Source organism: Bacillus sp. cl96, from assembly GCF_900100505.1.
Taxonomy (GTDB): domain Bacteria; phylum Bacillota; class Bacilli; order Bacillales; family Bacillaceae_G; genus Bacillus_A; species Bacillus_A cereus.
The window spans coordinates 230686-275532 of record NZ_FNDM01000007.1; the positions used below are offsets into that span (position 1 = coordinate 230686).

Below are 44847 nucleotides of genomic sequence, written 5' to 3' on the forward strand. Positions count from 1 at the left end.
AAAAATATGGTGTTAATAAACCTCGACCTCTCAATAACCAATTATAACAATTAAAGGTAATTATTGTTATAAAAATAAAAACTCCCTTATTCATTTAAAGGAGTTTTTAATATGAAATATTTCATTTATCCATATATCCTTCTCTAGATATACAATATCTTTTTGTATCGCGATTCTTACCTTTAATAAACATATCCTTCTGAATTGTATATTTGTACTCCATATTCAAACGTTTCATTAATTTTTCAGATGCTTCATTTTCTGAATCACATCCCGCTTCAATACTATTAAGATGCAACTCATGAAAACCATAGTAGAAAAAAGCTAATGCAGCCTCCGTGGCTAATCCTCTTCCCCAATATTTTCGAGATAAGGCGTATGCAATTTCTGCTGTATGTGTGACCAAATCATATTTTATAAATCCACACGTGCCTATAAATTTTTTCTCCTCTTTTAATACAATTCCAAGAGGTGCTACTTGCCCTTCATTATATTGTCCCACAATTTCTTCTACATAGTTATATGTGTCACATAACGATCGATGAGCATCCCATACAGTAAAAGTTGTCATCTCTTTATCTGTAGCATACTCATATATATGTAAACTATCACTCATATTCATTTTCCTTAACATAAGTCGTTTCGTATACAACGTTGGATATGACCATTTCTCAATGATCATAACGGCTTCTGCTTAAACTTTTCATAATGTCGTACTTTTAATAGAAGGATATTCCCGCAATCTGTACAAATATAAGCATCCACCGGTGAAGATGTGAACATCGTTTCCTTTTTCCGTATTTGTGCATATCCGACAAACTCACCTTCTCCTATGTTTTGAGAACCACAATTAGAGCATGTCTGCACGGTTTTTTGTTTCATGAGAGCACCACCTTTAATCTGTTTCCACTCCCTTCGACAGCTCACTTCCATTTCCCTTCCAAAAAACCTCTTATTCTCTCACATTTCAACAGGAATCTCAAAACAAAAATCGTATATGTACTATGAAATATATTTATTAACGGAGGAATTTTATGACTACTGTTATGACACTCGATATAGCAACAGAAATTGAAAATGCAGAAATTGATATGCTCTCTTCTAGATTAGAGAGACTACAAACAATAAGCGGAAACCCAATGCAAGTGCAAATAAAAAAATTCGGTAGCGCCACTGCCTTTTCATCAAAAATAATTGCTGGTCCAGCTTTTAATACGGTAAAAGGTATTACAAATGCAGATGCGATTGATGCAATCATTTCTTATTATGAATCACTACAAATCCCTTGTCGTTTTGAAATTACCCCAGCACAAGGTACAACTGAATTATTTCAATACTTATCTCAAAAAGGGTTTTATCAATCTAGCTTCCATACTGCTTTGTATAGTATACCGAGAGAGGGTTCATCACTTCTTCCTTCTAATATTACAATACGAAAACTACAAGAAAATGAGTTTGATATTTTTGCAGACATTTATGTACGTGGATTTAATATGCCATCCTTTACAAAAGATAGCGTGCGCCAAAATAATGAAATTCTTTACAATGAACCAGGGTGGCATTTTTTCATAGCTGAAGTTCAAAATATCCCTGCTGGTATTGGTGTTCTGTATATAAATAAGGGTGTCGCATCATTAGCTGCTTCTGCTACTTTGCCAGAATTTCAGCGTAAAGGCTGTCATACTGCATTAATTCAAAAACGAATTAAGACAGCTATTGAATCCAATTGTACTTTAATAGTTGGACAAGCAAGGTTCGGTAGCGGCAGTCAAAATAACATGGAACGTGCTCACATGAAAATCGCTTATACAAAATCAATATGGACCGCAAAAGACATATTATAATTTACTTTATTTCTCCTTCCGTTACATTTTTAAACATTTTATGACAATTCCTTTTCTATCCTATTAATCATTTGAATATTCAAACTAGATTTGTTACGCTATTACTAGATACATCATTCAACTTGCAATATGAAAAGAGAATTCTAATCAAACTACAAGGAGGAGAAATGTATGACTAAACATGATCATGGTTTAAAAGAAAAAGTAGAAGGTGCCATTGATAAGGTGAAAGGTGAAGTAAAAGAAGTTGTTGGGAAAGTAACTGACAATAAGAAATTACAAGCTGAAGGAAAATGGGATAAGGTGAAAGGCACTGCTAAAGATACAGTTGGTAATGTGAAAGAAAAAGTACATGAATATAAGGAACATAAGAAAGAAAAATAAAAAAGAGCCCATCGGCTCTTTTTTTATTTCCCTTCATTTTTCTCTAACACGTATAAATCTTCTTCCATATTCGTTAATTTCTCACTTACAAGCTTTCTTGCATCTCCAATTGCTTGATTGTATGCAAATGGTCCAACTAATTTAATCATTTCTTCTATTAAACGCTCTGCTTGGAAACGCCCAATTTCATCTAGATCTTCTTCCATGAAAAATTGCTGAATTTGCGCTACAAGCTCTTCTTTTTTATCATTTGGTATTTTTATATTGATCATCGTTGTTACTCCTCTATATTTAAGATAATATCTTCCTTAACTCTACCATAGAAAAACGATTACCAGGACAGCTTTTTGTAACTCCTTCTAACTCCCTATGACCTAGTATATTTTCTTTCTTTATAGCAAATTGCTTCATAAACATTTTGCATAAAGAATATAATGCATTCACTTGCGGGGGAGTGGGATCGTATTTATCGAAATTTCCCGTCATACATATTCCAATTGTATGACGGTTATGGTCTTTCGCGTGCGCTCCAATATGTAAACCTCGCCCTTCCACTACAGTTCCATCCTTTTCGATAAAATAGTTGTAACCAATTCCGCTCCACCCCCTTACAGTTTGATGAAATTCATGCGTTTTATACACGTCCCATCCATCTTCAGCTGTATGGTGAATAATCAGTTTGTTTACTTTTTCTAAAGGAACTAATTCATCTTGAAATGTTAGATTGACACGTTTAATTTCCATTTGAACTGCCTCCTCTTAAAAATCAATCATTATAATCGTTTTATCATCTGGCCTTATTCTCTTTTCCGCTTCTAGCTCTTCAATAATTGCTATATATTCGTTTATACTATTCTTTCTTATATATGCAACAGTTTGTTCTAATGACCAATCTGGGTGAAATAAACCGTCTGAACAAATAAAAATCCCACTCACTTCATCTGTATGTAATTCACCATGTTGTAAATAATGTATCGCTTCTTTCATTCCATTTGCAACTGAATAACCATTTGGCATATTTGCAAGATAACGATTGTATTTTAACTGTTCTCGAACATCTTGAAAAACATATTCTTCTGGTACAGATAACCCTTTTTTACGATCTTCTTCCCTCTTCTTTTTTGCTCTTTTACTAATTCCTTCAACTGTGTCTTTCGTTAATACTTGCATCGTTCCATTTTGAAAAGTTGCGACAATCATACAGTCCCCAAGCTGCGCATATTCAATTTTCTCACCGACTATTTGGACTGCCGCGATACATGTGCACCACAAATGCTCTTTTTTTCTCGTGTCTACTTCATATTCTAACATTTTGCTTTGCAATACTTCATTTGCTTTGGCAACTGCAAATTGTAAACTATGATTCTCTCGTAATGCAGTAAAATAACTTGCAAATAAATGCGAAGCGATGTATGCTCCATTATGTCCCTTTTCATCACGAAACGGGACAAGTGGTGTTGCACCGTCACATACACCATAAATCTTTTTTTCTTTATTACAAAAATAAGAATCCTCACATTCTTGCTTCAACGGGCTTTTCTGTTGATATGTTTTTATCTTCACAACTGTATCCCCTTTCAAATGATAAAATACTCAAATTCTTTTGATTAATCTAATTTACCTAAATAAACTGTTTTTACCCAAAACTTTCAATATCATATATAATCTTGAAATAATATGAATTTTTCAGTGAAGGACGGGAAAGAAATGGTCAGATTCCTTGGTGTTATTATCGGTTCTATTATTATTGCGGTTGCCTTTAATCTTTTCCTTATCCCCCACAAAATTTTAAGTAGTGGAATTGGCGGAATTGCTATTATTTTAGGGATTGTAACCCCTGTAAACACAGGCATTATTAACTTTGTATTAAACTTACCTATCCTTATTTTAGGGTACATAGGTCTTGGAAAAAAAGTAATTTTTAACACAGTTGTCTCTGTAGTTGTATTATCTGTTGCATTATACTACGTTCCAGTAAAAGTCGTAGCAACAGATCCATTGTTATCTTCTATCTTCGGAGGTGTAATCGCCGGAGCTGGTATTGGTCTTGTTTTTAACTGTAATGGATCCACTGGTGGATTTGATATTATCGGTATGCTTTTATCCCGCAAGCGAGACATTAAACTTGGCGGATTCCTTATTATTTTAAATGCAGTCGTTGTAATAATCGCAGGATTCTTCTTCACCTGGGATGTTGCACTTACAAGCTTACTTTCAATTTATGTAACTGGTAAAGTAATTGATGCTGTTCATACAAAACATCGTAAAGTTACACTTATGATTGTAACAAATGAAGCAGAAAAAATGAAAAAACAACTTCTTTCAACTGTTGTACGTGGAATAACGTTACTTGATGGCGAAGGTGCTTATTCAAGCGAGAAAAAGCGTGTACTTATGACCGTCGTTTCTCGTGAAGAATTAGCAAGTATGAAACTAACAATTTCTGAAATCGACCCGAATGCATTCGTTAATATTACAGAAACTGTAGAAGTGTTAGGACTTTTCAGAAGAAGTTAAAGACTAGGTGGGAATCCACCTAGTCTTTATTTTGCATAAATTCAATTCGGTTTCCAAATGGATCTGACACGTAAAATCGAATTACATCTGGCCGTGCATAATCATCAATCACTTTAACACCTTGCTCTATAAGTGTTTGCTTAAATTCATTAATTTCATTCACATAAAAAGCTGGATGAGCCTTTTTAGCTGGTGTAAAGTTCCGCTCGACACCAATATGGATTTCTTGATTTCCGCATTTAAACCAACATCCACCTCGTTTTTTCAACTCTTCTGGCTTTGGAATTTCTTCCATACCAATCGTATTCCCATAAAAATCACGCGCCTCTTCTTCACACCCTACAGGTGCAGCTACTTGCACGTGATCAATCCCTTGAATATAATTTTTCATTTTCTCTCCCCCTCCTCTACCCTAATGTTATACGGAAAACAACCGTCTGTAACTTACAAAAGGTTTATAAAACAATATAAGCTCCCCTTATTACCATCCTGCATTCACCTTGCAAAAAATAAAAAAACAAAATTTATTCTATAACTTCCATTTTTTATAGAAATACACATTACATCTATATTATAGTTATGAATAGACAAATCTTTTTAGATGCTATTTGTACGGAGGAACTATTATGAGTCGTAAAAAATATTCACCAACTCAAAAAAAACGTCATCCGAACATTTCTAGACGTTTGCGAAACCATATACAAGATCGTTCATTAACAGAAATGTACGCATCTCTGTTCGAACACAATCCTGATAGTATTATTTCATTAAATTTAGAAGGAGTTATTCTACATATAAATCCTTCTGCCGAAAGAATATTAGGTTACACTTCTTTAGAATTAGAACAGAAAAATATTACCTCTATTTTAGAAGCCCATATTTCTGAGCAAGTATTACAAAATATAAAGAATACTGAAGCGGATAATCAACAAGAGTATATCTTATCTATTTATCATAAAAATGGATTCTTATTAGATGTTGTGACAAAACTAGTTCCTATTTTTGTTCAAAATCGTCTTACTGGCGTATATGCTATTATGAAGCCGCTTGAAAAATCAGAAAGAATTGAGAATATACTAAAAGAAAGTGAGAAGAGATTGCGTACATTAGTAAACTCCATGCCTGCGTTTGTTATTTTTAAAGATCATGAAGGGCGCTGGCTTGAGGCAAATGACTACGCACTTTCTTGCTTCAATTTCCATCATGTACCTTACCACGGGAAAAAAGATAGCGAACTCATTCAATATAATGAAGCATACCGAGAAGCTTTTTTACATTGTGAAGAAATTGATGAACTAGCATGGCAACAAAGACAAATTCTTCATGGCGAGGAATTTATTATACATAGAGATGATTTCGATTTAATCTTAAGTATATCAAAAGTCCCGCTTTATCATCCTGACGGTTCTCGCAAAGGTCTTATCGTGATGGGGAGAGATGTTACTGAGCTAAAAGAAACTGAAAAGTTATTACGAAAATCTGAGAAGCTCGCAGTAGTCGGACAACTGACAGCTGGAATTGCCCATGAAATTCGAAATCCACTCACTTCTCTAAAAGGTTTTCTAACGTTGCTCCTCCCTGAAATAAATGAGGAGCAAAAATGGTATATCGATGTTATGTTAAGTGAGATTTCACAAATGGAATCCATCACGAGTCAATTTATGGCGATGTCTAAGCCACAAGTATTATCTATCCAAACTTGTAACATACAAACTTTAATTGAAGAGGTAGTTACATTTATTTTACCGACTGCAATTATGCATAGCGTTCATATCATCATGGATCATTTTGATTACGTATATGATATTCAATGTGACGGTAACCAATTAAAACAAGTTTTTATAAACATATTAAAAAATGCGATAGAAGCGATGCCAAATGGCGGAAATATTTTCATCCAAACAAAACCATTAGAGGATAATTTCATCTTAATACGAATTATCGATGAAGGTTGTGGCATTCCAGAAGATCGTATCTCCCGTCTAGGCGAACCTTTTTATAGTTTAAAAGAAAAAGGCACAGGACTAGGATTAATGATGTGTTACAAAATAATTGAAGAACATCATGGTAAATTACACATTTCAAGCGAATTAAATAAAGGTACGATTGTTGATATTGAGCTACCACTTTCTTCATCTCATCTTGCAATCCAGTCTTAAATAAAAAAGAAGCATCTGCTAATCGTTAGCAGATGCTTCTTTTTTTAAAATGCTTTGTCATACCACTCTTTTGCTTTTTCTACTTCACCCATCGTTAATTGATGCCCTCGATTTTCCCAATGCATTGTTACATTCGCATTTGCATTTTCTAATAGTACCTTCAATTCCTCTGACTCTGCTGATGAACAAATTGGGTCATTTGTCCCAGCAGCAATAAACACAGATTTCCCTGCTAAATTTGCTAATTGCATTCCTCTTCTAGGTACCATTGGGTGATGAAGCACAGCACCTTTCAATGCATTTTCGTAATGGAATAATAAGCTTGCTGCGATATTTGCCCCATTCGAATAACCGATAGCTACAATGTTATTTCTATCGAATTTATATTCTTTAGCCGCTTCATCTAAAAATTCATTTAATTCCTTCGTACGGAAAATTAAATCCTCTTCATCAAAAATGCCCTCTGCTAATCGGCGGAAAAAACGCGGCATCCCATTCTCTAACACATTTCCCCTAACGCTTAATACCGACGCTTCCGGATCAACTATTTCTGCAAGTGGTAGTAAATCTAATTCATTACCACCTGTGCCATGAAGTAATAATAACACTGGTTTTGACGTATCTTTTCCTTTTTGAAAAACATGTTTCATCATAATCCTTTTCCCCCTTCAATCACTTTAATCTAAATTTCTCACTTCAAATGGTAAAAGCGTTTGTTCAATCTGTTTTCTATGTTGTTCATATTGTTCCGGTAACTTTAATTCCTCCCCCATCGTCTCTAACGATTCATCATGAGCGAAACCAGGAGGATCTGTTGCAATTTCAAATAAGATTTCACCATGTTCTCTAAAATAAATCGCGTTAAAATAATTTCGATCTTGTACAGGAGTTACGTGATATCCAAAACGCGACACATACTCTTTCCAGTCTAGCTGATCAGCATCATCACTCGCTCTCCAGGCTATATGATGAACTGTACCAACGCCCATTTGGCCACGACCGATTGTTGATAATTTCAAATCAATAATATTTCCAATGTCAGCAGAAGAACGGAATCGAACAAATTCGCCCTCTTCTCCAATTTTTTCAAGACCCATAATATGTTCTAACAATTCAGCTGTTTTTTGAGGCTGTGCAGATAAAAGAACAGCACCTCCAAACCCTTTAATTGCTACTTCTGGTGTAACTTCTCCAAAACTCCAATTGTTTAATTCGCCTGCTTCTCTTTCAACTAATTCTATATGCAAACCATGCGGATCATCAAATTCTAAATACTGCTCTCCAAAACGAGTCATTTTTGTATACGAAACATCGAATTTTTCTAATCTATTTTCCCAAAACTCCATTGTACCTTTTGGTACAACGTAAGACGTAATTCCTACTTGACCGTCCCCAATAATACCTTGACGAGCACCTGCCCATGGGAAAAACGTAATAATTGTTCCAGGCTTTCCTCCTTCATTTCCAAAATAAAGATGGTACGTACCTGGATCATCAAAATTCACTGTTTGTTTCACTAAACGTAACCCTAATACACCAGCATAAAAGTCTACATTTTCTTGTGGATGCCCTACAATCGCTGTAATGTGATGGATTCCCATTGTTTTCTTTTCCATTTCTTCCACTCCTTTTTTATTTCATTATAAAAATTCTTTTACATTTAAATTCATTATTCATTTTGTCCATGCTGCAAAGTAAAATCCGTTATAATAATTTTATCTCGAATTCGAGATATTAATTACAAAAATACCTATTGGTGTCTAACCTATCAAATTATCTTGAACTCAAGATAATTTACAAAAAATATTCGTTCGATTTATAACCATAATATTTCTTCATTATGCATGTTATTTATCTCGAACTCGAGATTTATTATAAGTTACTTATTTTTTATTGTCAATAAGTCCTTACTTTCATTTTACATGTAAAAAGAGTAAACGCTATTCATCGTTTACTCTTTTTGCAAATCATTTCTTTTCTTCTTCCAGTACTGCTTCCATCTCATTAAATTCACGATGAACTGCCTTAACGGGTTCTTTCGTTAATAAACTTACAACGATAACAGTTAATAAACTACAGAAGAATCCAGGTACCATTTCATACATAGTCGCTTTTAAACTTGGAATTTGTACCCAAGTGATAACAACTAATGCACCGACAATCATCCCAGCAAGAACACCCCATTTGTTCGTTCTCTTCCAATATAAACTTAATAAAATTGCTGGTCCAAATGCTGATCCAAATCCTGCCCAAGCATATCCAACAAGCGTTAAAATTGTATCACTCGGATGATACGCTAAAACAACTGCAATCATCGCTACAACTAATACTGACAGCCTACCGATAAATACAAGTTCTTTATCACTTGCATTACGACGGAAAAATGTTTTATAGAAATCTTCCGTTACTGCACTTGAAATAACAAGTAATTGTGAGGAAATACTACTCATAATCGAAGCCAAAATAGCTGATAATAAAAATCCTGTAATATACGGATGGAATAAAATATTTGAGAATGTTACAAAGACCATTTCTGGGTCTTGTAATGTCGCATTATTTTTAGCATAATAGGCGATACCAATTAGACCAGTAAGCATTGCACCTATAATTGAAATCGTCATCCAACCGATACCGATTCTACGAGAAGTTTTTAAATCTTTAATAGAGGTAATTGCCATAAAGCGGACAATAATATGTGGTTGACCAAAATATCCAAGGCCCCATGCTAAAAATGAAATAATACCAAGTATTGTGGTCCCTTTAAACATATCTAAATGCGATGCATCGACTTGCTTAATCGTATTAAATGTTTCTGTTACACCACCGACATCCGTAAAAGCAACAATTGGCACTAGTACAAGCGCAATAAACATAATACAACCTTGCACAAAGTCCGTCCAACTTACGGCTAGAAAGCCACCAAATAGTGTATACGCAACAACGACACCTACTGTTACAAATAAACCAATTTTATAATCAAGGTTAAAAGAATTTTCAAACAAACGTCCACCTGAAACTAAACCAGCCGACGCATAAAATGTGAAAAATACTAAAATGACGATAGCGGAGACAAAACGAAGTATTTTCGTACGATCTTTAAACCGATTCTCTAAAAAGTCTGGAATCGTAATTGAATCATTTGCCACTTCTGTATACGTTCGTAAACGCGGGGCAATGATTAAATAGTTTGCATACGCACCTATTAATAAACCTATCGCAATCCATACACTTGATAATCCTGTTGCATACATCGCACCAGGTAATCCCATTAGCATCCAGCCACTCATGTCAGAAGCACCAGCTGATAAAGCTGTAACTGCTGGACCAAGTCCCCTCCCGCCTAACATATAATCTGATAAATCGGATGTCTTCTTATAAGACCAATATCCGATATACAACATACCTGCCATATAAATAGCAAGCGAAACCATAATTTCAATCTTCACCAAATCTCTCCCTTAGTCCATAAGCCATTCAAAATTTCGAAAAATGACTTTTTCTATTTTCTTGTTTTCGCTTATGGTTCCCTACCTTAACAAACATTTTTTGTTCTTTCAAGTGAACGAGCACTTTTCATTACATGTGAAAACCTTTATAAACGCCTTTATCCCAGTGGATTACCCTGTTTTCAAAAGAAATTAAAGTAAAAATATTCAGATAATTAAACACCTTATTTTTTAATAAAAATAAGCCATACAAATGTATGACTTTTAATCTATTAAACATAGCTTACTATTTACTAGTAGGAAACAATTCTGAGAGAGGAACTACCCGCCCCATCTCGTCTTTAAATACAATATGCTCTCTCTTTAAATGACGCGGGCTCTTCACTCCCACCGCTGCCGCTAATGAAAATAAACTATATCTCATACTAATAATATAATTCATGACTCGCCACTTCTTCTCATACGGATCTAACGCTTTTTGATAATGCGGATTCGTCGTGGCTACACCAGATGGACATTGGCCAGAATTACATTGAAGGGCCATAATACAGCCGCTTGCCATCATAAATCCGCGGGCTGAACTTACAGCATCCGCCCCAATCGCTAAAACAATCGCTACTTTATCTGGTGTGATTAATTTACCCGATGCAAATACTTTAAACTTGTTACGGACACCATAATGGTTTGCTGTATCAATAAATGTAAGTAATGCTGGAATAAGCGGCAGTCCCATATAATCTGCCATCGATTTATACGTTGCTCCTGACCCGCCTTCTGAACCGTCGATTGTAATAAAATCTGGGTAAATGTTTAGTTCTTTCATTGTTTTTATTAAATCTTCCAAAGGCTCCTGCTGACCAATTACAATTTTCATTCCAACTGGTTTACCGCTGTTTTCTTGCAACTGTTGAATAAAACAAAGTGTATCCGCTGCATTCTTTAAAAATGAAAATCGATTCGGTGAATTAATCGTCTCTCCCTTTCGGACGTTGCGAACAGAAGCAATTTTCTCATTTACTTTTTGCCCCTCTAAATGACCACCACGTATTTTAGCACCTTGCCCAAATTTCAATTCGAATGCTCTAATATTACTTTCTTTCGCTTTCTCCATGAATTTTCCCATTGAAAAATTACCGTCTTCATCACGGTATCCAAATAACCCTGGACCAATTTGCGCAACGATATTCGCTCCTGTATGTAAATGTTCTGGAATAACGCCACCTTCACCCGTATTAATCCACGATCCGCCTGCCATTTTTGCTCCAAAACCACTCGCTAAAATATAATTTTCTCCAATCGCACCGTAAGAAGTCGCAGATGCACCAAACATGCCATGTAGCTTCCACGGATATTTACGGTTCTCACCGACTATAATTGCATCATCTTCTTCGTACAGCCAAAGATTCGTTGTATCCGCTGTCAATTTTTCTCTTCTTGAAAATAACCCTTCTTTATGAATCACGTACTTTTTACCTTCCCGCTCTTGCGTGAGATTCACACTTAATTCCTCAGTTAATATCGGAAATAATGTATTAGCAATATAATATCCAGAAGCTTCAAAATCTCGTTTTGATCCAAAACCAAGTATTTCAGAGCGATATTTCGCTAAAAACATAACACTTTGAAAATCATAACGTGAGAAAGGCTTTCCATCCGTATCATGATCAAACCAATATTGTCGAAATTCAGGCCCTATCTTTTCCAGTAAGTAGCGCATTCTTCCTAAGTACGGATGTAATTTTAAAATAGAATGGTGTGTTCGTTTTTTTATAAAAAATGTAATGATAAAAAAGACGATTAAAAGCAACATTAAAAATAGTAATATACTAATAATAACGAGTAGCGTTTCACTCATCCCGCTTCCCCCTATGAAATTCCATAATAAAAGGAGAACACTAGATGTGTTCTCCTTTTATCTTTATTCATACTAACGTAGCAAGATGCTCTTTCGCGTCATATTCAACTAAACTTTCAGCGTGTTTAATTCGATGAACAAAGTCTGGATTAGCAATTAACGGTCTTCCGAATGCCGCTACATCAATCGTTCCTTCTTGCAACGCTTCTTCGGCCTCTTTCGGATTTAAATTACCAACCCCAACAATCGTACCATCCCAATATTTTCTTACTAGTTGATGAAAATTCTTTCCGTCAGCAATCTCTTGGGTATAATTCATCGTTGAAGGATGGATCATCGTTAACCCAACCTCTTTAAACATATTTATGAACGTTTCAATTGCAAACTCAGGGTTTTCCCACATATAAGTAGGATTATCACCTTTGAAAGCAGAGAAACGAAGAAGTGTTTTATTAGCTCCAACAGCTTCTATTACAGCCGCCGTTACTTCTTTCATAAACGTTAACCTTTGTTTTAAATCACCGCCATATTTATCTGTTCGCTTATTCGCAAACTCATACGTAAATTGATCGATTAAATATCCGTGTGCACCGTGAATTTCTACTCCATCAAATCCAGCTTCGATCGCATTTTTCGCAGCTTGTGCGTATTGCCCGATCACTTCTTGTATTTCTTCTAACGTCATTGCTTCTGGCGTATCAAACGGTTTACGAAAGCGTGGAACATTTCCCTCTGCAGCGATAGCCGACGGCGCTTGTGGCATTTGACCACCAATTATTTCATGATGACTCATACGCCCAACATGCCATATTTGAGCAATAATCGTCCCGCCTTCTTTATGTACCGCCTCTGTAACAGGTTTCCAAGAATCGATTTGTTCTTGTGTATAAATACCTGGTACTCCTGGGTTTCCTTTTGCTCTCGGACTAATGACAATTCCTTCTGTAATAATTAGTCCAATTCCATCTGCAGCACGTTTTCTGTAGTACTCCACTACATCCGCACCAACTACTCCAGTCTCATTATCTGCAAAGCATCTTGTCATCGGTGCCATCGCTATACGATTACGAAGAGACCAAGCTCCAACTTGAATTGGATCAAACAACTTTGTTTCTTCAACGTTTTCAAAAAATCCCCCAGCATTTACATTTGTTCCTTCATAAATACTCGCTGCTTTATTACTTGAACTTGTCATTTTTCTTCCCCCTAAAAAATCTTACTATAATCGCATCATACTTACTTTTAGATAGTAACGTCAATTTTTACGACTTTACAATAAAAAATTCGAATATCCAAAAAATAAAATGCTATAAATAATATTAAAAAGGTTTCCTTAGGAGGAAACCTTTTTTGTTGACCATATATGGCTGTCAATTCGTTTATCTCTTTAATAAAAAAACACCTTATCAATAGAAGTGAAAATGGTTCAGTATTCTTCTAAAAATAATAACTTATATACCTAAAACAATGAAAGCCCTACCTCTCTTTCATCCTTACGGCTCCTCGTCCGTGCCAGTGTGAATCAGGATTGCAAAAATCAAGTAACTATTTTATCGAAGTATTCAATTAAACTTCGAACATTCATAAATGAAATTAAAAAATAAAAATGGATTTGATTGTAGTAATAACAATAGAGGTAATGCTCTAAAAGTGGTTTGAAAGAGTTGAATGTCTTTGAAATGATAAATTTTCTATAATTATGTTCCCAAAAAATTCAAGATCTTTTTTGGGATATAATACATTATTTGTAATGAACCTTAACAAAAGCTTTTTATCTGATTTTCTGTGATACCTTCAATTAATCCCAGTTCACTAATCAAAAATTCATATGCGTTATCTAACATCTTCTTTTCGCTTGCATTAAGTGCTTTTTCTTTCTGTATACGCATTAAATCACGCACAACTTCAGCACCTTCTTGCATTTTACCCGTCTTTATTTTATCAGTGTTCAATTTATACCTTTGTTTCCATGTAAGTAATCTATCTGATTCCCCATGTTGAAAAATATCCATTATGTGTGCTAATGCGGTTATATCCGTAACTGGACGTATATTCGAATTCAATATTCTCCCTGCTGGAATCATTAGTTCCATATTACTAGCCGACATTTTTATAACATAATACTGTTGTTTTTCTCCTGAGATTTCCTTCTCTTCTATGGCTTTAATTATACCTGCTCCCTGCATTGGATAAACAATGTTATCGCCAATTTGAAACAAATAATCCACCTCCATATATGGTAACCTTCTCAAGCTTAACATACTTTTAGTTTTTTAGCAAAATTTTTATTTTATCATATAATTATTTTACACGTCAACACTTCAGAAGCAAGAAATTAAATTTATACAATACACTATAAAAATCGCAATTCCATTAACGGTTCCACACACATTCATTCTCTTTTAATACAAAAACACATCACTACATTTAAGTAGTGATGTGTTTTTGTTAAGGCATAAATAAAGATCTACTTTTCCGTCTATATACTAACTTGCTTACTAACCGTTTCCCTCGCCAAAAGAAAACTCATAATCACTTGCGCAGCTACTCGGCTCGTCATATCTCTGAAATCAAGGGTTGGATCAATTTCTACAATATCCATCCCTTGAACGAGAGGTTCTTTACCAAGAAATTCAATCGCATCCAGTAAAGTCGCACTGTCCATTCCACCAGGACCGATTGCTGGACAACCTGGTGCGAATGCTTGATCTAGTACATCCATATCAAGAGAAATGTAAATAGAGGTCACGCCTTGCTTTCTTAATACTTCAATACTTTCTATAATAATATCTTTGATTTCTCGCTCTCGTACATCTTTCATTGTATAAACTGTCACACCGTGTTCTTTTGCATATTCATGGTACGCTCGTGCATTTGAAAAATTACGAATTCCGATTTGAACGAGTTGTTTTCCTGTAATAATATCATTTTCTAGTAAACTACGGAACGGAGTACCATTTGACGGACCACCATCATCTAAATTACGTAAATCATGATGGGCATCAAATTGAATAATCCCGACCTTTCCTTTACTGTTTGCAAATCCTGTTATACTCGGAAAACTAATTGAGTGATCCCCGCCAAGAACGATTGGTATCATGTTCGGATTTACTTTCGTTACATGACCAACTGTTTTCGCAATTCGGTTATGACTTTCTTTTATATCCGTCACATGCATCGTAATATCGCCGCAATCATATAAGACACTTTCTTTCATATCATGTTCTTCTGTAATTGCGTATGTGCTATATGCATCCAACATCGCACGAATCGTTTTTGGCGCAAAACTTGCTCCTGAATGACTAATAGATGGTTTAGAAAGGGGTGCTCCAATTAAGGCAGCACCGAATATTTCCACGCCTTCCTCCCAATCTTTAATCATTTCACTCCATTTCGTCACTTCACGATCGATAAACTTTGCATTCTTCTTTAAATAGTGGCCGTGCTCCACGATTGTTCACCTCTTGTATATGCGATATTACCATTCTTCCATACTGTATTTACATGACTTACGCCGTAATGATACGGTACGTAAGCATAATTGTAAGCATCCCATAAAACTAAATCTGCCTTACGACCAACTCTAATTTTCCCAGCTACATCGCCTCGGTTAATAGCATAAGAAGAGTTAACTGTTACCGCGTTCCAAACTTCTTCTGGTGTCATTTTCAGCTTCAACATTGCGATGCTCATAATAAGCTGAATGTTTTCAGTTGGACAGCTACCTGGGTTAAAGTCTGTAGCTAACGCAACTGCAACACCTTCATCAATCATTTTACGACCGCGGGCAAAGCTTTCTTTATTTAAATAGAAAGTTGTTCCTGGTAATAAAGTGGCTACTGTATTAGAGTTTGCAAGCATTTCAATTCCTTTATCAGAAGCACCAACTAAATGGTCGGCTGATGCTGCACCAATTTCAGCCGCTGCTTCCGCACCACCAAGAGGATCAATTTCATCTGCATGAATTTTCACGTCAAAGCCAAGCTCTTTCGCTTTTAATAAAAACTCTTTCGACTCTTCAACAGAGAACACACCTGTTTCACAGAAAATATCAACGAATTCAGCTAATTGCTTCTCCTTCATTTCTGGTAGTAGGTCTAACATCCATTGTAAAAATTCTTTCGATCTACCTTTATATTCTTTCGGAACTGCATGAGCACCTAAAAATGTAGAAACTAAATCGATGGGATGCTCTTTTTGTAATTGTGCAGTTGCCTCTAATTGTTTCCATTCTGTCTCATCATCTAATCCGTAACCACTCTTCGCTTCTACAGTTGTAACTCCGAAAGATAGCATACGGTCTAAATGGAATTTCGCTTTTTGAACAAGTTCTTCTTTCGACGCCTGTTTCGTTGCATTTACAGTTGAAAGAATGCCTCCGCCTTGTTCTAAAATTTCTAAGTACGGAACTCCTTGTAGTTTTAGTGCAATTTCATTTTCACGAGATCCACCAAATACAAGGTGAGTATGCGGGTCAACAAGACCAGGAGAAACCATTTTCCCGCCACAATCAATAACTTCTTTCGCCTGAAGTCCTTTTGCTTCTTCTGCTGTTCCAACGAAAGTGATTACACCATTTTCAATTCCAACCGCACCGTTTTCGATAACAGGAAGCGTATTCATCGCTTCCCGTCTTAACAAGCCATCTTCTTGATCCATTGTTAGCAATTGACCGATATTTATTAGTAAAGTGTCCAGCATGTTTTTCTCCTCCTTATTTCATCATTGGAATATTAACGCCTTTTTCTTTCGCAGTTTCCACAGCTAAGTCATACCCTGCATCCACGTGACGAACAACACCCATACCAGGGTCAGAAGTTAATACGCGCTCAATACGTTTTGCTGCTGCTTCTGTTCCATCTGCAACGATAACCATTCCCGCATGAAGTGAATAACCCATACCAACGCCACCACCGTGGTGAACAGATACCCAGCTCGCACCGTTTACACTATTAATTAATGCATTTAAAATTGGCCAGTCAGCTACTGCATCACTACCGTCTTTCATCGCTTCTGTTTCACGGTTTGGAGATGCTACTGATCCGCAATCTAAATGGTCACGACCAATAACAATCGGTGCTGATAATTCACCATTTGCAACCATTTCATTAATGATGCGACCAAATTTCGCACGCTCACCGTAACCTAACCAACAAATACGTGATGGAAGTCCTTGGAACTCAACTTGTTGACGTGCCATACGAATCCAGTTACATAAATGTTCATTATCAGCGAACTCACGTAAAATTACTTCGTCTGTTTTATAAATATCTTCTGGATCACCAGAAAGTGCTACCCAGCGGAATGGGCCTTTTCCTTCACAGAATAATGGACGAATAAATGCTGGAACGAATCCTGGGAAATCGAAAGCATTTTTCAAACCTTCATCGAAAGCAACTTGGCGAATGTTATTTCCATAATCAAATGTAATTGCACCTTTTTCTTGCATCGCAAGCATCGCTTCCACATGTTTTGTCATACTTTCTTTTGATAATTGTACGTAACGTTCTGGATCTTTTTCACGAAGTTTCGCTGCTTCTTCTAATGTGTAACCTACTGGAATATAACCGTTTAATGGATCATGAGCAGATGTTTGATCTGTAACTAAATCTGGCGTAATATCACGCTTCACTAGTTCTGGTAAAATCTCTGCCGCATTTCCTAGCAAGCCAATTGAAATTGGTTCTTTCTTCTCTTTATACTCGTTCGCAACAGTTAACGCTTCTTCTAATGATTCTGTATACATGTCACAATATCTCTTTTCAATACGACGATCGATGCTACGCTTATCAACATCAATAGCAATGACAACACCGCCGTTCATCGTTACAGCAAGAGGTTGTGCACCACCCATACCACCTAAACCAGCAGTAAGTGTTAATGTACCTTTTAATGAACCGTCGAAATGTTGACGAGCTGCTTCACCAAATGTTTCATATGTTCCTTGTAGAATCCCTTGTGTTCCAATGTAAATCCAGCTACCAGCTGTCATTTGTCCGTACATCATAAGACCTTTTTTCTCTAGTTCTCGGAAGTGATCCCAGTTTGCCCATTTTGGTACTAAGTTTGAGTTCGCTAACAGAACGCGAGGTGCATCTTCATGTGATTTAAAAATGGCAACTGGTTTTCCTGATTGAACAAGTAACGTTTCATCGCTTTCTAACGTTTTTAATGAATCTACAATCGCCTGATAGCTTTCCCAGTTACGAGCTGCACGGCCAATTCCGCCATACACAACTAATTCTTCTGGTTTTTCAGCAACTTCCGGATCTAAATTGTTCATTAACATACGAAGTGCAGCTTCTTGCACCCACCCTTTCGTTTGTAACTCTGTACCTCTTGGTGCGCGAATTGTTTGTTGTACTTTTTCCATTTCAATCTCTCCCTTTTCTCATTTTATAGTGCTGCGTTTACATCCAATCTTTCTTTTATCGAATAATTCGTTTTTAACCAATGTGCAATATTTTCAATATCCGTTGAGAAGATGCGATCATTTGTAATAGATGGTACTTGCTGACGCCCTTGATGGTAGAAGCTCTTCGTCACTGTACTCATGTTTTCAATTCCACGATATTCTGCCGCTTGCATCGCACAAATCATTTCAATTGAAAGAACACGTCTTACATTTTGAATAATTTGATGTGCATGACGTGAAGCGATTGTTCCCATACTTACGTGATCTTCTTGGTTAGCTGATGACGGGATTGAATCAACACTCGCTGGATGTGCTAACGTTTTATTTTCAGAAACTAGTGACGCTGCAGCATATTGCATAATCATTGCACCAGACTGAAGTCCTGGTTCTGGACTTAAAAATGGCGGTAAATCGTTTAACTGCGGATTTACTAAACGCTCAATACGACGCTCTGAAATGTTTGCAAGTTCCGCCATTCCTACTTTTAAGAAGTCCATCGCAAATGCAATCGGTTGACCATGGAAATTACCACCTGAAATTACTTTTTCCCCGCCATCAAAGATTAGCGGATTATCTGTTGCGGCATTCATTTCAATTTCTAATTTTTCTTTCACATAATTCAAAACTTGCCAAGAAGCACCGTGTACTTGCGGGATACAACGAAGTGAATAGGCATCCTGTACACGTAGTTCTCCTTGTTTTGTTGTTAACTTACTATCATGAAGAATGTCACGAATTCTGCTTGCTACATCCACTTGCTCTTTATAGCCACGTGCTTTATGAACATTTTCATCAAATGCATCAATAATGCCTTGTAACCCTTCAATTGTCATCGAAGCAATTAGTTCAGCTTGATACGCCGTTGCTTCTGCTTCTATATAAGAAAGAACTCCTTGTGCTGTCATCGCCTGCGTACCATTAATTAACGCAAGACCTTCTTTCGCTTCAAGTTCAATTGGCTCAAGCCCTTCTTCTGTAAGAGCAACCATTGCATGAACGCGTTTCCCTTTATAGAACACTTCACCTTCGCCTAATAATACGAGCGCAAGATGAGATAAAGGTGCTAAATCTCCACTTGCACCAAGTGAACCTTGTTGCGGAACGACTGGATGAATTTTACGATTTACAAACTCAAGAAGCATATTTACAACAAGCGGCCTTACGCCTGATACTCCTTTAAGCATCGTGTTCGCTCGTAAAATTAACATTCCGCGCGATACTTCTTCCGGGAATGGATCACCTATCCCACATGCATGTGACTGAATTAAATTATGTTGAAGTGCCTTTACATCATCTTTTTGGATAAGCACATCACTAAACTTTCCAAATCCAGTTGTAATACCGTAAACGACTTTTCCGTCCTCTACAATTTTCTCAACTACTTCGCGGCACTCCGCTACCTTTTGCATACTAGTTGGACAAGCTGTTACACCTTCTCCTTCCAGTAATAACCTCTTCATTTCTTCAACTGTCAATGTATGTCCTGTTAACGTAATCATCATTTTTCCTCCTTAAAAAGGCAAAAGGGGACCTTATCTTTTTAAGACAGACTTCTGTCCTAAAAAAGTAAGGCCCCCTTCTAACTAATAGACTATGGGCAAATCATATGTGATTAATTCCTAAACCAATCGCCTCATGCTCAGATCCTTTTACAGGTGCACCAATCGTTCCATATAATGCAACAGCAACCCATTCGCCTTCTTTTTTCCCGTCGTATGGTGTACCGCGCACAATCGCAAAACGAAGTCCTACTGTACGAAGAACGTCTGCTAACTGAATTTGACCTCTCGTCACTCCGTACAAAGCTTCCATAATTGCATGATAAAGTGCATGTGTTTCTCTGTAAACGTCTGTTTCAATAACTTGGTTGCTTTTAGCCGCTGTTTCCATTGCTGCGACAACCTTTTGCGAATTCATCGAACCCACTTTCCCCGTACAATACTTCCAACCTTTTGGAATGGATAATACAGGACTTTCATTCTCATCCGCAAGTGCCAACAGCATGGCCATACGACCAATTCGATGTGTTCCTTGAAGAAGCATGTGACTCTCTCATTTCTTTTGAATTATTTGAATATTACTTAATTTAAGAATATATGAAAACGGTTAAATCGTCAATAGTTTAAAATCATATTCAAACATTTTTTTCATCCCCCTAATTTTGTGTACACAAATGATTTACACAAAATTTCCAGACGTGCTATAGTCTCACTAACAGATGCAAAGGGGCGAAATTTCAGTGACAAAACGAAAAGATATTCATTTTCGAATTGAAGAGAAATTACTTGAAAGGTTTGAATCAGCACTCCATTACGAAGGTTTAAAGAAAACAGATGTATTAACACATGCAATCCAACAATTTTGCACAAAGGTGGAATGTGACAAAATGAATGATGTAAAACGACAATATAACGTTAGCAACCATTTACAAACACGCATCGACACACATACACATTACGAAGAAAAACACGTAGATTTAGATAAGATCGTCATTGAACATTTACACCTTCAAGGGGATGAAAACATATTAGAGGTTGGGTGCGCTAGTGGAAAATTCCTTTCCCTTTTACAAACAAATGGTCATAAAGGCCCATTAACCGGGTTTGATCAATCCAAAGCTATGCTTGCTGAAGCTGCTAAAATAAATAACTTAATAGAATGGAAACGAGGGGACGCTAGTAAACTTCCTTTCGAAACAAATTGTTATGACCTAATAATTGCAAGACATATGTTATACCATGTGAAAGATGTTGAAAAAACAATTGAAGGCTTTTATAAAGTCATTCGTTCTGGCGGAACACTTTTAGCTACAACAAATTCTAAAGTTTCATTACCTCGTATAGTTGAAATGTGTAACAACATGCTTGACGCATTTGATCTACCGAAAACATCACCAGCAGTCTCTCCATTTTGTTTAGAAAATGGTAAAGAGATAGTAGCATCTGCTTTTCCAACGGTTGAAGAAACAGTTATTCATAATGCGCTCGTTTTTCATCATGCTACCCCAATAGTAAACTATATTTCCAGCATGTTTCCATCGTTAAATATACCCGATAATATGTATCTTCAAGCCGAGATGAAAGAATGGCTAACAGAAGAAATCAACAAGGAATTATCGCTCCATAACGGTATATGGCGCGATCCAAAAACGTTAGTAATTTATCGGTGTAAAAAAGCTAGCATTTGCTAGCTTTTACACGTTTTCTCGTAAAAGTTTCTCCATTACTACATTGCCTTTACCACAATAAAAATCTGTATTATGTTCGTCTGCCACTCCAAAATAAGAGGCAATCGCTATTCCAAATGGTACAAATGCATGCCCTTGTGCTGTAATGATATTTGAGTGTTGCACAACTTCTTCATACACGAAATTTTCTACTGGAAAACAATCGAATTTTTGATAATCTATAGTCGCAGTATAAGAAATCCCTTTAAATAACCCTGCTTTTGCTAGCGCATACGGTCCAGCACAAATTGCCGCCACTAATTTTTCTTGTTCGTGAAATTGACGAATGACTGAAAAAAGAGATTTCGCATCTTTCAACTGTACTTCTTCTCCACCTGGAATAAGTACCCCCTCATACTCATCTACACGTACTTCACTTACTTCTATATGTGGTTGCACTTGCAAACCTGTTTCACTTATAATCAATTCTTTTGTTAAGCCCGCTGTAATGATTTCAAATTTATTTTTCAGCAATGCCGTCGCTACTGTTATTTCAAACTCCGCAAATGTTGGGTATACAAATAAAAGTATTTTTTTCATAGCCCTCTCTCCTTTAACCAGTCCATAAAATATACCTCTAAATCGTCAACTGTTAATCTATTTGTGTCCACATAAGTTACAGGAAATTGTTTATACCAGTCTTTTTCAGTTTCTGCTAATTTAAATTGCTCCTCAAATGTACTTCTGTTTCTTGTTCTATCATTATTTTTTCTATCATATAAATTACTTTCTGATACATCCAAATAAAAAATAGCATCCGAACGGCATTCTCTTAATTTATATAATTCATCTTTCAATTCATTTTCTATATCCCACTCTTTCCCTATAACCATTGGGTAAAAAAGTGTATAAAATTCGATGTCTTCTGGCCCACGATCAAAAATCACGACTGAACCTTTTGCATTTTGAAAATCTTTTATTTTAGCTTCTATAAACATTTTTTGATTTGCTATAAACCCTTCTTTTGAATTCATATCCAACTTTAATCGCTTTCGCTTTTCTACAATTGGATAAGGATTTTCATATATAACTGAAAACCCACATCGCTCTAACCTTTTAGCCAATGTCGTTTTTCCGCTTGCCATCGGTCCTTGGAGTGAAATTACATATGCCATTCCTCTCATTCCCTTGCGCTTTAGTAAAACTATAATATACAGAATCTTGAAAACTATCAACATTATATATATCATCTTGTTTCTTATTCTTATCTAACTTATAATGAAAAATAGAGATTATGACGGACGCATCAATAATGTAAGCTTGGAAATCCAAGCTTACATTATTTTTTGCTTTCCCTTTTCTAATAAAAAGAGTATACTAGATTAGAACGTATGTTCTTAATAATTACATACAGTAAGGAGATAGAACAATGGTATACGACACAAAAGCAATTTCTTGGAATGAATCTTTAAAACAACTTCAACGCCGCTATACAAACAAACAAGTTGACCGAAAAGAATTTGAGGATATTGAACTGATGGAATTCTTCCGCGATAACGACTACATTTCTTTACCTACACACATAAGCGGCCTATCAAAAACACGTTTTACTTCTTACTCTATTTTCACAACTGAAGATAAAGATCGTAAAGTTGGCACATTAATCATTGAATATGTAGAAGATGATAATAATAATTTACATGTGGAACAACTATACTTTGTTTAAATGATAACGCTTGGTCAAAATGACCAAGCGTTCTTGCTTTCTATGAATCTCACTGTATATAATATGAATAAAAGAAAACCGCTATCATTAAGGGGGGATATGCTTGCTCGAAGGATGGTTCAGTTGGTTCATTGTATTATGGACGGTTATTTTATTAGGTCTTATGTCTATCGGTGGATACTTTATGTTCAGAAAATTTTTAAAACGTTTACCAAAAGAAGACGGCATGTCCATTTTAGATTGGGAAGAACACTACATAAATAAAACGAGACATCTATGGGCTGACGAACAAAAACAATTGTTAGAAGAGCTTGTAAGTCCTGTTCCAGAACTATTTCGCGATGTTGCAAAATCAAAGATTGCTGGAAAAATCGGGGAACTTGCATTACAAGAAAATGCCTCTCAAATTACACAAGACTTAATTATTAAAGGATATATCATTGCCACACCAAAGCGTGATCATAAATTTTTAATTAAAAAACTACAAGAAAAAAAGATTGATTATTCTAACTATCGATCTTTACTCGCAAAGTAACTTCATATTATTTTCGATAAAAAAGACAGCGCCTTTGACGCTGTCTTTTTATTTGGTACATATACAGTTTTTAAGTTAGCTTCATATCTTTTTCATTATAAAAACCATCTTCTTTTTCCATTTCCTTCTGTAATTTCGTAAAGGAACGATACATTGCAATTCTCCATGACACAATCATCGCGAACGCAAGTAAAAAGAACATGCCACTAAGTTGTCCTAAATCAAGAGATTGGCTTAAGTATGTTTTAAATACAATCCGCACTACAAGTAATCCAATTAATATAAAAACAAAGGCTTTGGAACGCTTCAAATAAATCTCTTGTCCTCTAATTTCAAATTTAGATGTTTTAATAAGAAAAATAGAGAAAAACAAACCGACGCCAATTGCTTCTAACATTTCCGCTGGAGTTAATCGAAATTCAGGAAAAACATACATCAATGCTCCCGTGCTCATAAAAAATGGCGGAAGTATAATTTTTTTCAATGTTGCAGGTTTCTTAGCTGCTTTTAAACGAATAAACATCGCACCGACAGCCATACAAACAGCAACGATACTTGATAAAAGAACTATGTTCATATTTTCTCATCCTTTTTTGTGGCTATATGCAAAATATACTTTCATTATATGCTTTTCCGTTAGTATTTCCAACATTTTCGCAGAATAATACTAAAAACCGGTAAAACCACCAAATAAACTTGAGAAATATACGATAATTTTCGTCATCCAGTTAAAGTATAGGAAGACCCCCATAACAATCATAATATATCCTCCGACTTTCATGAAGGCCATACTATTTCTTTTAATCCAAGACATTTTCGTAATAAAGAATGACAGTACGAAAAACGGGATAGCAAATCCAAGTATGTAAGCAATCATGTAAATCATTGCTGATTCTGGGTTTGTTGCTGCTAATCCAATTACGGACACTAGAATTGGTCCGGTACATGGCGTCCACCCTGCTGCAAAGGCTAATCCAATTAGTACTGATCCAAAATAGCCACTTGGACGATTTTTAAATGTAAATTTACGGTCTTGCATTAAAAATTTCGGCTTAAACACCCCGACAATAATTAAGCCGAACACGATGATAAATATACCACCTAACTGTCTGATTAAATCTTTATAGTCAGTAAAGATTCCTCCAATAAAACTTGTACCAAATCCAATTGCAATAAATATAATTGAAAATCCAAGTAAGAAAAACGCTGTATGTATCATACTTCTTTTGCGAAGCATTGCATTTTCTTCTTTCAATTCAGAAACCGACATACCTGTTATGTACGATAAAAATGCCGGATAAAGCGGTAAGCAACATGGGGAAATAAATGATAAGAACCCGGCGCCAAACGCTAAAAAAATACTAATATCTTGCATCATTCCACTCCTCTCCCTAAATATTGTAACAAAAACACATAAAAATACTATGAACAATTCGTGAAATCACTTTTACAACGTGGCAATAAGAAAAACCGTACTTCCTCACAGTTTCTAATAAAACGTTTTCATTTCCTTCTATTATATAGAAAAAACTCAAATGGATTATGAAAACTCCTTTAATTGTCATTACCATAACAAAGGTAACATAGTTTCTCAAATAATTAGCACGTTACTAGTACGTCTATATACATATTGGTTTAAAAAATATTTTTTTCAAATGCTGGCTCTATACAATGCAAAGTTGATTTTATAATACTTCTACTATTAATAATTTCAAGATTATGCATAAATATCATACTTTTATTATTATTCTATAAAATGTCATACTTTTCTTTCATTTGACCCTTTATTTCTAATTTTGTATACTTCCCTCTAGTTATATATTTTCGATACGGAACAACTTCATATAGATGGGAGGAATTTTTCATGCTTCGTTATTCTCTTTTAGTTTTATTAGGAGCGTGTAGTTATGGAATTTTAGCTATTTTTGTTAAGCTTGCATATGCAGAAGGATTTTCACTTGGAGAGGTAATTGGCAGCCAATATTTGTTCGGTTGGATTATTTTGCTTGCTATTACACTTCTATTTTCTAGACATCGCGTTCCTTTAAAGCAAGCATTACTTTTATTCGTTGCAGGAACATCTGCAAGTTTTACCGGAATTTTTTATTATGCTTCATTAAAAACTGTACCAGCTTCTATTGCAATTATTCTTTTATTCCAATTTGTTTGGGTCGGAATTATCATTGAAGCAGTCGCAACAAAAACATTACCTTCAAGAGAAAAAGTTATTTCTGTTATTTTCTTACTTGTAGGGACATTTTTATCAAGTGGTTTACTTGAACAATCAGCAGGTGCTTTCGATACGACTGGGATCATTTTAGGTTTATTATCTGCTGTTACATTCGCAACATACATTTTCGTGAGCGGAAAAGTTGCTGTTGAAGTACCTTCATTACCGCGCGGTGTTCTCTTAATGACTGGTGCTTTAACTTTAGTCATGATTGTATTCCCACCAACATTTATTTTTAATGGTGCCATTTCTCAAGGTCTTTGGAAATACGGTTTAGGATTAGGAACATTTAGTATCGTAATTCCATCTATTGCCTTTACAATCGGTATTCCAAAAATCGGTTCTGGCTTAGCAACTATTCTTGGTGCAGCGGAACTACCAGTTACAACAATTATGTCCGTATTCGTTTTAAAAGAGGCTGTACTATCTTCACAATGGTTCGGTGTATCACTTATTTTAATCGGGATTGCAATCCCGCAAATTGCATACGCAATGCGTGGACGTTATCGTAAACATCATACGCATAAAAAAGTCGCAGCATAAAGCGAAACTTTAATTAGTTGAACCAATCGGACTGCCCATTAATACGGGATAAACGAGAGAGGATTTTCATTTGAGAATCCTCTCTTTTATTGTTGTATACTTATGATAAATATTTTGCTGAAGAAAGAAGGCATACTACATGGTATCTATTTCAAATCAACTAAAAGAAAAACTTATTTCCATCCGTCGACATTTACATGAGTATCCAGAACTATCATATGAAGAGTTCGAAACAACAAAAGCAATAAAAAATTGGTTAGAAGAAAAAAACATTACTATCATTGACTCCAATTTAGAAACAGGAATTATCGCTGAAGTGTCTGGTAATAAAAACGGGCCAATTGTAGCAGTTCGTGCTGATATTGATGCCCTTCCTATTCAAGAAGAAACACATTTGTCCTATGCATCTAAAGTACGAGGAAAAATGCATGCTTGTGGACACGATTTTCATACAGCTGCCATTTTAGGTACTGCTTTCTTATTAAAAGAAACAGAATCTTCCCTAAATGGAACGGTTCGCTTCATATTCCAACCAGCTGAAGAAAGTAGTAATGGCGCTTGCAAAGTTATTGATGCTGGACATTTACGTAATGTGCAAGCGATTTTCGGCATGCATAATAAACCTGATTTACCAGTAGGTACAATTGGCATTAAAGATGGTCCACTGATGGCTGGAGTTGATCGATTTGAAATTGAAATTCACGGAGTTGGTACACACGCGGCTGTACCAGATGCTGGCGTAGATCCTATTGTCGCATCCTCTCAAATTGTGATGGCACTGCAAACAATTGTAAGCCGAAATATAAGTTCATCTCATAATGCGGTTGTTAGTGTTACAAATATTCACGCAGGAAATACGTGGAACGTAATTCCTGAAAAAGCTACGTTAGAAGGAACGATTCGCACGTTCCAAGCTGAAACACGTGAAAAGATTCCAGCACTCATGGAGCGTATTATTAAAGGTGTATCTGATGCATTAGGTGTAAAAACGAAATTCCGTTTTTATTCAGGTCCTCCTGCTGTTCACAACGATAAAGCTCTTTCGGACTTATCTACTCAAGTTGCCACAAAGATGAATCTTAATATCATCTCGCCTAGTCTATCAATGGCTGGAGAAGATTTCTCATTTTACCAACAGGAAATACCAGGTTCATTCGTCTTTATGGGAACGAGCGGTACACATGAATGGCATCATCCTGCTTTTACAATTAATGAAGAGGCACTGCCTATAAGTGCAGAATACTTTGCTTTACTAGCCGAAAGAGCACTTAAACAATTCTCATAAAAAAAGCCGTTCAAAGTGCATCTCAGCACCCTGAACGGCTTTTTTTATTAAGTTAAATCACGTTTTAAAAACACAGTATATGAAATACATAAAAATACGAACAAATAAAGTAGCAACATACATGATGCAAACGGGAATGTTACTCCATCAATAAAACTTCCGTTCTTTGAAATACTATATAAATCTGTGTTTGCTGGCAATAAATATTTCGCCCAGTTATATCTAGTGGCTGCTAATAACGCAATATTGCCTGATAAAGCAAGGAATAGTGAAATACCAATTGCACCTCCACTAGATCTCGTTAACACAGAAATCATAAATGCAAACGATGCGTACACAACCGTTGGTAACCACGATAAAACATAATATTTACTTGCTTCTACAAAAATGTTTTGTTTTATTATATTTCCATCTTGGAAAATAAACTCACTCCATGCAGGCTGTTGGAATTTATAAATAACAAGTCCACATAAAGCGGAGAAGATCATATTAAATATAAATAATAAAGCTGCAAATATAACGATTGCTAAAAATTTTGCTGTTAAAATTTTAAAGCGACTCGCTGGTCGTATCGTTAAAAATTTATATGTTCCCCAGCTATATTCATTCGCAAAAATTGTACTTGCATACACGAGGATAAATGGGAGCAAAATTGGAAATACGATAAAACCTGTATCTCTCATGAAAGAAAGTGGAGAACTGCTTGCCGGTGCTGTATCCGTATCTAAATGCTTCATCTTAAGCTGGTATTCTTTTACAAGCTCATCCCCTGATTTTTCTGCTAAAATAGCTTCTTTTTTCATGCCAAGCTTTTTCTCAATTTCTACAGTTCGTTCTGTATAATCTACTTTCCATCCTTTTGTTTCCGGTTCAAAATACTTTACCGTAACCCATCCTAATCCGATTATTAATACTGCAATAACTGCAAATGGAATAATCGTTCGCTTCCGCTTAAATATTTTATACAGTTCGTTATATACTAAATTAAACAATATCTTTTCCCCCTGTTAATTCTAAAAATTGCTCTTCTAACGTTTTTCTTTCTTCATATACACGATACACTTGAATATTTTTCTCAAGCAATGTACGAATAACATTTGGGATTTCTTCATCTTTTACATTAATAAGTAATTCATTATCTTTTACTAAAACATCATGCCCTAATATTTCTGCTGCTTTATTCGCATCATCTACACGTATACGGATCGTCTCCATCTCTTCGCTTTGGCTATGCTGAATATTTTGCGTAGCCACATATTCCCCGTGCTGAATAATGATAACTCTGTCACACATTAATTCAACTTCTGAAAGTAAGTGACTTGATACAAGTACAGCTTTTCCTTGTTCATGTGCAATTTTTTTTATGTACATTCTCATTTCATGTATTCCACTAGGGTCTAATCCATTTGTCGGTTCATCTAGTATCAACACGTCTGGATCGTGAATAAGTGCCTGAGCGATTCCTAAACGTTGTCTCATGCCGAGTGAATACGCTTTTACTTTGCGATCAATTACTTGTCCCATCCCTAACAATTTCACTACTTCATCGATACGTTCTTCGGTCACATTACCATTCATTCGTCCGAAATATGTTAAATTTTCATAGCCGCTCAAAAAAGGATAAAATTCAGGTGTCTCAATTACCGCTCCAATTTTCGCAGCTGTTTTTTCGAATTGCTGTTTCACAGATTGACCATCAATCCATACTTCACCTTCTGTCATACGGATCATACCAACCATCATTCTCATTAAAGTCGTTTTTCCAGCACCGTTTGGTCCGAGTAAACCGACAACCTCGCCTTTTTTCACTTCAAAACTAATATTTTGTACAAGTGTCTTTGATCCGATTCGCTTCGTTAACCGATCGACTTTTACAATTGATTGTTCATTTGTCATTCTATACAACCTTTCCTTCCCATTCTTTGTCAGGTCTTTTCACTGTAACATGATTATTTTTATGTGTAAAATGGAAAAAGGCATGATTTCTCATGCCTTTTTCTTGAAATGCAACGAATTTTTATCTTGTAAACTTTGAACAAATCGAAAACATTGCACCATCGATAATAGAAGGATAACAATCATAATTACACTCACTACTACTATTGCATATATTGTAATCGGTGCACTACTTATCCCTTGTATTCCTGCTATTCTTATAAAGATAATCGTAAATAATTTTAAAAATAACATCCCATTAACTAATCCAAAAACAAACGCTGCTCCATAAATGAATAATTGCTCCTGACATAATAAACATAGTACTTCTTTTCTTTTTATATTTTCTGCTACATAAGATGTAAACTCCTCTCTCCTCACTAGCAAAAGGGAGTACATCATTTTATATGTAGTAAAAATACATATGAAAATTAGTACAATAAACAGTGTGTAAAAATACATTTGAAATACAAATGCATCCCCTACTTTCAAAATAGCTCCTTCATTAAATTGTAACGATATCATAAAAAACAAAATCATAATACTCATAGCAATCCACATAAATTGCTTCATCCTTTTGGTAGCAAATGTTCTAATATTTTTTCTCGCTAACCGACATAAAGACATAAAATTCTTCCCCTACCTTATTACATACGCATTCTATACTACTAGTGTATAAAAATATGACATTTTAAACATCGCACTACAATCGGAATTTCTTCTAAGTCTTTAGTCCTAGAAAACGAAATGATAAAAAATCACATTTAGAATATAATTGTAAAAAGGAGGAGATTGCATGCGTATAAAATTACTATCAATCTTGTTTTTATTATTACTCACAAGTTGTAGCCAAATAAAAAACAATGAAGTTGCCATTGTTGAGCCATACAAATTAACAAAAGAGCAAGCTTCTATTTTACAAATGACTCCTTTTCAAGAAGGAAATAGCATGTTTTATAACGTTACGCTTAAAAATGATAAAGATGAAATAAATGCTACAATTGATTATTATAACAATGGTAAAAAAACAAAAGAAATTGCTAATATAGCTACCTCACATTTTTCAAAAAAGAAAGTAAAGCTTTCTTTTTTACCACCACATTTCCAATTCGATAAAGATATACAAGAAAAAAGGCAGTGGTATATGAATATTGAAGGTGCTTCAACGCTTGTTCATGAAGAAGCACCACCAAGCGTAAATAGCTCCGCAACTACTACAATCCAATCTATAAAAAATTTAAAATACAATCAAAAAACAATTTTAGCTGCTGTAATCCAAACAAGTAAAGAAACTGTAAGCGTCCCTACAATTGACGAAGACAAAGGTATTGATTTACTCTTAAAAGAAAATGAACACGTTTATCTATTTAGTATCGAGCTAAAAAAAGAACAATAAAGCGGAAATGCAACTTAAGTTGCACTTCCGCTTTATTGTTTAACAAGGTGTACTTTTATAAATCTGAATTAACTTCATTTTCTGTTACTACTATTACTCATCTTCTACTTCTATTCTTTTCTTCTCTCTTGCAATTTTTAAAAACTCTAGCAACTCTGGATTACTATTCATTTTTTTGTAAGCCACTGACATTTCTGCCACAAAATTAGAATCATATAATTCTTTATATACAACTTCTGTTTTATATAACTTATTTGCCGATACGGGTATTACTGTAATTCCAATCCCTGCCGCTACAAGCCCCATAACTGTTTGATACTCTGTTGCTTCTTGTACAATACGTGGACTAAATCCAACTTCTCTGCAAAGAGATAAAATTGTATCATACAAAGCTGGCCATACTGGTCTCGTAATAAATACAAACGGCTCATCTCGTAAATCTTCTATATGTATTTCATCTTTCTCTGCAAGTGGATGTGCCTTTGGTAAACATAAGGTACAAGATAACCTTTGAATTGGCTCTAATTCTAATAATTGTGTTGGAATTGGTGGACGTAAAAAGCCAATATCAATACGATTATCATGAAGTGCATGAACTTGATCTGGTGTTGACAATTCATGTAATGCAACAGACACTCTCGGAAATTTCTTTCTATATTCCCTAACAATTGATGGTAAAATATCATATATCGCCGCACCTACAAAACCAATTGAAAGTGATCCTACTTCTCCCCTTTGCGCACTTTGTGCAACTTCTACTGCTTTTTCAATTTGTTCAAACGCTTTTTTTACTTCTTTTAAAAACATTTCTCCTGCTTCTGTTAGTTCAACCTTTCTTTTCGTTCTTGAAAATAATGTAACTCCCATTTCTTTTTCTAATTGCTGTATTTGTTGACTAAGTGGTGGTTGTGTCATTTGTAAACGAGCAGCTGCCCGTCCAAAGTGTAACTCTTCTGCCACAACAACAAAATATTGCAAATGCCGTAATTCCATTTTTGGACACCCTTTTCACTTTCGATTAATATGTCTAATATATTAATAACATATAATTTATATATTAGACAAATATTTTGAATGAACGTATAGTAGAAATTGTTAATTCTTTTTTACAATTTTTATGTAAAAAAAGAAAGAGGTGGTTACTGTATGAAATGGTGGAAGTTAAGCGGACAAATTTTGTTACTATTTTGTTTCGCTTGGACAGGTGAATGGATTGCAAAACAGGCACACCTCCCAGTTCCAGGAAGTATAATCGGTATTTTTTTATTATTAATTTCGTTAAAATTTAACCTAGTTAAGAAAGAACGGATACAGGACGGAGCAGATTTTTTATTAAAAGAACTTATTTTATTTTTCATCCCTTCTGCAGTCGCTGTCATACGTTACAGAGATACACTAACACAATATGGAATCGATCTCATTTTAATTATTATGATTAGCACTCTTTGCGTTACCTTAGTTACAGGACTTTTAACAGAATTGCTACTAAAGCGGAAAGGATCAACGCAATGATCGGATTTCTTTGTTTACTATTAACACTATTCACATATTGGATATCAAAAAAAATGTACCAACGTTGGAATTGGAGTCTACTTTCTCCTCTTCTCGTCTGTCCCATTATTTTAATTGCTTTATTGCTCGGATTAGATACACCTTATGAAACATATGAATCTGGTGGTCACTGGTTAACTGAATTATTAAAGCCTGCAACAGTTGCTTTTGCATGGCCAATCTATAAATATTTTGATTTATTAAAGAAACATGGAATGGCTATCTTACTTAATGTCATTGTCGGTTCGTTTTTATCAGTCATTACTTCAGCACTACTAGCAAATTATTTTCAAATTGATTCATCACTAGAACATAGTTTAGCGCCACATATCGTAACAACACCAATCGCAATGGCTATTTCAGAAATGATTGGTGGTATGTCACAATTAACTGCTGTATTTGTCGTTTTAACTGCCTTAACAGGAGCATTGCTCGGTCCTTCTCTCATACGTATTTGCCGTATTAAAACAGCAATCGCAAAAGGTATTATGTTAGGAACGAGCGCAAATGGAACCGGTACATCAAAAGCATTCGAAATCGGTCCTGTGGAAGGAACAATTGCAAGTTTATCCATGCTTTTAACAGCAGGCGCTAGTTTAGTGATCGTTCCGCTTTTCTTGTCTTGGATACATTAAAGAAGCAAGTATTTACATACTTGCTTCTTTATCTATATATTGGCACAGCAATTCATAATCCTCTGGAAAAGCTAAACACAATTGTTCAACTTCATGTATCCCTTTCCAAGCAATTTCATGTATTAACTCATCAGGATCTTGGATTTTCATATTACCGCCTATTTGTTTAACAAAATAATAATGGACATACACTGGAACACCGTATGTAATACCCTCTTTTTCATATATTTTATTTACCACTTCCACATTGTAACCTGTTTCTTCCCAAACTTCCCTGATACAACATTCTTCTATTGTCTCTCCCTTTTCAAGTCCTCCACTTGGGACAGACCATCTTTTTTCTTCTCCCTCTTTGCCCTGCAGTACCATTAAAACTTCATTTCTTTCATTTACACATACCGCTGCACTACCTATCCATCTCTCCATAAACATCCCTCCCCTACTAAAATTCGCCCTCTTTTTTATTTTCCCCTTGAAAAAAAGAGGAAAATAATAAAACAATGACGAAAAATTACATCAACTTCATAGACAATCCTTTTTTAGAAATTAAAACTGGAAGGATGAAAATATGATTTCTAATTATGTTGTGGAATGTGTCTTTTGTGAAGAAAATCGAAAGGCTCGCCAAGCTATTGTCACAGTTCCCGCGACTACTCAGCTACTAGCCATTGAAAAAGTGCGTGCGGAATGCAAACGTCGCTTCGGAAAAACTGTATTATTACAAACAGAAATTAAAGAAAAAATTGTTTTTGAACAAAAAGAAAGCCGACCATAAATTGGTCAGCTTTCTTATCCGATCATATTTTCACATGAAGATTAGGGGCATCCTCTTTAAGGATCGGGATTTTCCCATTATGTACGTTCCATAATGGTCATCGAACAATATATTTCTATGCAATTAACTATTGAATAGAATAGGGCAAAACTTGTTCGCATTTTTAGAAAAGGGATAGGGATATAATTCAAGTAGTACTTCGAATACTCGAACTTTACACTCATAATATTAAAACAAATCCTTTTATATGGGAAATATGAATTACCTACATAATTCATTCGTAAAATATATTAATAGTTTGCTATATTAATTTTATCCCGCTATTTGTAAGCAGTAACCCCCTACTTATTATAATTTCACCTTACTCCATCAATAGCATACATCCAGCTAAAACCGGTGTCATAATCATCGAAAACCTCAAAAGCATTCGCGGTGCATAATTTGTAAACTTCGCGCCAATATATGCCCCTAACATGGTCCCAATTAATACTTGCAATAACAATATATAATCTAAATATCCTTCCGAACTATATCCTAGACCGCCTCCAATTGCAATCGGTAATATAACAAGCATTGTTGTCCCTACAGATTGCTGAATCGTTAATCCCAATAGAACCATTAATCCAAGCTGAATAAACGGTGCAGAACCAATCCCAAATGAACCAGCCATCATTCCAGTAACTAATCCAAGGCATATACATTTCAACAAGTAGTTCATGGAAAACTCTTTATGCTTATATAAAGATGACTGTTCTTTGTTTTGGAACATAATTAATTTAATAAACATAAAAATTGCCGATAAAAATAACATCCCAGCTGTAAACCAATGAAGAAGATGTGCTGGTATAAGTGAACCAAATTTAGAACCAATATAAGAGCCAATTGCGCCAAATCCCCCAACAATCCCGCCTATAATAAGTGCTACATTACCTTCACGGTAATGACTGACAACACCTGATAATGTCGTAAACGCCATTGCAGTTAAAGATGTTGCAAGAGCAACATGAATAGGAATATGAAATACTAAAGTGAGTATCGCGATAATAAACCCAGCTCCTCCAGCTCCAACAAATCCTAATAAAATACCCATTACTAACATTGTTATAATAATTGCCACAGACTTTCCCTCCAGTAACACAATTATCCATCATATTTATCCTTACATACAAATAAAAAGCATCCTAGATGGATGCTTTTTATTTCAATGATATGTACTTAATCTTGATTAATCAAAATAACCGCTGGACCAGCTACTACTACTCCAGCTACTTCTATTTTTTCAAATTCCTTTACTGTAATAGATATAACTCCTTCTCTTTCCATCAATTCTTTACTCAGGACATCAGTCGGGATTGCTTTCACCGTCTTACCTCCTTTTCATTTATACAATATGATAAAGTGAAACTTTCATCAGTGGGGTTTTTGTCCGTACTTATTGATTATTAACCCTCACCAATCGGGCGAATAATCGCCCAATGCATCTATATATATGCATCACCTCCGCTTTCATTCCTTATTCCACTCAAAAACCTTCTCCCCCTTCCTTGACATATTGAAAAATAAAAAAGAAGCTATAACATATAGCTTCCCTCCACGTTTCTTTAATCTTTATGCACCGTATATTCCATGACTTTACCATCTCTATCAAATTGTAAAATAAGCTGTTCGCTATCTATTGGGATAAAGCCACGTTCAGTCCCAAGATAATACAAAGTGATAACTCCTTCTCCCCCACTTCTCGTTTCCGTTGGGGCTCCTAACAATTGTGTAATTTCTTCATTTGATTTCCCTTTTAATTTATATTTTTGTAATAGATCATCTACCATATGTACCCGCTTATCTGCATGATTTAACCATCTATTTTGATTAAACTTTGATGTATATTCATTTACACTTAGTTGTACAGTGCACACTATTAATGGTATGAGTGCTACTATTAACCCCCCAACATTTGCTTCTATTCTTCATTACGATTTTTAGAAACATATAAAATAGCCCTTTGAATCATGACTAATAAAACAAATGGTATGAATACTACAAAAATGCTCCTTACACTTAAGGGTATATGGACCATATCAATGACGAATATAAATACAATGTACATTACTATATATAAACAAAAAGAGACATACAAAATGCCACGTAGCATAGCGTTCAGAAAGATCTCCCCTTTTAACTCACTATATAATTCATCCGGCTAATCATTTCTTGAATCTGTTCTAATTCTTGCACTGTATATACTACTTCCCCTGCTAATATTTCATTTCTAAAGAACGTTACAATTTGCTCCCGATCTTTTAATCTAGGTGTTTCCTCACTAGAAAGGTCTACTATTTCTTTTCCATTTTTATTATAAAAATATACAACTGGTTTTACTTTTTCTTTTATACTATTAGCCTGCATTTCTTTCAAACCACTGTATAAAATTTGAGATAGTTTCTTCGCCCTATATACTGGATTCCCTTCATTTTTCACTTGTATAGTTGACGAATCTTTACCTACTATATATTCAAATGTCTCTTCTTTTTCAACTTCTTGTTGATACTTACCCATTTCATCAATCATAAATGAATATATACCAGCATTTTCTTTCGTTAAACCATGAATTAATTTCTCTTCCCATTCTTTCGTCTCAAGTAGATAAATACCAGTTTTGCACAAGATGAGATGATGGATTCGATTATCGTTTATTTCACTATTATTTTTAATAAAAACATTCGGCATGATTTGAATTTCAGCATCTAATATGGTGCCTTGCTCTATGAATCCTCGTTTCATATAATGTAATGTTTCGTACGTATTCATTTCAGCGCCGTTTTTAGTATATTCTCGTAGATTTGCAATTAGTTTTTGAAACATATGTATTTCGTTATTATGTTTATTTTGCATTTCACTACGTTCTTTACTATGCTGCACAGCTAATTGATTTTTCATCATACGCATATTTTCAATTTCTCTATTTGCACTTACTTGTAAATCATTGTATTTTTTCTGTTCCATATTTTTTAAATTATTTTGTTGTTCTTTATGCTCTATCACCGTAGCTGCAATTTCATTTTTATACGTTTCAATCGCTTGTTTCTTTTCAAATTCTACTTGCTGACTCTCTGATTCTAACTGTTTATTTTTATAAAACAGCACAAATACTACAGCTAATAATATTAAAACCGCACCTATTAGCACATAATTCATATTTTTACCCCTTTATTTCATTTTCGATTATTTTTTATAAATATATCTATTATAGTATACTATGGTTTCGATATAGACTTTGTAAAAGTTGTATATTTTTAATAAAAGGCACCTCTGACGAGGCACCTTTTATTTTCACTCTATTGTACACCATACTGAATATAACTTGGATCATAGTATATCCATTGATTTGTCCCTAAGCAAAGCCATCCATCTTGCTTACTCCATACTCGATACGATTCACCATGATGTAACTGTCTTATAACATTTCCATTTAATGATGGAGCATCACGCAAATTTACATTATCACCAGTAATAGTCGCCACATAATGTTTATACTGAATATAACTCGGATCATTATATACCCACTGATTTGTCCCTAAACAAAGCCATCCATCTTGTTCTCCCCAAACTTCATATGTTTCGCCACGATTCAATTGGCGAATTACACTAGACTGCAAAGATGGTCCACTTCTCAAATTCACATTATCTCCATTAATTATAGCAACCCCGTACACTGGAGTTGCATTATTAGGCGGGGAAACATTACCTCCACCACTTGCTCCATTCCCTTTTAAAGCTTCTAATGAAACTGCAGCTGATACATCACAATTTCCTACGCCTGAAATTTGTCCGGAATCTGTGTACTGCCACGCTGTCCACGTTGTCCATCCACCAGCATCAGCAGGCGGTGTACTCGAGTATTTAGCAATCCAAAGCGGTATATCACTTAATCCGCTAATTCCGAACTCATTAATATACCAAACTCCTGTATATAACATTACATCTTTTCCAGTAGCCTGTTTCACATAATTTATGAAGCTTCTTGCCCAATTCGATATAGCGTTACCAGTTAAATTACTGTTACTCGGATCTGTTGGTGATTCTAAATCCAGAACTGGCATTAAGTCTGTCTGGTTATTTTGTAATATACTCACAAAATATTTTGCCTCTGAAATTGCATCATTTTGTTCTGGGCGCGCAAAATGGTATGCACCAATTAATACATTCGCATTTCGTGCTGCTTGTACATTCTTAGTAAAAGTAGGATCAATGTAGTTTACACCTTCTGTCGCTTTTGCATACGCTGCTGGAATTCCAGATGCCTTCACTGCATTCCAATCAATATTCCCTTCCCAATGAGACACATCAATAAACGTAACATTTGAACTTGATCTGTTTTGCATATAAAATCTCCTATCATTTTTTTTACTTCGTATACATACAATATGTACAAGTTTCATAAGAGGACACGACATTTATGCTATAGAAACAAAGAGTAAACATATTTTGTATACAAAATAAAAAAGACCTTGTATTACAAGGCCTTTTGCAAACTCACTTTATTTTGTAGCAAATACATATTATAATACAAACCTTGCTCACTTAATAATTCTTGATGTGTCCCTCTCTCTACTATCTCTCCATCATGCATCACAAAAATTTGATCCGCATCTTGAATTGTAGATAACCTATGCGCAATGGCTATCGTCGTTCTACCTTTTCGCATTTGTTGCAACGCTGTTTGAATAGCCTCTTCTGTTTCTGTATCGATATTAGCTGTTGCTTCATCTAATACTAATACTTTCGGATTCGTTGCTATCGTTCTAGCAAAAGCAATTAATTGTCGTTGACCGCTTGAAAATGCTGCACCTCTTTCTACTACTTCTGTTTCATACTGTTTTGGTAACTTTTCAATAAACGTATTCGCTTGCACAAATCGAGCAGCTTCTTTTACTTCTTCATCCGTAATCTCTTCATTATACATACGAATATTTTGCTTTACATTTCCAGCAAATAAAAATGCATCTTGCAATACGAGTCCTATTTTCTTTCTAATTTCTCGTTCTTCAAATTTTTCTAAATCTACACCGTCTATTACAATATTTCCTGACTTAATATTATAAAATCGCATTAACAAATTCATAATCGTACTTTTTCCGCTACCAGTATGCCCAACAAAAGCAACCGTTTGCCCTTGTTTCACGTGAAATGATACATTTTTTAAAACGTCACGCTTTCCATCATATGAAAAAGTAACATTTTTAAATTCAATATCTCCATCCACGATTTGAGGATTCTCATTACCTTTTTGAACCGGTGCTAAATCTTTCTCGTCCATTAAATGAAATACACGTGATGACGAAACAAGTGCCTGTTGGAAGAAGGACAATTTCATCATCATCTCATTTACAGGTTGGAAGAAACGATGTATATAGTTAACAAAAGCATATAAAACTCCTACTTCAACAGGGCTCTTTAAAGCATCAATCCCAAATAAACCTAGTACTAACGCAATAGCTACAATATGTACTAAATCCGTAGCTGGTCGTAAAAGTAATGCGTCTAACTTCAAAGTACGTCGCCCTGCACTATAATGTTTATTATTCACTTCTTCAAACTCTTTTCTCATACGTTTTTCTTGTCTGAACACTTGAACAATATTCATTCCTTGTATGGACTCGTTCAACTTTGCATTTAACACGCTTAGTTGATTACGTACTTCTAAATAAAAAGCTGCACTTTTCCGGCGATATAATACCATAATCGCAAACATTATCGGAATTAATACGAGAGAAAATAGCGCTAATTTTACATCTAATAAAAACATCGCTACTAAAATACCTACTAAAAAGACTACATTTTTTACAAATGTTGATAATACACTGACATAAAAATCTTTAATCGCTTCCGTATCATTTGTTATACGCGATACAAGTGTACCAATCGGCGTACGATCAAAGAAACTTAATGACAGCTTTTGAACATGTTCATATACTTCAACTCGCATATCTTGAACAATCTTAAAAGCAATGTTCTGAAAGTACAATAGATTTAAATACGTAAATAGTACTTTTAATAAATGAGCAACTATGTAAATTACAAATAAAGTAACAAGCGCTGATCGTTCAAAATCCCGCGGTACTAGGTGTTCATCAAGGAATTGTTTAATTAAAAAAGGACCCATCATTTCCGTTACTGTCGCACCAACTAAAAAGATAAATGCTAAAGATAGTAACCCTTTATATGGCTTCATATAGGAAAGCAATCTACTTAAATCACTTCGCTTCTTCTCTACCATCATACGCCTCCTTTCTCGACTAAAGCTTCTAATTGCTGGCTTTCATACATTTCCTTATACCAGCCGTTTTCCTTCATTAATTCCTCATGTGTACCTCTTTGTACAATTCTACCTTCATCAACAACAAGAATAAGATTGGCATGCTGAATTGCACTTAATCGGTGTGCAGTAATAATCGTCGTTTTCCCTGCCCTCTCCCTCTTTAAGGCACTTAAAATCGTCTCTTCTGTTTTTGCATCTACCGCTGATAAACAATCATCCAAAATTAAAATTTCAGCATTTGTTAATAAAGCACGAGCAATAGAGATTCGCTGTTTTTGACCACCAGATAACGAAACACCTCTTTCCCCTACTACTGTTTCATATCCTTCTGAAAATTGGAGGATGTCATTATGAATACAAGCAATCTCTGCTGCTTGGGTAATTTCATTATATGTAGCATCCGCCTTTCCAAAGGCAATATTCTCGCCAATACTTGCTGAAAATAAAAAATGATCTTGCGGCACGTATGAAATGGCAGAACGGACACCATGAAGTGTTATATCTCGAATATCTCGCTCCCCAATTTTTAATTCACCATTAAAATGATCATACTCACGGATTAAACATTTTAATAAAGTCGTTTTCCCTGCGCCTGTACGTCCTACAACTCCTAGCGTTTCGCCCTTCTTCAAATCAAAGTGAATATCGTTTAAATGTAACAATTCATTTTTCTTATACGAAAATGAATCAACGGCAAACGAAACATTACCGCTCGCTATTGTATGTACAGCATTTTCGCTATTTACTACATCTGATTTTTGTGAAAGAATTTTTTCTACACGGTCATATGAAGCACGCCCACGCTCCATAATATTGAATAACCATCCAAACGCTAACATTGGCCAAACGAGGGTACCTAAATATGTCGTAAATGTAACGAGATCACCTACTGTTAATTCACCTCTTACAACTAATACCGATCCGTAACATACTGCGATTAAAAAAGAAAATCCAACGATAAGAGAGATTGTCGGATCAAATAACGAATCAATACGTGCAACTAACACATTTTTATGTACAACATCTTCTGATTTTCTTCGAAACGCCTGTAAATCTTCTTTCTCTTGTCCAAGCGAGCGAATCACTTTCATTCCACTCATACTCTCTTGCACTTTATCATTGATTTCCGAAAACGATTGCTGTGCTTTATGAAACCTTTTATGTAATAAAGTTCCATAATAATTTGTCGAAATAGCTACAATCGGCATTGGAATTAAACTTAATAATGTTAACTTCCAACTAATTGTAAAACCCATCGCTACGAGTACACATCCTCCGACAGCTAATGAGTCAACAAGCGTCAAAACACCTGCTCCAGCAGTTTGCTGGATCGCTTGAATATCATTGGTCGCATGTGCCATTAAATCACCTGTCCGATTTGACTGATAGAAAGATGGACTCATCTTTGTAAAATGTTCATACAAATTTTTTCGTAATTGGCGAGCTAATTTTAATGAAGACCCGAAAATCATAATACGCCATATGTAACGTAATATGTACATCGTAATACCTACAATTACTAATAGTACAACCCATTTTAGTAACTTATCGGTCGTCAATGTTCCATCATTAATTTCATCTACAACGATTCCAATTACTTTTGGTGCTACAAGTTCTAAAAGTGCAACGCCAAACAATAAAATAATTCCAGTTATGTACGCTCGTTTTTCTTGTTTAAAAAACCACGCTAAATTCATAAACACTTTCATTTTTTTCCTCCTCCCTTAAAATGAGCGATGTTTTCAGTTTACCAAAAATACAGAATTTTTAAAAGTTTTAAAAACTATAACTAACAAAAAGAAAGACACTCTTAGCGAGTGTCTTTTAGCGCTTATTTCATTTGTTGCTTGTTCATTGCGCTCATCATTTGATTGATTTTCTTTTGGGAAGGTTTTTGTCCCATTTGCATCAAAACCCTTATATATCAAGGTTTGACGACTACTTTCCACCACTTTTTCTGTTAAGAAAAATATAGCACATCTTCATTTACCTTGTCTATAAAATTCCAGTATCTTATACAAAAGTGGTTTATCATTCATCTATTTGTTAAGTCGTCACTTCACACTTTAAAATCATTTACTGCTTTTGTATAAACTCTTTCATCCAAGATACCGAATAATATCCATTATCTTTATCGTCTAAAGGAAGAACCTTTTTTATTGCAACAATATCCTCTAACATCTCTGACATTAGTTTTTTGACCTCATCTGCATTTCCTTTTCCTTGATGAAATTTAACTGCTTCGGTTATAAATGTTTTTGAGTTACTCGACAAATCTTTAAGGTTTGTTCCAACACTTTCAAATTCTTCTGGCAAATATTTCACGCCAAGTTCAACCTCTTTTATACTTTTCTCCAAACTCCTTAAACCTTCTTTTAACTCTTTATCTGTGGTTGCTTTATTGTTCAAATCTTTCGCAACATCATCCACATCAGAAATCAAAGTATTAACTTGCCAAGGTAATGTCTTAAAAATATTCCTACTGATTTCTTTTTTCGTTTCTTCCATTTGAGCATCCTCTTGCTCTTTTGCCCTATCCTCTGTTTTCGAATTTTCTTCAAATGCTTTATCTGCCAACGTTTCTTCTTTTTTATTTTCACATCCCATAAGCAATAAAAAAATAGAAATTATTGCAAAGATAGATATCATTTTTTTCTTTCTATGTTTCATATACTCCACCCCTTGATAAATATTTATTTTATTAAAGTGATGTAATTCATTATTTACTATATGTTTGTTCGTATTTCTCATTTTCCTCTAACAGAAATTTAATGGCTTGACTGATGGTTTCTAAAACCTCTTTCCCTTGTAAATATTTAATGTAATTTTGTTTTTGATTTTCATATCTTCTCTCACATGGAATATTACAAATATCTTTCCATAAAACCTTTATTAAACAAAAAGTTACAGGAGGTTCAACAACTGGAAAAGTAAACTGTGGTACTGCTTCGGTTTTATGTAATTCTATAAAATTCATATTATGCTTCACCATGTTGTAAGCATGTCTTAAACCAAATAATAAACTCCCTCTAGTATCTTGTTTTTGTCTATATAAGTAATTCTCCTTATTAAATTCCATATGCCAATCGTTTGTGGCGACTATCCATAACAAGGTTTCACCTAATGTTGCATACATTTGATGTTCATCGTTCATTATTGCAAATGCTTCTTTTAAACGTTTATGAGAATTTTTTAACGCATATTCGGTTCTTTGCAACCTCTCTACAACCATATATCTATCCCCTGTCTTTAATTAATAGTTCTTAACAATAAAAATATCATATTTTACCATATGAATAAAATTCCTATTATGTAATATTTAAGATATATTCATATTTTCTTCGGAATCCCCTTTTTTAAATACTGAATTTTCAAACTTTTGTTGAAAAACAATTAGATATAATATCTATTATATTCTATTCTTGCTATCATTATTTATAAGAATCTATAAGGGAAGAAGGAGGATATCATGAACGTTCAAACAAAGGGGAATGAACAGATTACAAAGTTATTAGATAACTGGTATATAGAAATTCGAAAAAGAAATTTAGATAATGCAAAGCAACTAAAAAAGGAAATCGATAAAAACATTGCCAGTGTAAAAGACGATCAAAATGTACTTTTATACCATGCCTTATTGAATTTCCGTTACCAATACTTGATGGATAGTTTAAGTATTGGTAAAGATAGTTTTAAGGAAATAGAATCTTTTGATATACCAACAGATGAATTTTTATTATATTATTACCATTTCTTCAAAGCAATGCATTCGAACATAACTGGTGATTATAATTTGGCAAAAGAACATTATGAAAAAGCCGAAATTAAATTAAAACAAATCCCAGATCAACTTGAACAAGCAGAATTTTATTTTAAACTTTCTACCTTCAGTTGCCATAACCAACAATATGTTTTAGCACTTAAACAGGTTTCTAAGGCAAAAGAAATTTTTTCTAAATACAATGGTTATGAATTAAACATTGGTTACTGTAATAACCTTTATGGATTAGCATGTATACATTTGAAAGAATATGAATTAGCAGAAGAATGTCTTATCTCTGCATTGGATATATTCCAAAAACAAAACGAAGAACAAGCAACCTTATACGTTCGACATAACTTAGGTTTTATGTA

The 44847-nt window shown here is 34.9% G+C and carries 48 protein-coding genes and 3 pseudogenes; 14 read left to right on the top strand and 37 right to left on the bottom strand.

The features are described 5' to 3' along the window. Positions 1–121 precede the first annotated feature (121 nt). Both BLT20_RS17485 and BLT20_RS17490 read right to left on the bottom strand, forming a co-directional pair. Positions 122–682 (bottom strand): GNAT family N-acetyltransferase, encoded by a 561-nt coding sequence (locus BLT20_RS17485; RefSeq protein WP_000582842.1) that lies wholly within the window; start codon positions 680–682, stop codon positions 122–124. Next, the gene (locus BLT20_RS17490; protein WP_000810948.1) at positions 679–882 is read right to left on the bottom strand and encodes a hypothetical protein; all 204 of its coding nucleotides are present in this window, start codon (positions 880–882) and stop codon (positions 679–681) included. Before BLT20_RS17490 ends, BLT20_RS17485 begins: the two co-directional genes overlap by 4 nt. Positions 883–1034: 152 nt before the next feature. Here BLT20_RS17490 and BLT20_RS17495 point away from each other — a divergent pair, with 152 nt between their 5' ends. Both BLT20_RS17495 and BLT20_RS17500 read left to right on the top strand, forming a co-directional pair. Further along, positions 1035–1844 (top strand): GNAT family N-acetyltransferase, encoded by an 810-nt coding sequence (locus BLT20_RS17495; protein WP_000214339.1) that lies wholly within the window; start codon positions 1035–1037, stop codon positions 1842–1844. Between the two features lie 171 nt (positions 1845–2015). Further along, positions 2016–2228 (top strand): CsbD family protein, encoded by a 213-nt coding sequence (locus BLT20_RS17500; RefSeq protein ID WP_000160410.1) that lies wholly within the window; start codon positions 2016–2018, stop codon positions 2226–2228. Positions 2229–2251: 23 nt separating this feature from the next. On the opposite strand, the gene BLT20_RS17505 is transcribed toward BLT20_RS17500, so the two are convergent. The 3 genes from BLT20_RS17505 to BLT20_RS17515 are packed head-to-tail and all read right to left on the bottom strand — an operon-like array spanning position 2252 to position 3809. After that, the gene (locus BLT20_RS17505) at positions 2252–2500 is read right to left on the bottom strand and encodes a DUF2164 domain-containing protein (RefSeq protein ID WP_000608207.1); all 249 of its coding nucleotides are present in this window, start codon (positions 2498–2500) and stop codon (positions 2252–2254) included. Positions 2501–2519: 19 nt separating this feature from the next. Then, positions 2520–2972, bottom strand: a complete 453-nt coding sequence (locus tag BLT20_RS17510) for a peptidoglycan recognition protein family protein (protein ID WP_000404002.1) — start codon at positions 2970–2972, stop codon at positions 2520–2522. A gap of 15 nt (positions 2973–2987) precedes the next feature. Further along, positions 2988–3809 carry a protein phosphatase 2C domain-containing protein gene (locus BLT20_RS17515; protein WP_002026192.1) on the bottom strand — a complete coding sequence of 274 codons (822 nt, stop codon included), beginning with the start codon at positions 3807–3809 and terminating at the stop codon, positions 2988–2990. Between the two features lie 126 nt (positions 3810–3935). Between BLT20_RS17515 and BLT20_RS17520 the strand changes: the two genes are divergently transcribed. Then, positions 3936–4745, top strand: coding sequence for a YitT family protein (locus BLT20_RS17520; RefSeq protein WP_000251344.1), 810 nt, complete (start codon positions 3936–3938; stop codon positions 4743–4745). Between the two features lie 19 nt (positions 4746–4764). On the opposite strand, the gene BLT20_RS17525 is transcribed toward BLT20_RS17520, so the two are convergent. Further along, a complete protein-coding gene (locus BLT20_RS17525; protein ID WP_000800772.1) occupies positions 4765–5136 on the bottom strand; it encodes a VOC family protein in 372 nt (123 codons plus the stop codon). 235 nt (positions 5137–5371) lie between these two features. On the opposite strand from BLT20_RS17525, the gene BLT20_RS17535 reads away from it, so the two are divergent. After that, positions 5372–6904, top strand: a complete 1533-nt coding sequence (locus BLT20_RS17535; RefSeq protein WP_000087648.1) for a BA3702 family sensor histidine kinase — start codon at positions 5372–5374, stop codon at positions 6902–6904. Between the two features lie 44 nt (positions 6905–6948). Here the strand turns inward: BLT20_RS17535 and BLT20_RS17540 are convergent, their stop codons facing one another. The 11 genes from BLT20_RS17540 to hutP form a co-directional block, all read right to left on the bottom strand. Beyond that, positions 6949–7557, bottom strand: coding sequence for an alpha/beta hydrolase (locus BLT20_RS17540; protein WP_000975488.1), 609 nt, complete (start codon positions 7555–7557; stop codon positions 6949–6951). 24 nt (positions 7558–7581) lie between these two features. Further along, the gene (locus BLT20_RS17545; protein ID WP_000412739.1) at positions 7582–8520 is read right to left on the bottom strand and encodes a ring-cleaving dioxygenase; all 939 of its coding nucleotides are present in this window, start codon (positions 8518–8520) and stop codon (positions 7582–7584) included. Positions 8521–8871: 351 nt separating this feature from the next. Next, positions 8872–10350: a sodium/proline symporter PutP gene (gene putP, locus BLT20_RS17550; protein WP_000687591.1), complete on the bottom strand. Its 1479-nt coding sequence runs from the start codon at positions 10348–10350 to the stop codon at positions 8872–8874. Positions 10351–10636: 286 nt separating this feature from the next. Beyond that, positions 10637–12205: an FMN-binding glutamate synthase family protein gene (locus BLT20_RS17555; protein WP_000005163.1), complete on the bottom strand. Its 1569-nt coding sequence runs from the start codon at positions 12203–12205 to the stop codon at positions 10637–10639. 67 nt (positions 12206–12272) lie between these two features. Next, positions 12273–13400 (bottom strand): alkene reductase, encoded by a 1128-nt coding sequence (locus BLT20_RS17560; protein WP_000204582.1) that lies wholly within the window; start codon positions 13398–13400, stop codon positions 12273–12275. 562 nt (positions 13401–13962) lie between these two features. After that, entirely contained in the window at positions 13963–14424 is a 462-nt protein-coding gene (locus BLT20_RS17565; RefSeq protein WP_170317877.1) for a CarD family transcriptional regulator, read from the bottom strand. Positions 14425–14684: 260 nt separating this feature from the next. Further along, on the bottom strand, positions 14685–15656 hold the full coding sequence (gene hutG / locus BLT20_RS17570) for a formimidoylglutamase (protein ID WP_000399834.1): 972 nt from the start codon (positions 15654–15656) through the stop codon (positions 14685–14687). Further along, positions 15635–16906 carry an imidazolonepropionase gene (hutI, locus tag BLT20_RS17575; protein WP_000887529.1) on the bottom strand — a complete coding sequence of 424 codons (1272 nt, stop codon included), beginning with the start codon at positions 16904–16906 and terminating at the stop codon, positions 15635–15637. The genes hutG and hutI overlap by 22 nt, the downstream gene beginning before the upstream one ends. A gap of 13 nt (positions 16907–16919) precedes the next feature. After that, positions 16920–18578 carry a urocanate hydratase gene (gene hutU, locus BLT20_RS17580; RefSeq protein WP_000416944.1) on the bottom strand — a complete coding sequence of 553 codons (1659 nt, stop codon included), beginning with the start codon at positions 18576–18578 and terminating at the stop codon, positions 16920–16922. A 23-nt stretch (positions 18579–18601) separates the two neighbouring features. Continuing rightward, on the bottom strand, positions 18602–20119 hold the full coding sequence (hutH, locus tag BLT20_RS17585) for a histidine ammonia-lyase (RefSeq protein WP_000631874.1): 1518 nt from the start codon (positions 20117–20119) through the stop codon (positions 18602–18604). Between the two features lie 103 nt (positions 20120–20222). Beyond that, positions 20223–20663: a hut operon transcriptional regulator HutP gene (gene hutP, locus BLT20_RS17590; protein ID WP_000926516.1), complete on the bottom strand. Its 441-nt coding sequence runs from the start codon at positions 20661–20663 to the stop codon at positions 20223–20225. A gap of 196 nt (positions 20664–20859) precedes the next feature. On the opposite strand from hutP, the gene BLT20_RS17595 reads away from it, so the two are divergent. Next, complete coding sequence (locus tag BLT20_RS17595; protein WP_000166762.1) at positions 20860–21810, top strand: class I SAM-dependent methyltransferase; 951 nt, start codon at positions 20860–20862, stop codon at positions 21808–21810. Between the two features lie 3 nt (positions 21811–21813). On the opposite strand, the gene BLT20_RS17600 is transcribed toward BLT20_RS17595, so the two are convergent. Both BLT20_RS17600 and BLT20_RS17605 read right to left on the bottom strand, forming a co-directional pair. Beyond that, positions 21814–22386: a DJ-1/PfpI family protein gene (locus BLT20_RS17600; RefSeq protein ID WP_000722200.1), complete on the bottom strand. Its 573-nt coding sequence runs from the start codon at positions 22384–22386 to the stop codon at positions 21814–21816. Next, positions 22383–22961: an ATP/GTP-binding protein gene (locus BLT20_RS17605; RefSeq protein WP_000332129.1), complete on the bottom strand. Its 579-nt coding sequence runs from the start codon at positions 22959–22961 to the stop codon at positions 22383–22385. The genes BLT20_RS17600 and BLT20_RS17605 overlap by 4 nt, the downstream gene beginning before the upstream one ends. A 254-nt stretch (positions 22962–23215) precedes the next feature. Between BLT20_RS17605 and BLT20_RS17615 the strand changes: the two genes are divergently transcribed. Then, positions 23216–23512, top strand: coding sequence for a hypothetical protein (locus tag BLT20_RS17615; protein WP_000262401.1), 297 nt, complete (start codon positions 23216–23218; stop codon positions 23510–23512). A gap of 103 nt (positions 23513–23615) precedes the next feature. Continuing rightward, on the top strand, positions 23616–24047 hold the full coding sequence (locus BLT20_RS17620) for a DUF2621 domain-containing protein (RefSeq protein ID WP_000889373.1): 432 nt from the start codon (positions 23616–23618) through the stop codon (positions 24045–24047). Between the two features lie 70 nt (positions 24048–24117). Here BLT20_RS17620 and BLT20_RS17625 read toward each other — a convergent pair whose 3' ends face one another. From BLT20_RS17625 to BLT20_RS31340, 3 genes are all read right to left on the bottom strand, one after another. Continuing rightward, a complete protein-coding gene (locus BLT20_RS17625; RefSeq protein ID WP_001028439.1) occupies positions 24118–24624 on the bottom strand; it encodes a CcdC family protein in 507 nt (168 codons plus the stop codon). Positions 24625–24714: 90 nt separating this feature from the next. Then, positions 24715–25422, bottom strand: coding sequence for a cytochrome c-type biogenesis protein CcdA (ccdA, locus tag BLT20_RS17630; protein WP_001152676.1), 708 nt, complete (start codon positions 25420–25422; stop codon positions 24715–24717). A gap of 16 nt (positions 25423–25438) precedes the next feature. Then, entirely contained in the window at positions 25439–25588 is a 150-nt protein-coding gene (locus BLT20_RS31340) for a peptidase T (RefSeq protein ID WP_071732505.1), read from the bottom strand. 323 nt (positions 25589–25911) lie between these two features. On the opposite strand from BLT20_RS31340, the gene BLT20_RS17640 reads away from it, so the two are divergent. Both BLT20_RS17640 and BLT20_RS17645 read left to right on the top strand, forming a co-directional pair. Next, positions 25912–26820, top strand: a complete 909-nt coding sequence (locus tag BLT20_RS17640; RefSeq protein ID WP_000947043.1) for an EamA family transporter — start codon at positions 25912–25914, stop codon at positions 26818–26820. A 139-nt stretch (positions 26821–26959) separates the two neighbouring features. After that, positions 26960–28105 (top strand): M20 peptidase aminoacylase family protein, encoded by a 1146-nt coding sequence (locus BLT20_RS17645; RefSeq protein ID WP_000253680.1) that lies wholly within the window; start codon positions 26960–26962, stop codon positions 28103–28105. Between the two features lie 47 nt (positions 28106–28152). Here the strand turns inward: BLT20_RS17645 and BLT20_RS17650 are convergent, their stop codons facing one another. From BLT20_RS17650 to BLT20_RS17660, 3 genes are all read right to left on the bottom strand, one after another. Then, on the bottom strand, positions 28153–29097 hold the full coding sequence (locus tag BLT20_RS17650; RefSeq protein ID WP_000482759.1) for an ABC transporter permease: 945 nt from the start codon (positions 29095–29097) through the stop codon (positions 28153–28155). Next, complete coding sequence (locus BLT20_RS17655) at positions 29090–30001, bottom strand: ABC transporter ATP-binding protein (RefSeq protein WP_000180622.1); 912 nt, start codon at positions 29999–30001, stop codon at positions 29090–29092. The genes BLT20_RS17650 and BLT20_RS17655 overlap by 8 nt, the downstream gene beginning before the upstream one ends. A gap of 90 nt (positions 30002–30091) precedes the next feature. Then, the gene (locus BLT20_RS17660; protein ID WP_000050618.1) at positions 30092–30667 is read right to left on the bottom strand and encodes a hypothetical protein; all 576 of its coding nucleotides are present in this window, start codon (positions 30665–30667) and stop codon (positions 30092–30094) included. Between the two features lie 169 nt (positions 30668–30836). On the opposite strand from BLT20_RS17660, the gene BLT20_RS17665 reads away from it, so the two are divergent. Then, positions 30837–31436 (top strand): hypothetical protein, encoded by a 600-nt coding sequence (locus tag BLT20_RS17665; protein ID WP_001220617.1) that lies wholly within the window; start codon positions 30837–30839, stop codon positions 31434–31436. Positions 31437–31529: 93 nt separating this feature from the next. Here BLT20_RS17665 and alsR read toward each other — a convergent pair whose 3' ends face one another. Continuing rightward, a complete protein-coding gene (alsR, locus tag BLT20_RS17670) occupies positions 31530–32429 on the bottom strand; it encodes an acetoin biosynthesis transcriptional regulator AlsR (RefSeq protein ID WP_000423234.1) in 900 nt (299 codons plus the stop codon). A 153-nt stretch (positions 32430–32582) separates the two neighbouring features. Between alsR and BLT20_RS17675 the strand changes: the two genes are divergently transcribed. Beyond that, a complete protein-coding gene (locus BLT20_RS17675; protein ID WP_073339689.1) occupies positions 32583–32948 on the top strand; it encodes a CidA/LrgA family holin-like protein in 366 nt (121 codons plus the stop codon). After that, on the top strand, positions 32945–33622 hold the full coding sequence (locus BLT20_RS17680; RefSeq protein ID WP_000578954.1) for an LrgB family protein: 678 nt from the start codon (positions 32945–32947) through the stop codon (positions 33620–33622). Before BLT20_RS17675 ends, BLT20_RS17680 begins: the two co-directional genes overlap by 4 nt. A gap of 12 nt (positions 33623–33634) precedes the next feature. On the opposite strand, the gene BLT20_RS17685 is transcribed toward BLT20_RS17680, so the two are convergent. Continuing rightward, complete coding sequence (locus BLT20_RS17685; RefSeq protein WP_000442980.1) at positions 33635–34048, bottom strand: NUDIX hydrolase; 414 nt, start codon at positions 34046–34048, stop codon at positions 33635–33637. Positions 34049–34190: 142 nt separating this feature from the next. Here BLT20_RS17685 and BLT20_RS17690 point away from each other — a divergent pair, with 142 nt between their 5' ends. Further along, positions 34191–34397, top strand: a complete 207-nt coding sequence (locus BLT20_RS17690) for a DUF3903 domain-containing protein (RefSeq protein ID WP_000625222.1) — start codon at positions 34191–34193, stop codon at positions 34395–34397. 361 nt (positions 34398–34758) lie between these two features. Here the strand turns inward: BLT20_RS17690 and BLT20_RS17695 are convergent, their stop codons facing one another. The 10 genes and pseudogenes from BLT20_RS17695 to BLT20_RS17740 all read right to left on the bottom strand — a co-directional run bounded on the left by BLT20_RS17695 (position 34759) and on the right by BLT20_RS17740 (position 43945). After that, entirely contained in the window at positions 34759–35514 is a 756-nt protein-coding gene (locus BLT20_RS17695) for a sulfite exporter TauE/SafE family protein (protein ID WP_000974659.1), read from the bottom strand. A gap of 98 nt (positions 35515–35612) precedes the next feature. Next, a complete protein-coding gene (locus BLT20_RS17700; RefSeq protein ID WP_000644411.1) occupies positions 35613–35759 on the bottom strand; it encodes a BC1881 family protein in 147 nt (48 codons plus the stop codon). Between the two features lie 239 nt (positions 35760–35998). Next, positions 35999–36546 (bottom strand): annotated as a pseudogene (locus BLT20_RS17705) (hypothetical protein). Positions 36547–36569: 23 nt separating this feature from the next. Beyond that, positions 36570–37589 carry an NERD domain-containing protein gene (locus BLT20_RS17710; RefSeq protein ID WP_001110280.1) on the bottom strand — a complete coding sequence of 340 codons (1020 nt, stop codon included), beginning with the start codon at positions 37587–37589 and terminating at the stop codon, positions 36570–36572. 140 nt (positions 37590–37729) lie between these two features. Beyond that, entirely contained in the window at positions 37730–38776 is a 1047-nt protein-coding gene (locus tag BLT20_RS17715; RefSeq protein ID WP_001181398.1) for a GH25 family lysozyme, read from the bottom strand. 131 nt (positions 38777–38907) lie between these two features. Then, positions 38908–40671: an ABC transporter ATP-binding protein gene (locus tag BLT20_RS17720; RefSeq protein ID WP_000229520.1), complete on the bottom strand. Its 1764-nt coding sequence runs from the start codon at positions 40669–40671 to the stop codon at positions 38908–38910. After that, the gene (locus tag BLT20_RS17725) at positions 40671–42422 is read right to left on the bottom strand and encodes an ABC transporter ATP-binding protein (protein ID WP_000862455.1); all 1752 of its coding nucleotides are present in this window, start codon (positions 42420–42422) and stop codon (positions 40671–40673) included. The genes BLT20_RS17720 and BLT20_RS17725 overlap by 1 nt, the downstream gene beginning before the upstream one ends. 122 nt (positions 42423–42544) lie before the next feature. Next, positions 42545–42628 (bottom strand): annotated as a pseudogene (locus tag BLT20_RS31345) (YneF family protein); the annotation flags it as partial. Between the two features lie 161 nt (positions 42629–42789). Beyond that, positions 42790–43383, bottom strand: coding sequence for a hypothetical protein (locus BLT20_RS17735; protein ID WP_073339693.1), 594 nt, complete (start codon positions 43381–43383; stop codon positions 42790–42792). 49 nt (positions 43384–43432) lie between these two features. Further along, on the bottom strand, positions 43433–43945 hold the full coding sequence (locus BLT20_RS17740) for a hypothetical protein (protein WP_073339696.1): 513 nt from the start codon (positions 43943–43945) through the stop codon (positions 43433–43435). A gap of 237 nt (positions 43946–44182) precedes the next feature. Between BLT20_RS17740 and BLT20_RS17745 the strand changes: the two are divergent. Continuing rightward, positions 44183–44847, top strand: a pseudogene (locus BLT20_RS17745) (tetratricopeptide repeat protein); the annotation flags it as partial.

What these genes read in the sequence shown, in the direction of transcription:
- BLT20_RS17605 (WP_000332129.1), bottom strand. Translation starts at nt 22,961, where the DNA reads ATGGCATATGTAATTTCACTCCAAGGACCGATGGCAAGCGGAAAAACG.
- BLT20_RS17510 (WP_000404002.1), bottom strand. Translation starts at nt 2,972, where the DNA reads ATGGAAATTAAACGTGTCAATCTAACATTTCAAGATGAATTAGTTCCT.
- BLT20_RS17720 (WP_000229520.1), bottom strand. Translation starts at nt 40,671, where the DNA reads ATGGTAGAGAAGAAGCGAAGTGATTTAAGTAGATTGCTTTCCTATATG.
- BLT20_RS17680 (WP_000578954.1), top strand. Translation starts at nt 32,945, where the DNA reads ATGATCGGATTTCTTTGTTTACTATTAACACTATTCACATATTGGATA.
- BLT20_RS17600 (WP_000722200.1), bottom strand. Translation starts at nt 22,386, where the DNA reads ATGAAAAAAATACTTTTATTTGTATACCCAACATTTGCGGAGTTTGAA.
- BLT20_RS17500 (WP_000160410.1), top strand. Translation starts at nt 2,016, where the DNA reads ATGACTAAACATGATCATGGTTTAAAAGAAAAAGTAGAAGGTGCCATT.
- BLT20_RS17675 (WP_073339689.1), top strand. Translation starts at nt 32,583, where the DNA reads ATGAAATGGTGGAAGTTAAGCGGACAAATTTTGTTACTATTTTGTTTC.
- BLT20_RS17495 (WP_000214339.1), top strand. Translation starts at nt 1,035, where the DNA reads ATGACTACTGTTATGACACTCGATATAGCAACAGAAATTGAAAATGCA.
- BLT20_RS17485 (WP_000582842.1), bottom strand. Translation starts at nt 682, where the DNA reads ATGATCATTGAGAAATGGTCATATCCAACGTTGTATACGAAACGACTT.
- alsR (WP_000423234.1), bottom strand. Translation starts at nt 32,429, where the DNA reads ATGGAATTACGGCATTTGCAATATTTTGTTGTTGTGGCAGAAGAGTTA.
- BLT20_RS17645 (WP_000253680.1), top strand. Translation starts at nt 26,960, where the DNA reads ATGGTATCTATTTCAAATCAACTAAAAGAAAAACTTATTTCCATCCGT.
- BLT20_RS17740 (WP_073339696.1), bottom strand. Translation starts at nt 43,945, where the DNA reads ATGGTTGTAGAGAGGTTGCAAAGAACCGAATATGCGTTAAAAAATTCT.
- ccdA (WP_001152676.1), bottom strand. Translation starts at nt 25,422, where the DNA reads ATGCAAGATATTAGTATTTTTTTAGCGTTTGGCGCCGGGTTCTTATCA.
- hutI (WP_000887529.1), bottom strand. Translation starts at nt 16,906, where the DNA reads ATGCTGGACACTTTACTAATAAATATCGGTCAATTGCTAACAATGGAT.
- BLT20_RS17710 (WP_001110280.1), bottom strand. Translation starts at nt 37,589, where the DNA reads ATGAATTATGTGCTAATAGGTGCGGTTTTAATATTATTAGCTGTAGTA.
- BLT20_RS17660 (WP_000050618.1), bottom strand. Translation starts at nt 30,667, where the DNA reads ATGTCTTTATGTCGGTTAGCGAGAAAAAATATTAGAACATTTGCTACC.
- BLT20_RS17545 (WP_000412739.1), bottom strand. Translation starts at nt 8,520, where the DNA reads ATGGAAAAGAAAACAATGGGAATCCATCACATTACAGCGATTGTAGGG.
- hutH (WP_000631874.1), bottom strand. Translation starts at nt 20,119, where the DNA reads ATGATTACGTTAACAGGACATACATTGACAGTTGAAGAAATGAAGAGG.
- BLT20_RS17715 (WP_001181398.1), bottom strand. Translation starts at nt 38,776, where the DNA reads ATGCAAAACAGATCAAGTTCAAATGTTACGTTTATTGATGTGTCTCAT.
- BLT20_RS17690 (WP_000625222.1), top strand. Translation starts at nt 34,191, where the DNA reads ATGATTTCTAATTATGTTGTGGAATGTGTCTTTTGTGAAGAAAATCGA.
- BLT20_RS17640 (WP_000947043.1), top strand. Translation starts at nt 25,912, where the DNA reads ATGCTTCGTTATTCTCTTTTAGTTTTATTAGGAGCGTGTAGTTATGGA.
- BLT20_RS17520 (WP_000251344.1), top strand. Translation starts at nt 3,936, where the DNA reads ATGGTCAGATTCCTTGGTGTTATTATCGGTTCTATTATTATTGCGGTT.
- BLT20_RS17615 (WP_000262401.1), top strand. Translation starts at nt 23,216, where the DNA reads ATGGTATACGACACAAAAGCAATTTCTTGGAATGAATCTTTAAAACAA.
- BLT20_RS17655 (WP_000180622.1), bottom strand. Translation starts at nt 30,001, where the DNA reads ATGACAAATGAACAATCAATTGTAAAAGTCGATCGGTTAACGAAGCGA.
- BLT20_RS17685 (WP_000442980.1), bottom strand. Translation starts at nt 34,048, where the DNA reads ATGGAGAGATGGATAGGTAGTGCAGCGGTATGTGTAAATGAAAGAAAT.
- BLT20_RS17735 (WP_073339693.1), bottom strand. Translation starts at nt 43,383, where the DNA reads ATGAAACATAGAAAGAAAAAAATGATATCTATCTTTGCAATAATTTCT.
- BLT20_RS17540 (WP_000975488.1), bottom strand. Translation starts at nt 7,557, where the DNA reads ATGATGAAACATGTTTTTCAAAAAGGAAAAGATACGTCAAAACCAGTG.
- BLT20_RS17625 (WP_001028439.1), bottom strand. Translation starts at nt 24,624, where the DNA reads ATGAACATAGTTCTTTTATCAAGTATCGTTGCTGTTTGTATGGCTGTC.
- BLT20_RS17725 (WP_000862455.1), bottom strand. Translation starts at nt 42,422, where the DNA reads ATGAAAGTGTTTATGAATTTAGCGTGGTTTTTTAAACAAGAAAAACGA.
- BLT20_RS17560 (WP_000204582.1), bottom strand. Translation starts at nt 13,400, where the DNA reads ATGACAAGTTCAAGTAATAAAGCAGCGAGTATTTATGAAGGAACAAAT.
- BLT20_RS17555 (WP_000005163.1), bottom strand. Translation starts at nt 12,205, where the DNA reads ATGAGTGAAACGCTACTCGTTATTATTAGTATATTACTATTTTTAATG.
- hutU (WP_000416944.1), bottom strand. Translation starts at nt 18,578, where the DNA reads ATGGAAAAAGTACAACAAACAATTCGCGCACCAAGAGGTACAGAGTTA.
- hutP (WP_000926516.1), bottom strand. Translation starts at nt 20,663, where the DNA reads ATGCTTCTTCAAGGAACACATCGAATTGGTCGTATGGCCATGCTGTTG.
- BLT20_RS17665 (WP_001220617.1), top strand. Translation starts at nt 30,837, where the DNA reads ATGCGTATAAAATTACTATCAATCTTGTTTTTATTATTACTCACAAGT.
- BLT20_RS17505 (WP_000608207.1), bottom strand. Translation starts at nt 2,500, where the DNA reads ATGATCAATATAAAAATACCAAATGATAAAAAAGAAGAGCTTGTAGCG.
- BLT20_RS17490 (WP_000810948.1), bottom strand. Translation starts at nt 882, where the DNA reads ATGAAACAAAAAACCGTGCAGACATGCTCTAATTGTGGTTCTCAAAAC.
- BLT20_RS17525 (WP_000800772.1), bottom strand. Translation starts at nt 5,136, where the DNA reads ATGAAAAATTATATTCAAGGGATTGATCACGTGCAAGTAGCTGCACCT.
- BLT20_RS17535 (WP_000087648.1), top strand. Translation starts at nt 5,372, where the DNA reads ATGAGTCGTAAAAAATATTCACCAACTCAAAAAAAACGTCATCCGAAC.